A 54,921-nucleotide genomic window follows, 5' to 3' on the forward strand; every position below is an offset into this window, starting at 1 on the left:
ACTAGGGATCGAAACCGAGTTGGCGCTGTCATGCTGCATATCGGGATGTTCGCGCATCCATTGCTGATGTTTTGCGACCTCGTCAAAGGAACCGAGAAAGAACTCGTGATCCAATGCGCCGGTATTTCTGATTGAAAACTGGACAACCGAGCCGCTTTCAATCTGGATCGCGTCCGGCTCGAAAAGCATGTAGCCGCTTTCCGTCTCCCGTATGGATATTTCAATCGTCCTGTCGATCGAGGAGCCATCACCGGGTTTCCCGATCGGATCATGGCCAGGCACTTCGAAGGCTCGCGCGTGAGGCTGCTGGCCCTTGCCACTGGAAGCGCCCACTGAAAAAGCCGGAAGGACAAGCGCAAGGGCGATGGTGCAGGTTCTCAGGAAATTCTTCATGCTCGGCTACCTCCGTAGCGCTTGATTTTATGGGATCTTCTTGCTTGCTTGGGCTAAGCGATCAAGGCGATGGGGCCGGAGTGTTTACCCCCGGCCCCATTGTTAGTAGTTACTTCATCTGCGTGACGGTCAGTTTACCCTTGACCCGGTCGGCAACGAACTCGATGTCCTGACCTTCCGCCATCTTGGCCACCATCGCCTCGTCGGCGCGGAACACCATGGTCATTGCCGGCATATCCAGGTTGACGAGAGGGCCGTGGATAATTGTGACCTTGCCGGCCTTTGCGTCGATTTTCTTGATGGTGCCGCTTGTGTATTCCACGTCAGCCTGAGCCATCTGGTCACCGACTGCGACCTCACGGTGCATTCCCGATTCGTAGTGGCCCGGGATCAGGCACGCTGCTTCGAATGTGCCAGAATTTGCGAAAGTCCAGACAACTTCGCCCGAGGCGCCCGCATCGAGACGGATACGGTTCGGATCGTCATGTTCCATGTCCATCTTGGCCATTTCGATCTTGTGCTCGGCATTACGCTCTACCGTGTCGAGGACGAATTCATGCTCCAGCTCACCCTTGTTGGTGATGTTGAAGCGGATGGTTTCGCCCTCCTTGATATCCATCGGCTCACTCTCGATCAGCATCTGGCCCTCATCGTTTTCGAGCAAAGTGACGTCGATTGTGCGGTCAACCTTGGCGGCGTCACCCGGCATGCCGACCATCATTGCGGCTGGCTTGGTCTCCCCATGTCCACCGTCGTGTGTACCTGCAGCAAAGGCCGGTGCTGATAGCGCGATCGCGAAGCTTGTCGTCAAAAGAAGATTTCTCATTTTATTGTCCTGTAGGTTGGTTCGGTTGGAGATGACGAAGGGCCGCTCAGCCCTTCGAGGTTGGTTTCGGTGTGAGAATGGTTTTGGGGCTGTTGTTGGAGGCAAAGTCGGGTAATTCGCCAGTCCATTCGTAGGCCATCTCGCCCGGAGGGTTCTCGTACCAGCCGGGATCGGAGTAATCGTCCGCGTCGATGCCGTCCCGCACCTTCACGACCGAAAACATGCCGCCCATCTCGATGGGTCCGTACGGGCCCCAACCCGTCATCATCGGGATGGTATTGTCGGGTAGCGGCATTTCCATTTTTGCCATGTCCCCCATGCCGGACATGCCCATCGGCATGTATTCCGGCTGGAATTGACGGATCTTCTGGGTCAGCGGCTTCTTGTTCACCCCGATGAACGTCGGCACGTCATGGCCCATGGCGTTCATCGTATGGTGCGATTTGTGGCAATGGATCGCCCAATCTCCCAGATGATCGGCGACGAATTCGTAGGCGCGCATCGCACCTACGGGAATGTCGATGCTGACCTCCGGCCACTGTGCTTCAGGCGGCACCCAGCCGCCATCCGTGCAGGTGACCTTGAAGTCATAGCCGTGCATATGGATCGGGTGGTTCGTCATCGTAAGGTTCCCAACCCGTACTCGCACCCGGTCGCCCTTGTTCACGACCAGCGGATCGATGTCGGGGAAGATCCGGCTGTTCCAGGTCCAAAGGTTGAAATCCGTCATCGTCATGATGCGGGGTACATAGGTACCCGGATCGATGTCGAAAGCATTCAGCATGATCAGGAAATCACGATCCACCGGCATGAATGTGGGATCCTTGGGGTGGACCACGAACATGCCCATCATCCCCATCGCCATCTGGGTCATTTCATCGCCGTGGGGGTGGTACATGAACGTTCCGGACTTCACCAAGTCGAATTCGTAGACGAAGGTTTTGCCCGGCGGGATGCTTGGATGGCTCAATCCGGAGACCCCATCCATGCCTGAAGGAAGAATGAGCCCGTGCCAGTGCACCGTTGTGCCTTCCGGCAGCTTATTGGTGACGTAGATGCGCACCCGGTCGCCTTCGACTGCTTCGATCGTCGGGCCGGTGGATTGGCCGTTGTAGCCCCACAAATGCGCGATCATGCCGTCGGCAAGCTCGCGTTCTACCGGTTCGGCCACGAGGTGAAATTCTTTCACCCCGTTGTTCATCCGGTGCGGCAGGGTCCACCCGTTCAATGTGACCACAGGTGTGTAGTCCGGCCCGGTACTAGGACGCGCCGTGATCGCCGTTGCTGCGCTATCCATTTGGGCAGCTTCGGGCAGGCCCATGTTCAGGGTTTGACCCCAGGCTTTCGAAGAGACCAGCGTTGCACCTGCCGCGCCGGCTCCGAGTAATTGACGTCTATTTAGCATGTCAGTTCCTTTCAGTGTCCTGCGCCGCCACCGGCGGCAAGTGTCGCGCCTTCTCCACCAGCACCGCCACCGCCTTCGCCGCCGCCATAGATCGCAGCGGTCAGATCAGCCTGTGCCATGTAGAATTCGCGTTTTGCGTTTGCCGCTTCCAGTGATGCGCCCAGTTTCTCGCGCACGTCTGTCAGCAGCTCGAAAGTGTTGGTGATCATGCCGTTATAAGACAGCAGCCCCTCTTCTTCGACGGTCGTGCGTAGCGGCACCAGAACGTCGCGATAGTGGCGGGCGATCTTATACGCGGCGTGATAGGAGGCTTCAGCACCACGCGCTTCGGACCGGACGTTGACGGCTCTTTCTGCCAGCACGTTGGCTGCTTGCAGGTACGACAATTCCGCCTTGCGCATCCGTGCCTTCCCGGTGTCGTAGATCGGGATTGCGAACTCCACCTCCACCTGAGGGGTGGTCACGGTCTCCGTTTCTCCGTCCTCAATTTCCCGCTCCGCTTCGAACCCGGCAATGAATTCGAGATCGCTGATAATGCGAGTCTGATCAGTCAGACCAAACGCCTTGGCCTGTGCTTCCAGGCCAAGTTTGGCAACGCGCAGATCAACCCGATTTCGCAATGCTTTCGCTTCGATGTCAGTCACACGGCCGACGGAACGCGGCAGCGCAGGAAGAGCATCGGGCACATAATAGTCGACTTCGGTGCCCCACAGCCCCATGAGCCTGGTCAGCTGCTCTTTGGACCGGGTAGCATTCAAGCGTGCCTGGGCAAGTTGTCCGGCGAGTTCGGCATTGAATGCCTGTTCACGGGCCTGCCCGGCTGTGTTAAGCGCGCCGGTCTCGCCCAGTCTCATCGCTAATTCCGATCCGGCGTCAGACGTCGCTTTCGCACGGCGGAGATAACTCACAGCCTCGAAGGCGGCTACGGCATCGACCCATGCCTTCCGCGTCTGATTGGCCAGTGCGAGTGTGTCGTTCACGGCGCTCAGTTGAGCCTGCCGGAAGTTTGCGTCTGCAATGGCCGTACGCTGCTTGCGAGTGGTGGCATCGAGCACGTTCGACCGGATCAGTCCCTCGATCGCCCTGTAGGCACCCAGTTCGGGCGCACCGATGCCCAGTATACCAATCGACACGATTGGGTTTTCCGGCATCGATTGCTGCCAGGCCTCTGCGGCAGACAGGCCGACGTTTGCATAGGACGCCTGCAACCCTTTGTTGTTCAGAAGCGCGACCTGAACGGCGGTGTCCGCCGAAATGGTCTTGCGGTGCACCATTGCGTGCACCTGCTTCTTCAAGGCCTCGTTTTCGGCCTGGGTTTCGGCGAAGGCTGTCCGTTTGCCGAGGGCTGGTGTGACCTGGCTGGAAATATTGGCGAAGCCAGCTTTTGGTTCCGTGTAGATGCCCGGCACAGCGGTAGCACAGGCACCCAGGATTAGCGGAAAGCCGAAAACCAGCGGAAACTTCGATACCCGCATCAGTTGCCCTCCGTCTGTTCTTGATTGACGGAACGCCAGTCGCGGGGACCTGTAGGGCCGCGATAGGTGTAGCCCGCCAAGGGGTCCTGATAGCTGATCGGCGATGAAACTGCCGTGTTGACGACGGCCTGTTGGGTCGCGACGGACGGCAACGGGGTGGGCTCATAGGCGCATGCGCCAAGCCCGAGGGCCGAAGCCCCCATAAGTAGATGAATTTTCATGAAAGTAACCTGATTGGTGAACGTTGTCTCACGCAGACTCTGCGCAAGGCTCACACCCGTTTTGGGCGTCGGTTCAGATCAGGAATCGAGGGGGCCGCAGGAACCCTGCTGTTTCCACCGAATACGTTTGACCGTCGAGAATGACATATTCACTTGTACCAACCGGCTCTGCTTCGATCTTGGTGTCTTCGAGGAAGACGACAGAAATACAGATACCGTTGCAACACTCTTGGGATTGTTGCTCTTTGCCATCCTTGTCGGACGCTGCGATGTCGCTTGCGACCCTAAGCTTCTCATGCGCGTGATGCGCATCGCTTCCGGTGTCATGAGTCATGGCGGCACCAACGACAACAATAGACTTGGCTTGATGTCCGTCATGCATGCCGGACGCCGCGTGAGCGGCAGAAGGTGGTGAAAATACCAAGGCTAACGCAAACGCAATGCACGTAAACGTCTTGAACCAGCATGATATGAAAACTCGAAAGCTCATGCTCTAGATATCGGATACCGAAGCAATCCAGTCAATCCGTCCTGCGCAGGAAGGTTTGTCGCTTTTTTGTGAAAAAGGCGAGATTCGGCCGCTGCCGTCGGGACTATCCTGAATTTTGTGCGCTGACGTGGTAACTGCTCGAAGAGGAGACCCACGTATGAGCATCGATAAAGAGATCTTGGACCGATTGATGGAAGGCCGCGCGCCTGGTGATTTGTTTGGCAAGGACGGCATTCTGTCCGAGCTGACAAAGGCGCTGGCGGAACGGGCACTGAGCACGGAGATGGACGTCCATCTCGGTGAAGAACGCGCCGAGGAAGCCCCTGAGGGGTATAATCAGCCGGCCAATCGGCGCAATGGCAGCAGTCAGAAGACCGTGACCACCGACAGCGGCAAGGTCGTTCTGGACATCCCCCGCGACCGGAACGGCACCTTCGATCCGATGCTGATCGCTAAGTATCAGCGCCGCTTTCCCGAGTTCGATCGCAAGATCATCAGCATGTATGCCCGGGGCATGACGACCCGCGAGATCCAGGGGCATATCGAGGAAATCTATGGCATCGAAGCCTCGCCCAGCCTGATTTCCGCGATTACCGACGCGGTCATGGAGGAGGTCACCGCCTGGCAGAACCGCCCTCTGGAACCCTGCTATCCGATCATCTTCATGGACGCGATCCGGGTCAATATCCGCAGCGATGGAGCCGTCTCGAACAAGGCGGTCTTCGTGGCCCTCGCGGTTCTGCCCGACGGCACACGCGACGTTCTGGGCCTGTGGTTCCAGGCCAATGAGGGCGCAAAGTTCTGGGCCAAGGTCCTGAACGATCTGCGCAACCGGGGCGTCCAGGACATCCTGATCGCCGTCGTGGATGGGCTGAAGGGCTTCCCGCAGGCCATCGAAGCGGCCTTTCCCCAGACCCAGGTCCAGACCTGCATCGTTCACCTGCTGCGCCATTCCATGAGCTTTGCCAGCTACAAGGACCGCAAGGCCGTCGCCACGGCGCTAAAGACGATCTACACGGCGGTGGATGCCGACGCGGCCGAGGCCGCTCTGGCAGAGTTCGAGGAGAGCGATCTGGCTAGGCGGTATCCGGCCATCGCACCGAGCTGGCGCCGGGCCTGGAACGAGGTGATCCCGTTCCTCGACTACCCGCCCGAGGTGCGCAGGCTGATCTACACCACGAATTCCATTGAGGCATTGAATTCGAAGATCCGGCGCGCCGTCCGAACCCGCGGTCACTTCCCAAGCGATGAGGCAGCAGCGAAATTGATCTATCTGGCGCTCAATGCTACATCCACCGAATGGAAGCGTTCGGTGCGCGAATGGCACGCTGTCAGAAGTCAGCTTGCCATCATGTTCGAAGACCGCTTCCCAATGGCGTAAAAAAACGCGTCAGGCACAAAATTCGGCACAGTCTCCTGCCGTCAGAAAATGTTGCATATCAGAAACATATAAAGAGCCAATATTCCCCTCCGGTCAGCGGAGCGATGCTGACGCGTCTTGTGCTACCGAACTTCAGCCAGCTTCTCAGACCTGTAGCCCGCGTCGCTGATCGCTACCGCCAATGCAGTTTCATCCAGAGTGCTGTCGACGCCGACGATAGGTGCAGTCAGATCGCACGAAACTTTTGCATCTGGGTCGGCAGCCATGATGGGCTTTTGCATGGAAGCGGCACGATGGCCGCGATCTCCGCGCAGATTGCAATAGACCCTGAAAGGAGTCCGCCCACTCGGATAGGAATATTCCGTTCTGAAAATTACCGCCAGCGTAAGACATGCAGAAAAGCTACTTTCCAATGCTATCAACATTTCCGCAACTAGGTCCGGCAGTAACCTACCATTTGTTATGTCGCTCGGCCTGCAGTCGAGACATGGAACGCGGTTCAGGAGATTTCGAAACTTAAATTTCATTCGTCCCAAAGACCTGGAGCGAATGCTTGGTTCCCAAACGCAGGTTCAACATCCTCGATCTCAAGCCGTATATGTGCCAACGTTCTAACATGCAGAGGTTTTTCTCCGTCGACATGCCCGGTGTTCAATTTGTGAGCATTGTCTTGGCATTCAGCCTCGCAGCGTTACTGGCGGTCCTCTGCCTTTATATCTTGCTTTCGCCGGGCTTTGCAGCGGCTCTTGCCGCCGGCGGGCCATCGCTGGCCCGCTTTCTGAGGCAAGTTACGACCAACGGTCTGCCCGTAGTTTTTGCCATAAACTATGTCAGTTTTTTTCTTTTCGCGGTGATACAGAAACCAAAGGTCGCCCGCCGAGATACGGCGTTTTTCGTGCTGGTGGATATCTTGCTCAGAGCCATTCTCTTTCCAAGCCTCCACGCACTGATCTACGTTTTGTCTGCCGACTGGTTCGAGTCATTCGGGGGCAGTCGTGCAACCGCGTTGTCGGTCGTTGCCCCAACCCTTGCGCGTTCGGCGTTTTTTGAGAACATCTCCGGAGTTTATCTTTATGCGACAATGATCAGCGCGCTGCCGCTATATGTTTCAGCTTTCGGGCAGTCGGAATTTCTTGGACCGACCGTTCGTCGCTTGCCAATAAAAGCGGGCTTGATGCTGCTCGCCTTGTTTGCGTTTGCCCTGTCGGTCGGATTGATCGCAATCGGTGCACAAGGCATCGCATTCCTTCAGGGCTAAATGATGGCTGGCTATTCACCGTGGGAATGCGCGGCCTGAGGTGCCAACCATCGCGACAAGTAAACGCGCTCGAAAGCGAAGACAGCGATCATTCCGACAGCCGCATACAGAACGATCATCGGGTCGCTTTGAAGCTTCATCACGGTGAAAGCTGCCAGTACAACTACATCGAGCGCCAGGGCAGTCAAAAGCACGATACCTGAGGCGCCGACGTCTGCTCGACGATAGTGGAACACGCCCCAATGTATGATCATGTCCATGACAAGGTAGAAGAAAGCACCGAGGGATGCGATCCGGCCAAGATCGAAAAGCACGGCCAACGTCGCGGCGATGACAACGGTATAGACCAGCGTGTGGCGTTGGATAGGGCCGGACATACCGAAATGGCTGTGCGGGATCATTTCCATGTCGGTCAGCATCGCCAGCATACGCGACACCGCGAAGACGCTGGCCAGAACGCCCGATGCGGTTGCGACAGCGGCCAGGATCACCGTCAATATGAAGCCGGTTTGTCCAAGGGCGGGCTGCGCCGCTTGTGCAAGAGAATAGTCACGCGCTGAGATGATCTCCTCGATCGTCAGACTCGAACCAACCCCGAAGGCGACCAACAGGTAGGCGACGACGCAGATCCCGATCGAGAACATGATCGCTCGGCCAACGTTGCGGTTTGGTTCGGTGATCTCGGCCCCGCTGTTGGTGATCGTCGTGAACCCTTTGAAGGCGAGGATAGCCAGCGCCGTGGATGCTATGAAACCCGTGATGCCATAGGATTGAGGCGTCTCGGAAGCCGCAGCGAACGCAAAACCACTAGACCACAAAGCAGCGATGCCGAACAGAGCTATGCCACCGATCTTGATTGCTGCCATAATCAATGAAAACAGCCCGACCGAGCGGTTTCCGGCCATGTTCACCAGAAAGGCGAAAACGATTACGGCCACGGCCAGAGCGGGGACCAATGGGCCACCTTCGATATCGAAAGGGCGCAAGACATAGGTGGCGAAGGTCCGGGCGACGAGGCTTTCCGCGATCACCATGCTGAGCGCCATCAGCAGTGCGGCCCCGCCCGCGATGGCTCCGGGGCCATAGCATTTCTGCAGGATCATGGCGATGCCACCCGAGGACGGCCATTTGTTCGACATCCTGATGAAGCTGTAGGCGCTGAAGCTTGTGACGACCGCGCCGGCGATGAATGCAAGCGGGAAAAGCGGGCCGGCGAGCTGCGCGATTTGCCCCGTCAACGCAAAGATTCCAGCGCCGATCATCACGCCTGTCCCCATCGCAACGGCTCCGCCCAGACTGATGGAATTTTCGCGGTACGTTTCTTTTTCGCTCTGCATAAATGGCCCCCTTTTAATTTTGGTTCGTCCGAACGCTGTTGCGCGCTTCTAGATACGAACGCCGCGAAGGCGCAGCGAATTGAGCACCACCGAGATTGACGACGCGCTCATGGCGAAGGCAGCAAACATCGGACTGATGAGGATGCCAAAGAAGGGAAACAGAACTCCCGCCGCGACCGGCACGCCGGAGGCGTTGTAGATCAGCGCGAAGAACAGGTTCTGGCGGATGTTGCGCATCGTGGCCCGGGCGAGCCGCCGCGCACGCACGATACCATCAAGGTTGCCCTTGACCAGCGTGACGCCCGCGCTTTCGATGGCCACATCGGCGCCGGTGCCCATGGCGATGCCGACATCGGCCTGCGCGAGCGCGGGGGCGTCGTTGACGCCATCCCCGGCCATGGCGACCTTGTGGCCCGCCTCTTGCAACTCAAGGATGATCCGCGCCTTGTCCTCCGGCAGCACGTCGGCCCGGATCTCATCGATTCCGAGCCGCGTGCCGATGGCCTTGGCCGTGCGTTCGTTGTCGCCGGTCGCCATGATGACGCGGAACCCCAGTTCATGCAGATCCTCGATGGCTTCTGGCGTGGTCTCCTTCACTGGGTCGGCGACAGCAACTAGACCGGCGATCTCGCCATCCAGCACAACGAACATGACCGTCTCGCCTTCGTCGCGGCGGGCATTGGCCTTGGCGGTCAACGCGCCCGCCTCGAGCCCCAATTCGCGGATCATCGCCAAATTGCCGAGCGCGACCGCTTTGCCGTCAACGACCCCCTTGACGCCCTTGCCAGTGACCGCCTCGAAGTCCCGTGCCTCGTCCATTTTGACATCTCGCTCCTCCGCACCCCTGACGATCGCTTCGGCCAAGGGGTGCTCCGATCCGCGCTCAAGCGATGCGGCGAGACGCAAGACCTCGGCTTCGTCGTGGCCGGGTTGCGGGAGTACGTCGACAAGCCGCGGCTTGCCTTCGGTCAACGTGCCGGTCTTGTCGACGATCAGGGTATCGACTTTCTCGAACCGCTCCAGCGCCTCGGCGTTCTTGATCAGCACCCCTGCCTGAGCGCCCCGTCCTGTCGCTGTCATGATCGACATCGGTGTCGCCAGGCCAAGCGCACAAGGACAGGCGATGATCAGAACCGCCACCGCCGAAATCAATGCGTAGGAAAGCGCAGGCGCGGGCCCCCAGATCGCCCAGGCGATGAAGGACAGGACCGCGATACCGATGACGGCCGGAACGAAATATCCCGCCACCTTGTCGGCGTATTTCTGGATCGGGGCGCGCGAGCGCTGCGCGTTCGACACCATCTCGACAATTTGAGCCAGCATCGTGTCGGACCCGACACGCGTCGCCTCCATCACCAGACTGCCGGTGCCATTGATCGTCGCGCCGGTCAGCGGGTCGCCCTCGGTCTTCTCGACCGGCACGGGTTCACCGGAGATCATGCTTTCGTCGACCGAGGACCGGCCGTCCAGAACCACGCCATCGACCGGCACCTTGTCACCGGGCCGCACGCGCAGCCGGTCCCCGACTTGCACGTCCTCCAGCGGGATTTCCTCCTCGGATCCGTCGTCCCGGATGACCCGCGCGGTCTTTGCCGCCATGTCGAGAAGCGCGCGGATCGCCTTGCCGGTCCCCTCGCGGGCGCGTAGTTCCATCACCTGGCCGAGCAGCACCAGCGTCACGATCACCGCCGCCGCCTCGAAATAGACGCCGACATGGCCTTCGGAGTCTCGGAACCCATCAGGGAATATGTCCGGTGCGAGAACGGCAACGACGCTGAAGAGCCAGGCGGCAAGAACGCCCATGCCGATCAGGGAGAACATGTTGAGGTTCAATGTGCGGAACGAAATCCATCCGCGTTCCAGAAACGGCCAGCCGCACCACAAGACCACTGGCGTTGCCAGGATCAATTCGATCCATTGTGTGGTGCTTTCGCCAAAAAAAGTCCGGACTGCGGGGAAACCGACGAATGGCCCCATCGTGAGGACAAGGAGCGGGATCGTCAGGACTGTGCCGACCCAGAACCGCCGTGTGAAATCCACCAGTTCGGGATTTGGACCTTCATCGCCCGGCACACCGGATTCCAGTTCCAATCCCATACCACAGATCGGACACGCGCCCGGATCAGGCTGCCGCACCTGAGGGTGCATCGGGCAGGTGAAAATGGGACCATCATGTCCTGTAGGAACCAGATCATATCGGCCATCGGCCGGCGTGGCACCCGCGTGGTGTTCGTGATGATCATGTGCTGAATGGACCTCGAGCTCCGATTCCGGCACGAGGTGCATCCCGCATTTCGGACATTTGCCGGGCTCAAACTGCCGCACCTCAGGGTGCATGGGGCAAACGAATACCGAGGAAGCTGCTGTGGTTTCAGAACTGTCGGGGGTGCTCATTTTGCGGTCCTTTCCGAGAATGCTTCTCTTGCTTGGGGCTTCCATCCACAGGAGGGTCAAGAGAGATCAGTACGGCGATTACATTGCGGCTCTGCGGGGTGGCGCTGTCCGGCCCCGTTCCCGCCGGGCGAACACGATCAACGCCAGCCCGACCAGCACCATTGGCATGGAGAGCAACTGGCCCATGGTCAAACCCCACTCACCAAAGTGGAGCGCATGGCCAATTGGGTTATCTTCCGTCACGAACTGCTGGTCCGGTTGCCGGAACATCTCGACGAAATTTCGGGCAAGACCATAGCCGGTCAGAAACACGCCAGCCAAGGCACCGGGCATTTTCAGCCAGCCCCGGCCCCAAGCGAGATAAATGAGCAGTATTCCAAGAATGAGCCCCTCCAATACCGCCTCGTACAGCTGGGACGGGTGTCGGGCGCAGAGGCCGCTAACCCCTGGGCAGGCCTGCGCGACTTCGCCGGGAAAGATCACCGCCCAGGGAACGTCCGTTGGACGCCCCCACAACTCATTGTTGGTGAAGTTCGCCAGCCTTCCAAGAAACAAGCCTGGTGGTGTTGCCAAAGCCAGCAAGTCGCCAGTGCTGAGCAATGACGCGTTCTGTCTAAGGCAGAACAGCAAGGCCGCGATGACAACTCCCGCGAACCCCCCGTGGAAAGACATGCCGCCTTGCCAGACCATCAGAATTTCCAAGGGATTGGCGAGATAATATGCGGGCTGGTAGAACAGTACAAAGCCCAGGCGACCACCAGCAATCACGCCGATGATGATCCACGTCAGAAGATCTTCGATCTGCGTTCGGTCAAGCGGCGGTCCAGCTGACGTCCAGAGCGCGGGACGGCTTATGGCACTCGAACAAATGCGCCAGCCAATCAGGATACCGAAGATATAGGCTAGCGCGTACCAGCGGAGTGCGAATGTGACCCCCCCGATGTCGAAGGAGAAGAGGTCGGTTCCAATATCCGGAAATGGCAATCCCGCTGGCAGCACTGGGTGAGTTCCTCATCAAGAATTTACGTGGGGATTAGATGGCATTGATCGAGCACCGCTAAAGGCGCTCGATCTGCGACAGGGCATCCAACGCCCATCCCGCCATCACGCGGTGTCGAGGGCGTCCCGAAGGAGATCGCGGACTTCGCCGGCGACCGCGTCCAGGTCTTGGTTCTGCACCGCCTGCATCGAAGCGACAGGATCGACCGCGCTGACCTCGGTGTCGCCGTCCAGTTGCCGCAGGATAACATTGCAGGGAAGCATCGCACCGATGCGAGGCTCGATCTCGATGGCTTTGTGCGCCATGCCCGGATTACAGGCCCCCAAGATGCGGTAAGGCGGCATGTCCGCATCAAGTTTCTTTTTCATCGTCGCTTTGACGTCAATCTCAGTCAGAACGCCGAAGCCCTTGTCTGCCAAAGCATCCCGAACACGCATCTCTGCGTCATCGATTTTGGTGTCTTTCAGGACGCGATCATAGGTATAGGCCATGGGAATTTTCCTTTCCGTGTCTCTATTTGTTGGCATACCGAGGCTAAACGGTTCAGGTCGCGGTTCGGTTCAATGTCCCGACCGCGAATGGTTTTGGGGTTGTGAGGACGGGTGCCGGAAAAAAACCGGCACCCATTGGCTCAGTTGTCCTGCATCATGGAGCCGTTGCCCATGCCCTGACCGTTGCCAGGCCGCGCAGGCGCATCTGCCATATTCGACCGCATCATCTGCATCCGCTCCATCCTATCGGCAGGAGCGGCCATCTCTTCCGGCGTCACCGCGCCGTCGCCATCGGCATCGAGGTGTTGGAAGCGATCCACCATCATTTCGCGGATCATCGCGCTGTGGAGAGCTTCAAACTCGGTAATCGAGAGGCTTCCATCCCCGTCGCTGTCAAACTCGGAAAGCTTGGCCTGCAGCTGCGTGCGCATTTCTTCCGGCGTCGTTGTGCCGTCTCCATCAGTGTCGAACATTTGCATCATGCCGCCAGCCATGCCTGGGCTCATCATACCACTGCCCATGCCTGCGCCCATCATGCCTGCGCCCATCATGTTTCCGTGCATGCGCTTCATCATGTCCATCATTCCGCCCATGTTCCCCATCATACCGGGACCACCGTTCTGCATCATGCCTGGTCCGCTCTGGGCGCCAAATTGTCCCCCACGCCCGTGGTTGGCGTCCGCGAATGCGGCACCGCCAAGGGCGGTTGCAGCCAGGGTCATTGCAGCGAGTAAAGTGTTGCGTTTCATTTCGATCACCTCGTGTCAGTGTTGCGATACCCAGCATATGGGGGGCACCTGCAGATGCGGAATGCCACGCGAGCCGGTGTTTTGTATCGCGAGGTCACAAAGGCGGGGTCTGTTACAAATTGCGACAAATCAATTCGGGGCGAACGCTCCTCTTCATCTGAAACATGCGATATCCAGAAAAAAAGGTGTCGAGGATCCGTATACCAACCGAAACCGAACCCATGTTTCGGTAGAGGTGAAATCCGGAAGAGTTGATGTCGAGATTGCTAGAGGCCCTGAATATCCCGAAAATTCAATCATTCAACCCATGGCAGGAGGCTGCAGGGTGCTCTTTTTGAACCGCATTTTCTCAGTTCTAACCTTGGTAATTTTGGCGGGGTGCGGTGCAGGAAACGACATGCGCCCGGATGCTTCAGCCGAAGTCATCAGTAGCGCATCCTACCGTCACGATGGACCGGCCGCGCTGACGTTGTACACCATGATCAACAACAGGTCCGGGGCGGGTGCGCATAGCAGCGTCATGATTAATGGGTCGCAGCGTGTTATCTTCGATCCGGCAGGAACGGTCCGGCTGAGCGCTGTACCGGAACGGGGAGATGTGCTTTATGGCATTACTCCACAAGTGGCCGATTTTTATGCGCGGGCTCATGCTCGCGAGACCTACCATGTCGTCATACAAGAGATCGATGTGTCTCCCGAAGTCGCGGAGCAGGCTTTGCGCCTTGCAATTGCCAGCGGCCCAGCCGCTTCCGGTTTTTGTAGTGCCAGTACCTCCGCGGTACTCAGACAATTACCAGGATTTGAATCCATCGGACGCACATTTTTTCCAAAGCGCCTGATGGCGGATTTTGGCAAGTTGCCGGGCGTGCGAACCACAAAGCTGTTCGAGAACGATGAGGACGACAAATCCGTAGCGATCGCACAGTTCGAAAGTTCACTTGCGACACAGCCGTGAGTGTTCGTCCAACAATTCATTGGAAGATGTCCCTGCACGACGCTGTCCTCGGCGTGTGAGCCAAAGATGCAATAGGTTAGCTTCGAGCGGTAACGCTGTCTTCGGCCGAGTAAAGGAACGCCGTCGATCCGACAGCGACATTCGGATAGAGATCATTGATGTGGGCCATCACCATGCGCACGCATCCCGAACTGGCCCGGCCGCCAATGCTGCGAGGGCTCGGCGTTCCGTGAATTCGAAGGTACGTATCCCGATCTCCGACGAATAGATACAAAGCCCTGCTGCCCAAGGCATTGTTGGGGCCGGGCTCCATACCGTCGGCAAACCGCTCGTAAGCCTCCGGATCGCGTTCGATCATTGACTGCGTTGGCGTCCAGTGCGGCCATTCGACCTTTCGGCGGATCGTATAGGTGCCGGGTTCATAGAGATCGCCCTTGGCAATCGCCACCCCGTATCGCATCGCGGTGCCACCTTCCTCGATATGGTACAGATAGCGCGCGATCGCATCGACGTGAATGTCACCCGGGCGCAAACCGTCATTCGCCAAAACGCGTTGCGGCAGCAGCCTGGGATGCAGCCCCCATGGGTTGGTTGTTGCCGGGTCATAGTTGGCGGGCGTGATCTGCGCATCCCAAGCTGCTTTTTCGGCTGTTGACGGCCAGGTCTTAGCGAATGCTGGCGAACTCAGAGACGCTGAAAACAGCGAGCCGGAAAGTGCAAGGAAGTGTCGTCTTGTAACCATGAAGCGAAGCCCTTTGTTTGTTTTCGATGAATGCGGGACGATTCAAGAAACGTCCGCGACCCCATGCCACCGAACCTTTTGATGTCTTCCGATCGCGACCAACCAGAGGCAAGCAAGGACACCGCTTAGGATCGCGTTCCAACTCGCCATGGACAACGTCAGAAATTCCCAGACAACCTCATTGCACAGAACAAGAGTGGACGCATTTGAACTGGCAGAGGGCAGTAATTCCGATACCGACATTTGCGAAACATCGAGGCCGGATCCCGTGCAAGAAGTCGGTCCCTCCCACCAGCCGCGCTCGACCCCGGTATGAAACATTCCCAACGCGGATGTGCTGAGTGCCGACAGGGCACCGATTATCAGGATTGGCAAAATCGGCAGAGCAAAGAGCAACAGAGCGCCCATTCCAATGGCGATTGCGTGTGGGTAGCGTTGCCAGATGCACATTGCGCACGGCGCGTACCCAAGAGCCTGGAAAACGAAGGCCCCTAACAGCAAGGCGGCTGATCCTGCCGCCGCAGTCATGCCGAGAGATTTTGGTGTCAGGGTCAATGAACGCTCCCGTTGGCAATCGATGGACCTGTTTCTCGCTTGTCAGGTTACGTAGACGGCAAAAGGCCTGTTATCATTCAGAGATTTGTAACGGTATGTATCCGTCTCGACCCTCAGCCGACTCTGATCCACGTTGCCATACCGTCGGCTTGGTGGCTCAACATGTGGCAATGCAGCATCCACGATCCCGGATTGTCCAGGACGACGAGAATTTCCCGCGTCTCGCCGATATCCAGGAAGGTCGAGTCCCGGTATGGACCGGCTTCCCCCGCCGCATCGAGTTCCCAGAAATGGTGGCCATGCAGATGCATGACGTGTGGAAACCCGGTTTCGTTGCGGATTGAAATGCGCACGGTCGTCCCCTGCGCGACGGATAGGAAAGGGGTTCGAGGCAGTCCAGATACGTCATTGAGCGCCCATGTTCCGGTGCCGTTATGGGACGCGCTTCCCGCACCTCCCTGGAGCACCAGCTCCGCGGTTTGGCCGGGGTCTTGCGGGGCGGGCATTCGGTTGGCGGGCAACGCGGTGATGGGCACTTTCGCAGGCTCACGAGAACCGGAAACAGCGATTTCGCCGAGGCTCAACGTCCGCTCTCCAAAGCTGTCGTCGAATCGGATCGGCCCGGTCGCATCACCGATCACATCGCATCTTTGCCCCGGAGCGAGAAGGATCGGTTCGAGCGTCCGTGGATGCGCCAGGGGCATACCATCCAGTGCAACGATCTTGCCTGCCAGACCGTCCAGCCCGACACGGTAAACCCTGTCGATAGAGGGATTTATCAGGCGCAAACGCAGGCGGTCGCCTTGTCTCACATTCTTGCTGGTTCCATTGGAAACAAGCGCCGTGGCAATATTGCCGATACGGCCCTCGGTCGTAAAATGGGCCGCGTTGAATGCTTCGTCGTACTGTCCAGACATATCCAGCAGGAGATCGAAGAATTGAACAACAATATCATGGTCGACAGCCGGCGCATTTTGCTCCTCGACGATGAAGGCGCCGAAAAGGCCGCGACTGACCTGATCGTAAGACAGGTAATGGGAGTGATACCAATACGTGCCGGCATCCGGGACGCCGAATTGATAACGATATGAGTCGCCCGGAATGACCACATCCTGAGTGAGAACGTTGACACCATCCATCCGATTTGGAACCCGCAACCCATGCCAGTGAACAAGAGCGCCCTCCTCCAATCGGTTGTCGAGGGTAATGCGGGCGGTTTGTCCTTGTCGCATTCTGATTTCAGGGCCCGGCAGACCACCGTTGAAGCCCAACATCGACACGTCGTACCCAGCAAGGCGCGCCTTTATCGATTGGGGTGCGAGGATCAACTCGGGTGTCGCTGCTGGCAAGTGAGTGCCAGCCAGTGCAACGGTCATCCCGCCAAGGAAAGACCTCCGGCTCAAAGACAATTCCGTCACCTCATGAATGATGGACTGGCTTTCGCCAACTGCTGTGCTTGTGCCATTTCCGGTGGAGGAACTTCAAGGCGACAGAGCACCCCTCACGCCGTTGTCACTTTGGGATACAGAAAGACGCGAGCGCCGATTTCAACGCGATCGTACAGATCCTTCACATGCTCATTCGTCAATCGCGCGCATCCATTCGACACGGCCGACCCAATTGTCTCCGGGGCGTTCGTTCCGTGAATGCGAAGATAGGTATCGCGTCCGTCATCATCATGGAGATAGAGCGCGCGGGCCCCAAGCGGGTTGTTTGGCCCGCCTTTCAGCCCATCCTTGTACTTCGCGTACTTATGTGGCTCGCGCCGGATCATAGCGTTCGTCGGTCGCCACCATGGCCATTTGGCCTTGCGATCCACGGTGAACTCTCCGGGTTCGTACAAACCTTTGCGCCCTACTCCGACCCCGTAGCGGATCGCCATCCCGTCCTCGAGCATGAAATAGAGGAAAAAATCGTCAGGAACGACGTGGATGTCCCCGTTCATCCAGTCATCACGACGGGTGTTTATCAATTGCGGTTCGAACCGTTCGGGCAATTTGACTTTGTGGGCCCAGGCAGTTGTCGGCAGGAAGCAACCCAACACTCCGGCACAAATCAATTCTCGTCTCGTGAAATTCTGCATGGCGCGATCTCCTCGGACCCATGAAAATTCAGTGCGCGCCAGGGGCAAAGAAAAGAAGCCGTGAACCGGGGCAAACGACGCGCCTTTGTTGCCTTGAAACCACGAAAATTCGCGCTTTTGGAACTCTCCAGCGCTGGAATGTTCTTCTTTTACAAAGAACTGCAAGGAGGTGACTGGAAATGCACTACTCACGATTCTTTATGATGATCGGAACATCGACCGTGGTCATGTTCGTTCTGATGTACCTGAACACCTATCTTTGGGGCCATATCTTCTTTTCGGAGACACGCCTTTACATGGCCATCCTGATGGGGGCGACCATGGCCGTGATCATGTTGGCGTGCATGTTGTCCATGTATCAGAACACCAAGGTCAACATCGCGATCTTCGTAGGCGCCATTCTTGTCTTTGCGGCAAGCCTCTGGCCGGTACGCGGGCAATTCACGGTGCAGGACAGGTCCTACATGCGCGCCATGATCCCGCACCATTCGATCGCCATCATGACGTCGACTCGTGCCGAGATCACCGACCCGCGCGTCCGGGGGCTGGCAGACGACATCATCTATGCGCAGGACAAGGAAATCGCCGAAATGCGCTACCTAATTGCTGATATTGAAGCAAACGGCGAGGCATCGGCCACGCCGACCGAACCGCCGCCACAGGTCGTGAATGCGCAACAGGCGCTTCAAACGGAGGTCGTGTCGAAAGTCGATCCCGAGTTTCTGACGGAAGACGAAATCGCTGCGGTGTTCCCGAATGGCGGAAATTGCCGCTTTGCTTACACCTCGGACAGTCCGGCTGTACTGGTGACTGGTGAAACCGGCGAAGGGTTTGCCGCCGCAATGAAGATCAGCGGTGATCTGGTGCGCCTGAATGCGCAGGGCGAAAATGCATTTTCTGAAGGCCCGCTGTCGGCCCGCATCGCAGAGACAGATGGTGACCTGACCGATCTAATCGTCAGCGCGGGAACCGACTACGAAGCCGGGTTCCGTGGTCAATTTACGTGCAGCGGATAAGGAGGAAAGGACATGCCCCGCGACACAGACAGCAAATCCGCGCAACTTTATCGCATGGTCATGCCGGGCCATGTCTGCCCCTACGGTCTGAAATCGAAAGACCTGCTGGAGCGGCAAGGCTTCGAGGTGGAAGACCATCCGCTTGAGACCCGTGAAGACACCGATGCTTTCATGGAGAAGCACGGTGTCGAGACGACGCCGCAGACCTTCATCGGCGGAGAACGGATCGGCGGCTACGATGATCTCAGGGTGTTCTTCGACATCGACCCACCCGAGGAAGAGCAAAGCGACACGACCTACCAGCCGGTCATTGCGATCTTTTCCGTCGCCGCGCTGTTGGCACTGGGCCTGTCGTGGCACCAGTACGGGTCGGTTCTCACCTTGCGCGGGTTCGAATGGTTCATTTCGCTGTCCATGACCATTCTCGCGATCCAGAAATTGCAGGATGTCGAAGGGTTCTCGACGATGTTCCTCAATTACGACCTGCTGGCGCGCAAATGGGTGCGATACGGCAAGGTCTACCCGTTCGGCGAAGCGTTGGCAGGTATCCTGATGACTGCCGGCGCGCTGCTGTGGCTCTCGGCGCCTGTCGCCTTGTTTATCGGCACGGTTGGTGCTGTCAGCGTTTTCAAGGCTGTTTATATCGACAAGAGAGAGCTGAAATGCGCCTGCGTCGGCGGTGACAGTTCCGTCCGGCTGGGGTTCATTTCGCTGACGGAAAACCTGATGATGATCTTCATGGGTATCTGGATGCCGGTCCGCGCAATCTGGTTCTGAATCGCGCCGAACCGGCCCCGTTCATTCGGACATTCGTATAGGTGAGAGATCTGCGAGGATCGGACAATCCGGACGATGATCCCCGGCACATTTCTCCACAAGTTCGGTAAGCGTCGTTCTCATGGATTGCAGCTTCTCGATCTTTTCCTCGATCTGGCGAAGATGCTCTTCCGCCACCGCCTTCACCTGAACGCTTTCGCGGTTTTCATCCTCGTAGAGAGCCAGAAGCGTCCTGCAATCTTCGATGGTGAACCCCAAGGCCCGTGCGCGACCCAGAAACGCCAGCTTGTGAACGTGGTTCTCGGTGAACGCGCGATAGCCGTTCTCGCTACGGTTCGGGCGGATCAGCCCGATGTCCTCGTAGTAGCGGATTGTTTTTGGGGGCACACCCGATTGTCGGGCAACGTCTCCGATGTTCATGTCGGACCTCCGTTATTCTGCTGGAGCAGGAGTGGCGGCTGCCATCTCTGCCGGGATTGCGCGCTGCTCGTCCATCGCCGGCGCGATGCCTCGCAGGCGCAGGGCATTGGTCAGAACGAACACCGAGGACAAAGCCATCGCGCCCGCCGCGAGAATTGGTGACAGGAGCAGCCCAAAGGCGGGATAAAGCACCCCGGCGGCGACCGGAATCAGCGCGACATTGTAGGCAAAGGCCCAGAACAGGTTCTGCCGGATGTTGCGCATGGTCCGGCGGGACACCTCGAAGGCATTCACCACGCCGCGCAAATCGCCGGACATCAGGACGACATCCGCGGACTCGATGGCCACATCGGTGCCGGTGCCAATGGCGATACCCACATCGGCATGCGCCAGCGCCGGGGCGTCATTGATACCGTCGCCGACAAAGGCGATGCGCTTGCCGCCCTCACGCAACGTATCGAGCGCCGCGACCTTGCCGTCTGGCAGAACGCCCGCGACGACGTGATCAATGCCGGTTTCGCGGGCGATGGCTTCGGCGGTTTCGCGTTTGTCCCCTGTGATCATCGCAACCGCAAGACCCTTTTCGTGCAGCGCTGCGATGGCTGCGCGGCTTGCCGGTTTGACCGGGTCGGCAACGCCGATCACGGCGGCGACACGTCCATCTATGGCAGCGTAAAGCGCCGTCCGGCCCTTGCTTGCGATATTCGTTTCCTCTTGTGCCAACGCCGAGACGTCAACGCCTTGCCGCGCCATGTATCGGTCGGCCCCAACCAATACCTCCACATCTTCGACCAAGGCGCGCACGCCGTAACCGGTGACCGATTGAAAGCCTTCGGCCCCCACAAGAGGTGCGCCCTCGGCCCGGGCTGCGCGCACGATCGCGTCCGCGACAGGATGCTCGGAGAGCGACTCCACGGCGGCGATCTTCGAAAGCGTCGTTGGACGATCAAACCCTTCCGCCAGCACCAGGTCGGTCAGTGCAGGTCGCCCCTCGGTCACCGTGCCTGTTTTGTCGAGGGCGACCACATCAACGGAATCAAGTTGCTGCAAGGCGTCACCTTTACGGAACAGGACACCCATTTCCGCAGCACGTCCCGTCCCGACCATGATGGAGGTCGGCGTCGCAAGCCCCATCGCGCAGGGGCACGCGATGATCAACACCGACACACCGGCGACAAGGGCCATTGTCAGGGCCGGATCAGGTCCGAAAACCAGCCAGACCAGCACGGTCGCCGCCGCGATTGCCATGACGGCAGGCACAAACCAAAGCGTGATCCGGTTGACCAATCCCTGGATCGGCAGCTTGGCGCCTTGGGCCTCTTCGACCATGCGAATGATCTGCGCCAGGGTCGTGTCGGCGCCGACCCGCGTGGCGCGGAATTGCAGACTTCCGGCGCCGTTGACCGTCCCGCCGGTCACCGGATCTCCGGCACCCTTTTCAGCGGGAATCGGCTCGCCTGTCAGCATGCTTTCGTCGACGCGGCTGGTCCCCTCGATGACCTCGCCATCGACCGCGATGCGTTCGCCGGGGCGCACGATGACGATGTCACCCTGAACCAGCGCATCGATCTCGATCTCAATGCTTTCACCATCGCGCATCACTCGCGCGGTCCGCGCCTGAAGCCCCAGCAGCTTCTGGATGGCCGCGCCCGTTCTCCCCTTAGCGCGCGCTTCAAGAAAACGCCCCAGCAAGATGAGGACGACGATGACCGCTGCCGCCTCGAAGTAGACAGAGCGCAGCGTGTCAGGCAAGGCCGATGGTACGAATGTCGCAACTACGGAATAGAAGTAAGCCGCCCCGGTGCCGACCGCGACGAGGCTGTTCATGTCGGGCGCGCCCCGGAATAGGGCCGGGAAACCCTTGGTGTAAAACGTCCGGCCCGGGCCGAAGAGAACGATTGTCGTGAGAACGAATTGAAGAAGCCAACTCGTCTGCTGACCAATCGTGGTCTCGATAAGCATATGAACGGCCGGAATGACGTGGCCACCCATCTCGATCAAAAAGACCGGCAAGGCGAGGATGGCTGCAAAGGTGACCCGTTTGGCAAGCGCCTGAGCCTCTTCCTCCTTGCGCGCAACCCTGTCGTCACCGGCTTGGGCCGTTGCCACGGTTGCTGGATACCCTGCCGCGCCGCTTGCATTTTCCAGATCGGATGTCGTGACAAGACCTTCGACGTAAACCACCGTTGCCGTCTCGGAGGCGAGGTTGACGTTCACCTCGACCACTCCAGGCACCGCGGAAAGCGCCTTGTCGACCCGCCCGACGCAAGAGGCACAGGACATCGCTGCAATCGTGAGTTCGGCCTTGGCCGTCCGCGCGGGGTAGCCCAGCTCGCGAAGGGTTTCGATGATGTCCGGAATGCGCTTGAGCGCGTCCACGCTCATACGTGCGGTTTCGGAAGCAAGATTAACCGACACATCCTCTACGCCGTCGATTGCATTCAATGCGCGGTCGACCCTGCCAACGCAGGACGCACATGACATGCCTTCGATCGGCAGGCTGATCTGTTTGGGTTCGGGCATATGTGTCACCTGTTTTTCCATTCAAGGTGAATATGGGGCTTCCAGTTACCGGAAGGTCAACCGAGAAGCAGTAAAATTTCTTCTCTTGACCTTCCAGCGGGGGGAAACCCCATGTCACCGACGGAAATCAGATGAAGGAGTGGTTCCAATGAAGTTCAGCGTTCCGGACATGAGCTGTGGACATTGCACCGCAGCGATCGAAAGCGCAGTGAAAACCGCAGATCCGAATGCAGGCGTAGAATGTGACCTTTCTGCCCGACAAGTGCGTGTCGACAGCGTGTTACCAGCCGATCAGGTCCAAGCGATCATTCGGGATGAGGGCTACGACGTGGAACCTGCGGCCGCTTGATGCAGTGCCCGGGCCACCCAAGGGCGGTCCGGGCACAGAATTTCAGTCTTCGTCTTTGCGGGCTTCTTCGACCAAGTCGGCAAGCTGCGCCTTTTCGACAAAGCCAGGCACCAGCGCGTCACCGATCACGAAAGACGGCGTGCCGTTAAAGCCCAGAGCTTGGGTCAGTTGCATGGATGTCGCAATGTGCTCTTCGACCTCGGGGGCCTCCATGTCCTTGCGCAACTGCGCGATATCCAGGCCGATCTCCTCGGCCACGCGCAGCACGGACGCCTCTTCCGCGCGGCCTTCCAGCCCCATCATAGCCCAGTGAAACTCTTCGTATTTGTCCTGCTTGCGCGCTGCCAAGGCCGCTTTCGCGGCGAACACCGATCCGTCTCCGAGAATGGGCCATTCACGATAGACGAGGCGAATGTTTGGATCCTCTTCGATCAAAGCCCGCACCTCGGGTTTGACCCGCCGACAATAGGGACAGTTGTAGTCGAAAAATTCCACAACGGTGACGTCCCCTTCCGCGTTGCCGAGAACCGGCGCATTCGGATCGTTCTCGATCAGATCGCGCTGGTCATTCAGAACTTGGGCCTGACTGAGCTCCTGCGCTTGCGCCTGCCTTTGTTCGAGGATCGCCACGGCCTCCATGACAATCTCCGGTTTCTCGCGGATTGCCTCGAGCACAAGTTCCTTGACCCGGGACTCTGACAGTTCGTCGGCGAGTGCCGGTATCGGAAGCAAGGCAGCTATCGCGACCGTCGTGAAGGCTTGTCTGAAACGCATTTTAGTTCTCTCCCCGTTGTTCGTCGGCTTCTGTCCGCGCGGCCTGGACTTCGCGGATGCGGTCTGGCCAGGTGGACCGGATGAAGGCCAGGATGTTGTGAATTTGCTGGTCGGTCAGCACGTCTGCGAAACCGGGCATGCCACTGTCGAATTCGACGCCCTGACGCGCCAGAAGCGCCGCACCCCCCAGTTTTGTGTAATCGAAGAGCAGGCTGTCAGGATGATGCCAGGTGTGACCCGTCTCATCATGCGGTGGTGCTGGCAGGCGCCCATCCGCGCCGGGCGTTCGCCATTCCGGCTGGCCTTCCAGACCCGCGCCATGACAAGACGCGCAGTTTTCTGCGTAGAGCAACGCGCCTTCTTCGATGTCGTAGCTCTCCGCCTTGGACGCGCTGCCGACATCCGAGGATGCACTGGTCGAGAGCCAATACATGAAGGCGGCTGCTGCGACAGTGATCGGAACGGACCAAACGAGATACCTCATGTGACCCGTATCCAGGTTGTCATGCCAGATGCGGCGTGGCTGAGCATGTGGCAATGGAACAGCCACTTGCCGGGATTGTCTGCCGTAAAGGCGATCTCCCGGGACTCGTTGCCGGCCAACAGGATCGTGTCCCGCATCGGCCCGAATGCGCCGTCGGGGCGCAGCTCGCGGAAATGCATCCCGTGCAGGTGCATCGCATGCGGGAAAACGGTCTGGTTCTCGATCTTCAGGCGCACCGGCTCGTTCAGGGATAGATCGGCCAGTGGCGTGTCGGTCATTTCGGCGACATCATTCAGGGCCCAGAATTTGCCCGCTTGGGCAAGCTGACGGAATCCAAGACGTTCCCCGCCGAGCAACGCGGACTGCATCCGCCCCATTGCACCGCCGGACATGACCAGTCGCAAATCACGCGCATCGGCAAGGTCCGGGGCGTGTGCCGCGGGGTTCGGCGGCAACGGCAGTGGCTTGCCTCTTGGTACTGAACTGGCTGTGCCGTTGACCAGAAAACTCACCAACGGGGTCAGTTGATCATCATCGCCGATGCGAAGCAACTGGGCGGTGCCGCCTTCGTCTTCGGTCACATCGACAATTAAGTCGACGCGCTGTGCCGGGCCGAGGATCAACTCGCCGTCAATCTGCTGGGGTTGGCCGATTGGCATTCCATCGACGGCCACCGTCCAGCCACTCAACCCCGAGAGCGTCAGCGGGAAAATTCGCGCGCTTGCTGCGTTGATGATCCGCAAGCGAATGCGTTCGTTGCGCTTCGCGGACAAGGTCAGGTCATAGCGCCCATTGGTCGTGATAAAGTTGCCGATGCGTCCACCGTGGCTCATCATCATGGGCTGTTCGAAATTGTCGAACAGCTGCCCGCTCTCAGGGTCGAGCAACCAGTCCTCCAGAACGATGACTTCCTCGCGGTCGATGTCCGGCCTGTCGGCCTCTTCGACGATTAAGGCGCCGCGCAGACCACGCGCGACTTGTTCGTACGAGCGATTATGCGCGTGATACCAATAGGTGCCCGCGTCCGGTACGACGAAGTCGTAGTCAAAGGTTTCACCTGGTGCCACGGCTTTCTGGGTCAGTCCTGAAACGCCATCCATCGCGTTATCGATCCGGATTCCGTGCCAGTGAACCGAACTGGGATCGGGTACCTCGTTGCGGAACCTGCGACGCACCCGATCGCCTTGTGCAACCCGGATTTCCGGGGCCGGAACAAGACCATCATAGCCCCAGATCTCTGTTTCCGGGTAGGTGTCCGGAAGAAGTTGTCGACGCGCAACCTTGGCAACCACGTCCTCGAACGGGGTTGCGGCATAGGCCGACCGCGGGATGACGGCCGCACAGGCCGCCAGAGTTGCATTGCGCAAGAAATCCCTACGTGTTTGTTTCATTTCGATCCTCGAGAAAGCGGGGGCGTGTCGCCCCCGCGTGATGTTAGTTCGAAGCGGAGTTCTCCGCCTCGACCGTGTCCTTGTTCAGCAGGAAAAGCGCAATCGCTTCGCGATCGGCAGGTGTCAGAAACCGAGTTCCCTCGCGAACCACTTCCGCCATGCTGCCGCCGAAAGCATCGCCCGAAGGGGTGATGCCGGTCTGGAGCGCATAAGCGAGGTTTGAAACCGTCCAGTCATTTTTGGCCAGGTCTTTTGGCCGTATCGCGGGTGCCTTGCTGCCACCGGGAAGCTGGGCGTTGCCTGCAAAGGAAGCACCGATATCGCGGCCTCCCGCAAGATTGCGCGGCGTATGGCAGGCTCCGCAATGTGCCGCACCGCGCACCAATTCCCGTCCGCGATTCCATGCGTCGCTTCGCCTTTCAACCGGCTCTGTATCCGGATCGTAGAAGAACGCCGCTCGCCAAAGCTTCAGCCCCCATCGTTGGTCGAATGGGAAGCTGACATCGTTTTCTGGTGCAGGCTCGTCCACGGGCGGCACGGTTTGAAATGCTGCCCATAGGTCAGCGATATCCTGGTCGGAAAAATCCGCATAGAAGGTATACGGGAAAGACGGATAGTACGGCGTTCCATCGGGACCGATGCCCTGCCGCACGGCTTTTGCGAACTGTTCTGCCGTCCATTCGCCCATGCCATGTTCGGGGTCTGTCGTCAGGTTGGGCGGATAGAACGTTCCGAACGGGGTTTCGAGCGGCGCCCCTCCGGCAAGTGGTGCGCCGCCCGCTTCAAAATTGGTATGACATGCAATGCACCCACTGGCGCGCGCCAGATACGCGCCCCGGTCGACATTGCCCTCTGTTGCAATCGGAGACACTGTACTGCCGACAGGCCATGCAATCACCGCGCCGAGGCCGGCCGTGCCCAGCACGGCGACCCCGCTGACGAGTGTCAAAAACCGGCGCATGGTTAGTCTTCTTCCGCCCGGAAGCGTTCATGGCACGCGGAACAGACCTGAGTCGTCATCGTGAAAGCCGCGTCGGCGGGCATTTCGGCAATGGCGGCAGCATCCATCATGCCGCCTCCGCCCATCATCGTGCTCCCGCCCATCATGGTTGTATCGCTTCCCATCATGGACCCACCGCCCATCATCGAGGTGCCACCCATGGAGGTATTGCCGCCCATGCCGCCCAATCCATTGTCGGCTGCGCGTTCCAGGCCCTCAGAGTATTCTTCCAGCTGATTTGCCAATGCTGCGAAGCGGTCCCAGTCGGTCCACACTTCGCCTTTGGCTTCCGAGGGCATGCCCCCTGTGCCCTCTGGGAACAGCTTTGTCATGCTCTCACCGGCGTGCTGCTGGAACAGGCGCGCTGCATCGCCCACAGCCCCTGCTTCATAGGCCGTTTCGCCCCGCATCATCGGGGCCACGGTCTTGACCGCCTTCCCCATTGCAAGCATGGCGTCCATGCGCTCTTTCACGATGCCGGTGGCACCGCTATGCGCGAATGCCGTGACCGCAGTACCTGCAATCAACACTGCCGCTGCGATAGTTGTCTTTTTCATGTCTTCGATCCTTCTTTGGGTCTGCTTTTCGAGCGATGTGAAATCAGAGCCACCGTCGCGGCGGTGGAGGATCGCTGGTGGGGCGCAACTCGGTTCGTTGGGTCGCGCCGTCTTGCATGACGGCCTTCAGAAAGTGAGGCTCGTAAACCACGTTTGTCTGGAGCAACACCGCTACCGTGACAGAACAATCGAGTCCTGGATGACAGTGGCCAGAGGCCTCGTTCGAGGGTGACCCTACATCTTCATGATTGTGGAATTCTTGCTCCAAGGACACTTCACCATGATGTACTGGTGCCTCAGGCATTCCCAGAACCACGAGGAAAAGGCCGAAAACGAGCGACAGGATCCATCTGCTGATCCGGGTCCAACGCATCAGTCGATCCCGTTGGCCCGCTGAAGTTCGCGAACATAGGCGGCAACCATCTTGACTTCTCCTTGGGTCAGCCCCTCGATCTTGGGCATATTACCGAATTTCCAGTGATGCGCACGCACGCCATTTTGAGCGGCTAGAACAAAGGCCATGTCTGAATGGTGGCTTGGCTCGTAAATCTTGTGCACAAGAGGTGGCGCAATCCCGTTCTGTCCCGCTGCGTTTGCTCCATGGCACTCGGAACACTTAGCCTCGAATATGGTCTTCCCAATCGTGGCTTGCTCCGAGAATTCTGCTGGCAGTTGGACCTGAACGATTGGGTCGCCTGCCTCTATCCTACTTGTGTCAGGAGGCGTCATGGAATGACCCATCGCTGTATCTTCCGCAGAAATGAACTGCCAAGTTGCAACTCCCCCGCCAGCTATAACTACGGCTGCGATAAGTGCGGTCAATTTATCCATGCCTGTATCTTCCGCCTTGTCTCTTGGGTCAGATGAGTTTGACTTGAGTGCCGACGGGCACCCGCTCGTAAAGCTCTTCAACCTGTTCGTTGAACAAACCGATGCAGCCATTTGACGACCGACGACCGATCTTTCGCGTGTCCTGTGTTCCGTGGATACGGTAGTATTGCCAGGACAGATACAATGCGCGGGTACCCAGAGGGTTGGCAGGATCGCCTCCCTCGACACGTGCCGGCCATTCTGGATTGCGTTCCCGCATGGAGGGCGTCGGCGCCCAGCTGGGTTTTTTGCGCTTTTCCACGACTTCGGTATAACCGCGTTTTGTGAGTTCGTCGGTCAGAGGAACGGAAGTTGGGTAGATCCGCATCTCGCCATCTGATGTCCAATGCTGGAGCGCCATCGTCACGGTGTCTGAGATGATGACCCCCTTTCCAAGTGCGTCGAAGTGATCTTGCCAGTCATGAACTCGGAAAGAAGAAATGTTGCGGCGAATGGTTTCGGCTCGAACCACGCTTGGTGCAACCAAAGCGACAGCCGCATACCCCAATAGGCTTCGTCGATTGATCTTGTTGTTTCGCGAAGTCGTCATGACACACTCCTAGCCTTCGGTTTGTACATGTCTTTTACGGGAGACCCGGCATCAGGCAACCTGACAAGACCGCGAGAAGTGTATCCATTTGTATCCTTGACCTTACCCTGCTGGAGGGCCGCAAATGACGCGTGGAACGAGACAAAGAGGGCGACATGGACCACCAGAACCATAGAAAAAAGCCGATCACGGACAGGCTCATGCATTACGGTATGATGGCGTGTTGCGTCGTCATGCTGCTGCCCTTTGCGGGGTTTTTTCTTGCCGGCGGCACATTGGCGGGCGTGTGGGGCAATGCAGCGGCTTTCGCCCCGCTCCTGCTGTGCGTTGGGGCGCATCTTGCGATGCACAAATTCATGGGGAAATCGTGCCATTCCGACAAGGCAAATGATTCTATCGAGGAAACGCCCGAGCCGATGACCTCCGCGATTCCAGTCGTCGTGCGGAACAGGCAGTGATGTGCGGAGGAAGGCACGGGTAAGCACATTGCTTTTGGCGGGTTTGTTGCTTGGGGGATGTGCGGTAAACCTTGCAGACTGCTTAGATCGCAGCGCTATCGTTTCCACGAAACAAGCGTCAGACCTTCTGCCGGAGGGGTGTCGGTATCTTTCAACTTCTGGGACAGGCGTCGCGCGAGTTGACTGCGCGGACGGTCGTCAGGGTTTTGCCGTGGGTATTCGTTGAGGCAACCTCCGCCGTCTTGGCGAAATCTGCGGTAAAAATAAGGGAAGGAAGCGGGTATCTTGATCGACTGCCTTTTGATCCTGCGACGGGTTTTGCTTATTCCCTTCGTGCTCCTGGCCCTTGTCTCTGGAAGTGTCGCGGCAGCAACCTCTGCTGAATACCAGAGTGCGCCACTCACCGCGCATCTCATTAGTGCACAGGAAGGCGTTCCCGAGAACACACTGACTCTGTCGGCCGGGCTTCATCTTCAACTGAACGAAAACTGGAAGACCTATTGGCGGTCGCCAGGAGAGGTGGGAATACCGCCTTCGGTCGAATGGACCGGTTCCGAAAACGTCGCAGATGTCGAATTCATGTGGCCTTTCCCGACACGCTTCACCGCCTTCGGCATCGAAAATTTTGGTTATGCGGGTGAAGTCGTCTTTCCGCTGCGCATAACGCTCAAAGATCCCGGCGCACCTGTGACTCTTTCCGCGCAGGTCAAACTGCTGGTGTGCTCCAATGTCTGTGTCCCGGAAGAGTTTGACCTGTCACTTCGCCTCGGACGCGGCAACGGCATCGACAGCACTGCGGCTGGGCTGATTGGCACGTTTTCCGAGCGCGTCCCCGAAGGAGCCGAGGCGGGTGGCGTCAGCGAGGCAAATGCCTTCATCGACGAAGACCTCACGGAGTTGATCGTCAGTCTGCGCGTCGATGAACCACTCCAGTCGCCGGATGTGTTTCCCGAACTGGGTATGGGTGTTGCGCTTGGCAAACCCGATATCCGTTTGGGAGAAGAGGATCGTTTGCTGTGGGCGCGCTTGCCGATCCTCTCGTCGAATACGGATGTGACGGTGGTGCCGTCGATTACCGTCACCGACGGCGAGAACCGGGCCTTCACGATCATCGCGGATCGCGTGGCGCAAGGCATCGCACCGCCCTTTGAACTGGCCGCCACGACACCGGACATGTTGGAACTGATCTGGATTGCCGCGATCGCGCTGCTGGGCGGATTGATTCTGAATGTGATGCCCTGTGTACTGCCGGTGCTGTCTATCAAGGTGTCGTCCGTGCTCAAACACACCGATCACGACACAACCCGTGTCCGGTTCGGCTTCGTCGCAGCCGCCGCTGGCATCATGATGTTCATGTGGGGTCTGGCGCTCGTCCTCTGGGCGCTCCAGACGGCAGGCCTCAGCGTCGGGTGGGGTCTGCAGTTTCAAAGCCCGCTGTTTCTTGCGGTGATGATCGCTGTTCTGCTCGTCTTTTCGGCAAATCTGTTCGGAGCGTTCGAGTTCGCCCTTCCACACGGCATGCAGACGCGGCTTGCAGGGGCCGGAGGACGCAACGGGTATTCCGCCGACTTTTTCACTGGCATGTTTGGTGCCGTCATGGCAACGCCCTGCTCGGCACCGTTCCTCGGCACCGCTGTGGCCTTTGCTTTGGCCGGGCGTGGCTTGGACATCCTCATAGTCTTTACGAGCCTCGGCCTCGGCCTCGCGCTGCCCTATCTCGTCATCGCCGCGTTCCCGCGTCTGGTCGCGTTCATGCCCAAGCCTGGTCGGTGGATGCTGATCATCAAAAGCGTCATGGGGGTCTTGCTGCTTGCTACCGCCGTGTGGCTGTTCTGGGCGCTCGACGGTGTCGCCGGGCTGGCCTCCGTCATCGCGGTCGCGGCGTTGTCCGGTCTCGCCGTTCTGATACTATCCCTCCCGAATGTGCAGTCCCAATTCAGGTGGTCTATTGCCACAGCCAGCCTTGTCCTGGCTCTTGCCGCAGGTCCTCTCCTGCAGCAGTCCGCGCCGGCCCGTTCAGAGTCGCAATCGGCATTGGCTTGGATCGCATTTGACCGGTCGGACATAGCGAAACGTGTGTCAGAGGGAGAGGTCGTCTTTGTCGATGTGACCGCTGACTGGTGCCTGACTTGCAAAGCGAACAAGGCACTTGTGATCGACCCTGAGCCAGTCCGCAGTGCGCTGGACACGCCAGGTGTCACGCCGATGCGGGCAGATTGGACACGTCCGGACGCGCGCATTTCCCGTTACCTTGAGAGTTTCGGTAGATATGGCATCCCCTTCAATGCCGTCTATGGACCGTCGGCACCGGAGGGCATTGTGCTGTCCGAATTGCTGACGACCGAGGACGTGATGGACGCCTTGGCGCAAGCCAGCGGTCGGGATGTTTCCGCAAAGGTTGCCGAACAGGAGTGACCTGCCCGGGCGGGACACCGACCAGCAGTCAGCCGCCGAGCCGCTCGAGCGCGTCACGGACCGCAGCACGCCGAGGATCATTGGCGGGCTGCTGCTCCAACAGCGCTTCAACCTTACGGTAGGCCTCAATGGCGCGATCCTCTTCCTGAAGGACGGCGTAGGCGTTTGCCAGCCGCATCCAACCATCCAGATCCACCGGTTCATCCTCAAGTCGCTCGGCCAGGCGCGAGACCATCGAGCGGATGAACTCCGCGCGATCCGCGCCACTCATCTCCGATGCCGCCGCGACATCTGCCGCACTCGGGCCGGGTGGGGATGTCGGCGCGCTGGGTAGATCGACGATCGGAAGATCTGCGGCGGCGGCGATCCGGTTGATCTGCAAAGCGTAGGTTTCCATCCATGGAACGTAAGCCTCTTCCTGATCCAGCCGGGAAACCAGCAACTCGTAGGCCCTACGCGTCTCTTCTTTCTGGAGATAATACAGAGACTCGAAGTAGGTTGCCGCAGGATTGGATGGGTCAAGGTCCAAAGCGCGATCAATGGCCAATTTTGCCCGTGGAATAACAACGCCGTCATTGGCAACCGCGACGGCCTCTGCCAGCATGGAGAATGTCGCGGAGGTGGCATCCTCCCGTTCGGCGACCACTTCGAAGGCTGCGACGGCATCGGCTGCTCTGCCCATGCGCTGATAGGTCTGGCCTAACAGCATCCACCCTTCGCTGGGGCCGCCGGTCGGATCGGATACAAGCCTTTCGCGAAGTTGTATTGCAAGCGCCGTCACTTCATCAGTCTGTGCGCGCTCCTCTGCACGGGCAGCGAAGGCCATTGAAGGCACCTCCGGCGATCCCATTGTCAGATAGTAGCCCGCGGCAATAACCGGCGCGAGGACCGACGCGACAACGAGAGTGACTCTGCCACCACTACGGGACGATCCGGCTTTTTCTTCCGAATTGCGGGTCGTCGCGAGGATCCGTTTCTTGATCTCGAGTCTGGCTGCTTGAGCTTCTTGTTCAGAAATCAAACCGCGGTCCATGTCTCGTTCGATTTCCTGCATCTGATCGGCGAGGATGGCCGGTACCGCATCTCCTCTGGTGAGAGTGTTCGATTTGGACAGCAGCAGCGGGTAGAGGACTATTCCGATCGCGAGCAGCGTCAAAAAACCGAAAATACCCCAGATCATGGCGCATCCCCCGCTTCGTTTTGTCTGAGAATTTCGGAAACGGTGTTCTCATCCTCTGAGCCCAAATCTTCAAATGGCTCTTGCTTTCGCCGACTCATCAGTACCCCACCACCAACGAAAACCCCGACCAGAACGAAAGCGATCGGCGCAAACCAAAGCGCGTAGGTCGCAGGCTCCAGAGGCGGTTTGAGCAGCACGTAATCCCCGTACCGCGCCCGAATATATTCGATCACCTCGGTGTCACTGTCTCCGGCGACCAAGCGCTCGCGTACGAGCAGACGCAAGTCCCGCGCCACACCCGCGTTCGAGCTGTCGATGTCCTGATTTTGACAGACGACGCATCGCAGATCCTTGGAAATCCCCCGCGCACGCTGTTCCAATACCGGGTCGGTCAGCATTTCGTCCGGTTCCACCGCATTGGCGGCAAAGGGAAAGAGCCCGATGCAAAATGCGAAAATCAACTGTCTCATGATGCTGCTCCATTTGGCAGTGCGCCTGCCTGCTTCAGGGCTTGCGTGAACCGTTCGACGGCGTCCGGACCCACGACCGGCCCGACATAGCGAAACAAAACGGTGCCATCGCCATCGACGATGAAGGTTTCCGGCACGCCCGACAGGCCCCATTCGATCCCGGTGCGGCCCGACAGGTCGGACCCGATCCGCTCGTAGGGATTGCCGAGGTCTTTGAGCCACTTCACGGCATCCTCTGGTTTGTCTTTGTAGTTGATGCCGAACAACCGCATTCCCTCGCGTTCGACAAAGCGTGTCAACACGGCATGCTCCGCGCGGCAGGGCACGCACCAGGACGCAAAGACATTGACCACGACCGGTCGTTCGTTGCCGACAAGATCGCTTCGGGCCAGGCCGGGTGTCTCCAACCCTGGCACGGGATCGAGGTCGAACGCCGGGGCGGGTTGCGAGATCAGGACGGAAGGGATCTCGTTGGGATCCCGCTCGGGATTGAGCCCCCAGAGAAAAAACCCCCCGAATATGACCGCCGCAATAAACGGCAGCCCGGCAATGAGACGTTTCATTTTCTCTCCTACTCGGCAGGAACAGCATCGCTGGCTGGCTGTTTGGCGCGGCGCGGCGCCCCGACCCTCAAACGGCGATCCGACAAGGACAAACAGCCACCGATCACCAGCAAGATCGAGCCGATCCAGATCAGGTTGACGAGCGGTTCATAGAGGATCCGCAGGGTCCAGGCTCCGGCGTTGTTCACTTGATCGGAGGCTGGCGTTGCAATCGACGTATAGAGATCACCCGCCAATGTGGACCGGATGGCCGACTCCGTCGTCTGACTTTCCGCGACCGGGTAATACCGGCGTTCCGGGAAAAGTGTCGTGACCAATTCGCCATCCCGACGCACCACAAGGGTGCCGCGATCCGCGATGTAGTTCGGCCCTTGAACCTTTGCGGCCCCTTCGAAGGTGATGTCGAACCCGGCGATCGTGACTTCGGTCCCGGGGGCGGCAAAGACGATCTCCTCACTCTTCCATCCGGTCGAGCCGATCATCCCCATCATCAACACAGCGACGCCGGCATGGGCAAGCGTCATACCGTGAGAGGCGCGTGGCAAGTTGCGCGCGCGTCTCGCGCTCTCCGCAAGGGAAACCTCGAACAGACGGATGCGTAGCGCCCATTCCCGTAGGGTCGCAAAAAGCAGCCACGCTGCGCCGAGGATGGCAAGATAGGCCATGATCGGCCCGCCATTCAGAAGATACCACGCGGCCGAGGCTGCGATGACCGCCAGCACGGCCACGAACCGAATGCGATCGAGCAAACCGGCGATATCAGCCCGCTTCCATGACAGGAATGGACCAAGACCCATGAACACGACCAGCGCCAGCATCATCGGAATGAAGGCCGCGTTGAAGAAAGGTGGACCCACCGAGATCTTGTCCCCCGTGACAGCCTCTAGGATCAGCGGATAAAGCGTCCCGAACAGGACCGTTCCCGTAGCGGCGGCCAGAATGAGGTTGTTCACGAGCAGCCCGGCTTCGCGGCTGATCGGGCGAAACAGACCACCCGGCTCCATTTCGGGCGCCCGCCAGGCGTAGAGCGCCAGCGACCCACCGATGGACACGGCCAGCAGACCCAGAATGTAAAGCCCGCGCTCCGGATCGACGGCGAAGGCATGCACGGATGTCAGCAGGCCGGATCGGACGATGAACGTCCCGAGCAGTGAAAGCGAGAAAGTCAGGATGGCAAGCAGGATGGTCCAGCTTTTGAACGCGTCGCGCTTTTCGGTGACGATGGCGGAATGCAGCAGCGCCGTGCCCAGAAGCCAGGGCATGAAGCTTACATTCTCGACCGGATCCCAGAACCACCAGCCGCCCCAGCCCAGTTCATAATAGGCCCACCACGATCCAAGAGCGATACCTGCCGTAAGGCTGACCCACGCGGCCAATGTCCACGGGCGGACCCATCTGGCCCAGGCTGGATCGACGCGCCCTTCCAGAAGAGCCGCAACGGCAAAGGAAAACACGATGGAGAAACCGACATACCCGAAATACAAGAGCGGCGGGTGCATGGCGAGACCCATGTCCTGAAGCAACGGGTTCAGGTCATTGCCATCGAGCGGCGGCGGGAACACCCGATCGAACGGGTTCGACGTCAGCAGCAGAAACGTCAGGAAGCCGACACTGATCCACGCCTGAACCGACAGGGTGCGCGCCTTGGTTTCGGCCGGGATATTCGATCCGAACCAGGCAACCCCCGCGCCGAATACCGCAAGGATCAAAATCCAGAGCAGAAGCGATCCTTCATGGCTGCCCCAGGTTCCCGCAACCTTGTAAAGCATCGGCTTTAGCGAATGGGAATTCTCGACGACGTTCCTGACGGTGAAATCGCTGACGATGAAAGCCTGCATCAGCGCTGCGAAGGCAATGCTCACAAACAGCACCTGACCAAGGGCTGTCGCCTGGGCGGATTTCATCCAGACGGTATTTCCGCGTGACGCCCCCGCAATCGGCAGAACACTTTGAACAAGTGCGAGGGCCAGCGCGAGGGCCAGTGCGAAGTGACCGATTTCCGGGACCATGGCGTTCTTTCCTATCTAAGGTTGGTGGCGTCGCGTGGTACGGAGTTCAAATCCGCAATGTGGACTATTCGTCGAGCGTTGCTTTCAGTCGGCGAAACTCTTCTTCGTCGATTTCCCCATTCGCAAAGCGGCGCCGGAGCGCTTCCTGCGCGTCCGAGTCCGGGGGACGGGTGCCATTGTCCCGCAGCCTGAGTACCAGAAACACGATCAATGCGATCACGGCGCCCCAGAAGGCGAGCATCATGAAGCCGCCCATAAAGCCATAGCCTCCGCCCCACATGTGACCTGTCCAGGAGCCTGGACCATCAGCTCGCGCCATGCTGGCGGGCAAGCTGGCCAGCAACGTTGGAATGAGCGTTTTCAGTTTCATCTGTTTCTCCTTCGATTAGTTCGCTTTCATCCAGTGGGATGGTGACAATGGCCCGCAAACCCGCGCTGTTATGGTTGACCAGCTGGATATCGCCACCATGGGATTGGACGATTGTCCTCGCGATTGAGAGCCCAAGCCCATAACCGCCCGTTTCCAGAGACCTCGATTGCTCGAGGCGATAGAAGGGATCGAAGACCTTTTCCAACTGGTCGACGGGAATGCCGGGCCCATTGTCATCGATGTTGAGTACGAGGTTCGAACCGTGGGTCGCCCAGCTGACTTTTGCGGCACCACCGTAGCGAACGGCGTTCTCAAGCAAGTTCCTCAGTGCCCTTCGGAACGCGTTGGGTCGAAGCCGCACGGCAACATCATCACTCGGGGCAAAGGTGCAGTGTGCCGCCATATCGCTGCACAAGCTGTCCAGAAAATTGCGCAGATCGACCACTTCAGCACCCTCGGATCCGGTAAGGCCGCGTGCAAAGGTGAGCGTCGCTTCGACCATACTCTGCATCTCTTCGACCGATGCGATGAGGCTGTCCCGCGTCTCTTCTTCGTCAACCAGCTCCGCGCGGACACGCATAGCAGTCAACGGCGAGCGTAAATCGTGGCCAAGGGCTGCGAGCATACGTGTCCGATCACTGACGAACCGGGTCAGCCGTCGTTGCATGCGGTTGAAGGCAACGGTCAGATCCCTGACCTCGGTCGGCCCCGCGACGGTCAATTCAGGCACGTCCTCGCCCCGGCCAAGATGGTCCGCGGCCTTCGATAGGTGCCGCAAAGGACGCGTCAGGCGCGTCATGACAAACCAGAAAATCGCCACCAAAAGCAGTCCGGCGGAAATCCCGAAGGTCAGCATCGAGTAGAATGGCCATTGGATCGGCGGACGCTCGAACCGCGTTCCGACATTTAGCCAACGCGCCCCCTTGATCGCGATCGACAGGTTCATTTCAACCGCTGTCAACTCTCCGCGCATCATCGCGAGATGCATTTCCGTCATTTCGTCAGAAAGATTGGGCAAGGGCCTCAATTCGCCCTCGATCTCGTGCAGTTCAACGCGAATATCGCGGCTGTAGCTATCGTCCATTAGCGCACGGATACGCCCTTCAACAAGGTCGCCATGCGAATGACTGGTGTGTTCCACACTCGGAGCGTCTGACAGATCAAACCGGATAAGTGGTGAATTTGCTGCGCGAAGGATGGAGTCCTGCAGGTCCAACGGGGCCTCTTCGATCAACCGCGCCACATTCGCTGCGCGTCCAGCAGCCTCGAACCCCAAAGCAGCACGGATGGCGAGGCTGCGCTCGTCAGCGAAGAGGAACAGGCTGATTGCTTGGGCCACGACAAGCGCCGCGACCACAAGCAGGATCAATTGTCCGCTGAGAGAGCTCATCGCACGCCACATCATGTCGCATCCTCGACGTCGGCAGCCAAACAGTATCCGCCATTCCGCACAGTCTTGATGACACTCGGTCGCAATACATCCGGCTCGATCTTGCGGCGGAGACGGCTGATTTGATTGTCGATGGTGCGGTCCATCGGGCCAGCGGTCCGACCAGCGGTCAGGTCAAGCAACTGGTCACGACTGAGCACCATCCTCGCGCGTTCCAGCAGGACCGCCAGTAATTTGAACTCAGAAGTCGTCAAAGGCGTTTCGGTTGCGGCCTCGTCAATCAGTACCTGTCGGTCGGTATCCAGTACCCAATGCGCAAAACAAACCTTCCTCCCAGCCAGGGTTCCGGCCACGGGTTCATCGCGGTTGCTTCGCCGGAGTACCGACTTGATGCGGGCCAGCAGTTCTCGTGGATTGAACGGCTTGGCGAGATAATCGTCCGCACCGATTTCCAGCCCCACGATCCGATCCGTTTCCTCACCAAGCGCCGTCAGCATGATGATCGGAAGATCACCCTCTGGCGCAAGTCTGCGGCAGACCGACAAGCCGTCCTCGCCCGGCATCATGACATCGAGCACGAGGAGGTCGAAGTGACCGGTGGCCAGCTTGGCATCCATCTCCACGGCATCCCTGGCGACGGTCGTGCGCATTCCGTTCTTCTCCAGAAAGCGCGCGACGCTTTCACGTATCTGTGCGTGGTCATCCACGATAAGGATATGAGGTGGCGGTCCCATGGTGTCTTTCCTAAATCATCGTTGCATCGTGTTTCATGGGCAGAATTGTAGCCATTTGTATCAGGTCATTCCCTTGCTACAGATGGATACAAATCTGTGCCTGCACCGTGTCGTGCTCCCGGGTAGCGTCGCCGGCATGTTATGTGACCTTTGGGATCGCAACCGATCAAAGGATGAGGTTTTCGAATATGGCTCTTGATTTGAACCGGCGCCGTTTCGTTATGGGTGCTCATATGACGGTGCTGACCGTCACGGCGTCACCGCTGCTGGCGCAGAGCCGATCTGTCTGGTCGGCAGAGAATGCCTTTGACGCGCTTCTATCGGATACGGCGCGGATCATCGATGTCAGAACGCGCGAAGAGTGGCAAGAAACCGGCGTAGGTGCTGGTGTATGGCCGATAAGCATGCACGCGTCCGGTTTTCCGGACCGATTGTTCAGGGCGAAGGAACTGAGCGGTGATCGCACCGTTGGACTGATCTGCGCCACTGGCGGACGCTCCGCATCGCTGCTTCGAGCGTTAAGACAAGCTGGTTATTCGGGCTACGCCGATATCTCGGAAGGGATGTTGGGATCAGGCGAAGGGCCTGGCTGGATCGCATCGAACTTGCCGACCGTTCCGGTGGATGTCGCCCTGAACGGGTTGCCCCCCGCGTTGGCCTGACCTGTGAAGAATCAATCGGTCCAGTTGTGCTAAAAAGCCTGATGTATGGTCAGATTGACCTGTTTGAATAGGAAGACGGGTTTGGGGGTATGACCGAGTTGATGGCCATGTTTGTCGGAATATGCGCGGCGATCCTGATGGGAATTGTCCATCATTATGCGTTGTCGGGCATTCTGAAGTTTTCCCCGCAGCGGTCGGATGGCTCCGGCTTTCGGATCATCCTGACGTTTTCCGCGTTGCTGTTGCTGCACGTATTGGAACTTGTGACGCTCGCCGTGTTCAACACGATGGTGGTGGCAAGCGTTCTGCCGCAATCGTTCAGCAACAACCCGCCGATGTTTCAGGATGTTCTCTATGTTACGGGCATCTCGTTCTCGACCCTTGGCTATTCGTCCATAGAGGTGGTCGGGCCCTTTCGACTGTTGCTGATGCTGCAATCGCTTTTGGGCTTCATGTTGCTGACCTGGTCAGCGACGTTTCTTTACTCAGCCTGCCAGCAAGTCTGGCAGAAGGCGAAAGATGACTGAAAATCGCCACGCGCGTCGGACATGAACCGGGCGTCAGCGTCAAATGCGTCCTGATATCGGTCCTTTGACCTCCCCGTGGAACGGTTGAGTGAGCGCCGCGTTGCGCGCGTGGATGAATAACCCTTGACCTTCCAGTTGCTGGAATCCCTAGGTACCAAGCCATGGCACAGATTTTCAAAAAGACAGGCGATCACTTATCGCACCATCGACACGGGGATATCTTGAAATTTCCCGTATGGGTTGGCGTGTTGATTGTCTTGCTCTCAATGCCGGCTCACTTGTTTTTGGATGAAAAGAGCTCGATAGCTCTTGCTTCGATCACGCTTGCTTTGATTGGCGGTGCCTATATCGGCTTTGGCGCCGCGGACGGCAGAGCGCGCGTGTTCTGGGCAGAGCTCGCCGTGGCCCTTTTGTTCGGCTCGGCAGCCTTCCTGGGGCTGATATGGCATTGGGCCTTCCTCCCCTTGGGCTTGGCCCTGCACGCCCTTTGGGACATGTCACACCACAATTCTTATCGTCTCGCCCGGATTCCGAACTGGTATATTCCATTCTGCGTGGCCTTTGACCTTTTGGCAGCGGCATTCTTCGTTCTGCTCTATGCCGTGTTTTGAACCATGATGATGCGCATTCTTCTTCTTGCGGTGATCTTGATGGGAGTCGTCGCATTGGCCTTCCCCGACGTCCTTGGCGTCGACATTCGCCTGCCGGATCGTGCGGAAATTGACCGCTGGATCGAGGCGGCAGGTCTTGCCGGACCAATTGTTATCGTGGCGCTTATGACAATCGCTATTGTCGCAAGCCCCCTGCCCTCCGCGCCGATCGCACTCGCCGCCGGAGCGGCTTATGGACACACGTTCGGGACACTCTTTGTCGTTCTTGGCGCGGAACTCGGTGCGCTTGCCGCCTTTGGTCTGGCCCGCGGCCTGGGTCGTCCCTTCGTTGAGCGTCATCTCGGTCAGAAGATAAACGCGGGCCTGTTTGGGTCGCAGAACACTCTGACCTTCCTAGTCTTCGGCAGTCGCCTACTGCCGTTTCTGTCCTTCGATATGATCAGCTACGCCGCAGGTCTGAGCAAGCTGCATCTTTGGAGGTTCGCGCTGGCCACGTTGGCCGGGATTATTCCAGCGAGTTTTTTGCTCGCTCACATGGGCAGCCAGGCGATGAACGGAGATGCCCGCACCGCCACATGGACCGCGCTTGCGCTAGGTGGCTTTACCGGCCTGTCGGTTCTCTTCGCCGCGACGCGAAAGACCGGCGCGCAACGGGAGTAGAGCTGATATGGCCAATCATTCTCACGCCGGGCACATGCCCACCTCCGGCAAGGCCCTTGTGATTTCGGCCTGGCTCACCGGCGTCTACTTCGTGATTGAACTGGCCGTCGGGCTCTGGACTGGCTCGATTGCCGTCCTGTCGGATGCGTTTCACACCCTGTCGGCGGTTGGCGGCGTTCTCGTGGCCATCACCGCGCAGCGGATTGCGCGCCGTCCAGCGGATTCGGCGCGCAGTTTCGGCTGGTACCGCGCCGAGATCATCGGCGCGCTGGTGAATGGCGGGTTTCTTCTCGGCATGGCGATTCTCGTGATCTGGATGGGCGCGATGCGGCTCGGAAATCCGATCCACCTGGCCACAGGCCCCATGCTTTGGGTCGCCTTCGGGGGCCTGGTCACGGAAGTGGTCTCTCTGGCGCTGATGTGGCAATCGAGCAAAGACGATCTGAATGCCCGTGGCGCGCTCTGGCACATCATCCAGACCTTTGTCGGCAGCCTCCTGATCATCGTCACCGCTCTCGTGATCGAGTTCACCGGCTTTCTGGCAATTGACCCGATCCTCGGCATGGCGTTCGGAGTGGTTCTCCTCTGGGCCTCTGTGGGCGTAATCAAGGAAGCGGTCTACATTCTCATGGAGGGCACGCCCGAGGGAACGGATCTCGATGCTGTGACGGCGGACCTGAACGGCCAGGACGGGGTTCTGGATGTTCACCATGTGCATGCCTGGACGCTGACCAGCGGCAAACATGCGTTTTCCGCCCATATCCGCCATCAGTCACCCGCCGAGGCCGCGGACTTGCTGAACAGGGCCTATCGGCGGCTGACGGAACAGTATGGGTTTCACATGGTCACGCTGCAGCTCGAAACCGCGTGTCTCGACGAGCGCCACGCGCTGGATGTTGATATAGTCCAGATAGCGGCTGCAAAGGCTGCGCAAGAAAAGACTGATGTGCGAGATGCGCATCCGCACCCAAGCCCTAACACAGAAGGGCCATAGACTGTGATGGACACGATACTTGCCGCAGAGCCGGAGATTCGTCTGACGGCGTTTTTGAGTGTGCTGGCCGCCATGGCGCTTTGGGAACTCGCCGCCCCGCGTCGGCGGCGTGACATTCCGCGTGTCATCCGTTGGTCGAACAATCTGGCTCTTGTCGTGATCGATACGGCGATCCTGCGGTTGTCTTTCCCAATCCTGGCCGTTGGTCTGGCGGTCATGGGCGAGGAGCGGGGTTGGGGTTTATTCAACACTATCGGCGCGCCGTATTGGTTGGCCGTTGTCCTGTCCATGCTGCTTCTCGATCTGGCCATCTATTTGCAACACGTCATGTTCCATGCCGTCCCTACGTTGTGGCGTCTGCACCGGATGCACCACGCGGACCTCGAGTTCGACGCCACAACGGGATTGCGCTTTCACCCGATTGAGATCCTTATCTCGATGGCGATCAAGCTAAGCTTGGTCGCAGCGCTTGGTCCGCCCGCCGTCGCGGTTTTGTTGTTCGAGATCATCCTCAACGCCACGGCACTCTTCAACCATGCCAACATCAACCTGCCGAGACCAGTCGACCGGTGGCTCAGATGGATCGTCGTCACACCCGACATGCACCGCGTGCATCATTCTGTCGATCCGCGCGAAACCAACTCAAACTACGGCTTCAACCTGCCGTGGTGGGACCGCCTCATGGGTACTTACGTTGCCCAGCCCGCGAAGGGCCACGAGGGAATGACGATCGGCATCGAGCAGTTTCGCACGACGCGCGACCTCTGGGTCGACAAGATGTTGATCCAGCCCCTTCGCGGGCCGGCAAGCGGGCACGCCCTGGATGCACCCGCCCTCTCGCCGACAGAGCAGGAACAGCCTCTGGACTCTCAAACACACAGTTCTACGGTCTCGGATACTTCAAAAAGGAACACATGATGAAAAGACGCACATTTTTGCTGGCCGGAGCGGCTGCCACACTCCCCCTGCGAGCACTGGCCAACACAGAACCGGTCATTAAAGTCCTGAAAACCCCCACCTGCGGGTGCTGTACCGCCTGGGTCGATCATGTCCGGCAAGCGGGCTTCACGGTCGAGGCGCAGGATGTCGATCAGGATGCGCTTTATGCGTTCAAAGACCGGCTACAAATCGCTCCGGAACTTGCTGGATGTCACACGGCGATCATAAGTGACTATTTTATCGAGGGCCACGTGCCTGCCGCGGACATCACGCGGCTGCTGGCAGAACAACCGGTGGCGCGCGGGTTGACGGTTCCCGGCATGCCGATGAGTTCGCCCGGCATGGGCGGTCCCGGGGCTGGTGACACTTTTGATACCTTGCTTGTCGGCTCCGACGGGGTGACCTCGGTCTTCGCGAGCCACAGCTGATCGGGTCATGGGCGCAGGTGATAAATCCCGCGGGCGGGGTTTTTGACCCGCCCGTCCTGCACAAGCTTTCGCAGCGCCCTGTAGGTCGCCTCATGGCTCAGCTGTAACCGGGCGGCGAACTCGACCACGGAGCCTTCGAGCAGGCCCGCGACCAGACCCGCCATCACCCGGTCTTCTGCAAGCCGAATTCCGACGATCTCGAGCATCTGTCGCTGCGCCTGTATCTGTTGAGCGGCCTGACGGCCATAGGCGCGGGCAAATGCCGGGTCGGCAAAGGCGGCCAAGACGGCAGCCTTGTCGATCCGGATCAGCGCTCCGGCCTCAACACAGACCGCATCGCAATGATAGACCTCTGAAAACACCGAAGCTTCGGCAAAGCTTGTTCCGGCTTGGGCACGGTGAATGATGAACCGCTCGCCATCTGGGCCGACCCGCTCGAGATGCACGCGTCCGGTTTGCACGACATAGAGACCATGGGTGGATCCACCTTGATGAAACACCACATCGCCAACCGCGCCGGAGAGTGGGCGCAGGGCTGAGCTCGGGATAAGATCATAGGGGCCTGGCAACATATGATTGAAATCATATTGCGATGCATCCGCCCCTGCTAGCGTAAACATGACATCACCCCATTGAAGGATCCGTCCATGCGTCTCATTCCCTTCGTCCTTGCCATAGTGATGGCCGCACCCGTGGCCGCTCAGCACGCCCATTCCGCGACTGGCCATGACATGGGTGGACCGCAGGAAACCGGGCAATCGGCCTTTGCCGCCCTGGCGGAGATCGTTGCGATCCTGCAGGCCGATCCCGAGACAGATTGGGAGCGGGTCGATATCGACGGATTGCGCCGCCATCTGGTCGATATGGACCTTCTGACCCAAGAGGCCGTGGTCACCCGCACCCTGCGGCCGGAAGGGGCCCGGTTCGAGATTCGGGGCACCCCCCGTGTTCTCGAAGCCATCCGCGCCATGGTGCCCGCCCATGCGCCCTTTCTTGCGGCTGAAACCGGCTGGGACGTTGTCACGGAGGAACTCGAAGATGGCGTGGCGCTCAGTGTCGATGGCGATGCCGCTCAGATTCAGGGACTTGGTTTCTTTGGCCTGATGACCATCGGGGCGCATCACCAGGAGCACCACCTCATGATGGCAAAAGGCGCAGCCCCGCACCATTGACGCGCCGACACGGCTTGTTTGTTGATCCGTAGAGAGGTGCACTGACAAAACGTTACATCTCGCGTGTTGACCTTCCCGCGCGGGAGACATGGACACATGTCCCGTGATGGAAGCGTCAGAGGATACCGCGCGCAGGGATTTCCTGTATTACGCAACGGCCGGGGCGGGGGTCGTGGCCGCAGGGGCCGCGCTCTGGCCACTGGTGAACCAGATGAACCCTTCCGCCGATGTCCGCGCCTTGGCACAGATCACTGTCGACATTTCCGATCTCGCGCCTGGAACGCAATTGACCGTCAACTGGCGCGGAAAACCTGTCTTTATCCGTCATCGCACAGAGGCAGAAATGGCTCAGGCTCGGGCAGAGGCGGTCTCTGACCAGCCTGACGGCAAGGCGCGCAACCCCAATCTGCCCGCCGATGCGCTGGCGTCGCGTAGCCCTTAATTGGGCTCTGCCTCACTTTGTGTGGCGCAACTATCCTGAAACAGGAAAATTCAGGAGGGATGGTTGTGAGCTCGAAGAAGCACTGGTCGCCCGGGGCCGAAGTTTCGGTTCAATGCGTTGAGCGAAGTGATTTCGGCGGGTGGATCGTATCGGGCAGTCTGACACCAAGCGGCATCTGCCCAGACTGTGGATTGCATTCACGCCGACGTCACGGCTGGCGGCGTCGGCGGTTGCAGGATTATCCCGCCCATGGAGAGGAGGTAACGGTTGATCTCGCGATTTGCCGTTGGCGATGTTTGGCACCCGCTTGCCCACGCCGGACTTTCGCAGACCAACTCACCTCGATTGCGCATCCGTTTGCACGTAGCACTTCGCGTGTCGGGGAGATTGTCAGTCATCTTGGGCATGCAACCGGCGGACGGCCTGCCGAACGGCTCTTGCACCGTTTGGGCCTTGGGGTCAGCGATTACACGGTGCTCAGGCAGTTGAAAAAGCGTGCTCAGGGCACCGCCAAGCCGCCGACGGTCATCGGGATTGACGACTGGAGCTGGCGGAAGTCGCAAACCTACGGCACGATCATTGTGGATCTGGAGCGTCGCGTGGTGATCGACATTCTTGAGGATCGAGATGTCGTCACCTGCACCAACTGGCTCAAGCGACACCCCGAGGTGAAAGTGATTAGCAGAGATCGGTGTGGTCTCTACGCCTAGACTGCACGGCAAGGGGCACCGCAGGCGAAGCAGGTCGCTGATCGGTTCCATATCGTGCAAAACCTGCGGCAGGCCATTGAGGAGCAAATGAACCTCCACGGCCCTGAGACCGGCAGAGCGCTGCTGGCCGACGCCGACAATATCACCGCAGCCGGCAGCCTTCTGAAGTCACGCCTTGCGCACAGGACATCTCGGGAAGAGATTTTCACCACCATCCATGCGCTCCGAAATCAGGGGCTTAACTGTAGCGAGATCGGGCGACGAACAGGGTTCCCGCGCCGCAGCATCGCGAAATGGCTGCAGTTCGAGACGCCACCGGACCGCAAACAGGCCGCTTTGAAACCGACTTCGCCGTGGTACTTTGAAGAATTCCTGAGCCAAAGCTGGAAGGACGGCATTCGAACAGGCAGCGCCCTGTACCGTATGATCCAAGAGCGTGGTTACGAGGGGAGTCAGTCGCATTAAAAGCGGCTGCTGGCGGGCGGGCGCAGAGCCGAAAAGCAAACGAAGGGCCCCGCCGTGGAGCACCAGATCCTGGAGCCGGTCCGGGGCCCGGAAACGGGGCATGCGATCTCTCCGGTCATTGCGGCCGCGCTGTGCATCAAACCCAGCGGAAAGCTCACCTCGGATCAGGCGCGGAAAGTCGACACGCTCAAAGCCGGTTCTCCCGCCTTCACAACGATGCGCAGCCTCGCCATGCGTTTCAACGGTATCATGCGTGGCCGCCAAGCGGGTCCGCTCCCTGCATGGATCGACGACGCCATCGAAACCGGCCTGACGCCCATTGTGCGCTTCGCCCGCACCTTGAACCGGGACTTCAATGTGGTCAAAAAGGCGATCGAGATGCCCTGTAACAACGGCCAGGCGGAAGGTCAGATCAACCGCCTGAAAACCCTCAAGCGCGCCATGTACGGCCGAGCCGGTCCAGAATTGTTGCGGGCGAGAATGCTACCGTTCCGCCACACAGATTGAGGCAGAGCCCAATTAAAGGCTACGCGACACAACCGTTTGATGACTGGCGCCCGATCTTGCGTGTGTCCCCGGTCCCGTGCACCCGGTAATACAGCCACGACAAATAAAGCACGTGGGTTCCAAGCGGGTTGTCAGGACCCGGCGGCCAATAGTCAGGCCATTCGGGGTTGCGCTCTTTCATTGATGGAGTGGGCCGCCAACTGGGCCTCTCCACCTTCCTTATAACCTCTGTATATCCTCGGCGGGTCAGCTCTTCCGAGGCGGGGACACTTGAAGGGTAGAGTTTGTAAACACTTTCGTCTTCCGACCAGTACTGGACTGCACGCGAGTCAATGTCGCACATAATTGCACCGTGCTGAAGGTTATCGAAGTGGTCTTGCCAGGGATCCGCACTGAAGGACAGAAATATTTCTGCGTACCGCCGAGGGCTCCTGCTCCTGAGCACGGAGAAGGGAAGGTGTTCCCAGAAGTCCGATCATAGTTGTCGAGACGAACTGGCACCGTGTTTTCTTTGAATCAGTAATATACTTTGCCTCGCCCTTTTGTTGATGAACGGATACGACCTCTAGCTGCTAGAGCTTCAACCGAAAATTGATGACGTTCTCGTGAGGCGGCGAGACTAGAGATATCTACGTGTTTCAGCGCAATAGTTGCGATACTTGGTGCCGTATTGTTCGCACAGCCATGGCTCTTCTGCGAGCGGGGCAAGGGCCAGCGCGGCAACTCCAACGATGACGACAGGCCAAACCCAAGGTGAGGCGAAGAGAAGACCCAAACCTATTAGGATGGCCATGTCGGCAAGATACTGCGGATTCCGAGAGAAACGGTAGAGACCCGAAGTGATCAGCTCGTCTCTCACCCCACTGGTGGCTTTCAGTCCAATGATGAATGCCCCCCACCAGGCGATCAGATTTCCGATTGCGATCAAGAACGGCCCGACTGCCCAACGGAGCGCGTTGGGCATAGAAGCGGATTTCCAATCCACGATGCCCAAACCGATCACCGCCCCAAACACGGCCAATGTGAGGCCCCATGCAATGATTGGTATGACTGAATGCTCTCTGTTTGGAGGCCAGATGCGCTTGGACGGGCGGACGATCGACCAAAGGAGCGCACCAATCAAAACCAGACCGGACAGCAGGCCTACGACCACTAGTATGCCTTGGGCAATCGTCATGAGCGGTGTCCGAACACCTGCGCCTCCTGATGCGCATTGTCGGTCGCTTCGAATTCAAGCGTGGAATGCTCGATTGAGAAACGTTCATGCAGCACCGATTTGACGTTTTCTTTAATTTTGTCGGCCTCACCCATCCGGTCGCGTTCGACAACAATATGGCAGTCCAATGCCGCAGCGTTCTCCTGCATTTGCCACAGGTGGACATGATGCACGTCCACAACGCCATCGACAATCTGGATCGCTCTGACCACGTCATTTCCATCAATATCTGGTGGGCTCCCAAGCATCAGGGTTCGAATTGGGGCCCCTATTTCGGTGAAGGACAGATACAGGATGTAGAGCGCGATGCCGATGGTGATGGCCGGATCCACCCAACGCATATCATAAAGTATAATGAGCGTCCCGCCGACTATGACGGCCACTGAAGCCAACGCGTCCGAAAGGTTGTGGAGAAACAGCGCGCGGATGTTCACGCTCCCCTTCTGCATCGAATAGGTCAGCATTGCGGTCAGCGTGTCGACCACAAGCGCAATTCCACCGAGAATGACGACGGTCCACCCCATGACTTCGGGTGGATCAATCATGCGCATGCCACCTTCGTAGATCAGGTAGAAGCCGATCACGATCAGGGTGGTGTAGTTGATCAGGGCAGCGACGATTTCGACCCGGCCATAGCCGAAAGTCATGCGCTCATCGGCCGGGCGGCGCGCGATCTTGCGCGCGGCGAAGGCAATGACAAGCGAGGCCATATCGGAAAAGTTGTGCAGCGCATCGGCGATAAGTGCTAGACTGCCCGACAATATGCCCCCGACGATTTGCGCAACAGTAAGTAGCCCATTCGCCCAGATCGCGATCGCAACCCGTCGATCCCCAGAATTCGGATCGATATTCGCGTGCCCGTGATCATGCGGCATTGGCAGGCTCCTCATGCGCGTGTGTCGCGCGTCGGTCAGTCTTCAGGCGGCCGCTGCGGAAACCACGTACGCGCGCATTCATCCAGTGGCGTATTATATGACGGTAAAGGGCACCACGCAGCCTTCCAAAGGATTGCTCATGGGACAAATAGAAGGCGTCGGGCGTATCGTACACGCCGAAATCTTGCACGATGCCGGTTTTCTGAATGTAGGTATCTTCTCCGTTCCAGGCGACGGGAGGCGCGCCAAGGCAATCCGTGCCCGCGCCATAACCGCAGACACTGTCCGTGTCCGAGAACGATCTTTGCAGGACTTCGAGGAAAGCGTCATCCAGGATGAAGCCTTCAAGGTTGATCCAGGCCCCTTGAAATTCGATCTCTACCCACGAGTGGAGAATTTCCTCTGGAGCAAGCGGATACACCAACTCTGGGACAACACCGCGCTGCAAGCCTTTGTGGATCGTAAACCCATGCAACCGGCAACGAACGCCAACACCACGCAGCAGCGCCATTAAGAGCGTGCCTTTGGTATTGCACTGCCCGTAGCCGTCGGAAAGTACCTCGGATGCGGGGATGTCGTCAGCTCGATTGTATCCGAACGCGATTTCATTTCGAACGAAATCATAGGCAGCTCCGATCCGATCGTATTCGGATAAGTCGCGCCAGCTGCGGCTCTCTATTAGATGCGCAAGAGGCGCGGCATCAAAATCCAGTAGTTTGGTGGGTGCAAGTAGGGGGTTGGTTATCTGCAACGGAGTCGCTCCTCGAATCGTCTTGGAACAGACTAGTCTCTATAGTTACTGTAGCTTCAACCCCTTCTTTTAGAAACGATCTCTCGCAACTACTTGTCCGTGTGAACTGCTTTGTGGTGTTCACCGTGTGCGTCGCGTAGGATATTGACACCGCCCCAGGCCGCGATCCCGGCGATAATCACACCGACGACTAGGTCGGGCCAGTTCGTTCCCAGCCAGGCAACGAGGCCACCTGCGACTACGATTCCGAGGTTTGCCGCAAAGTCGTTCCAGCTGAAAGTATTGGCCGCGCGGATGTTGACGTCCGGATCTTTGAGCCGAGCGAGCAACCAGACACAAACTGAGTTGATGGCCGCCGCGATCAGCGCCATGACGATCATAACGGTGCCAAGGGGATCCGACCCACCGACATAGCGGCGCCAAGCATCATAAAGGATCCCGATGGCGAACACGATCAGCAGGCCGCCCGAGACATTCGCCGCGCCACGTTTCCATTTCGCAGACCGCGACAATGCAAACAGACTGATTGCGTAGACCAAGCTGTCTGAAAGGTTGTCGAGCCCGTTGGCGATCAGGGCACTGGAATCCCCGAAGGTCCCAGTTGCGAAAAAGGCCGCAGCAAGACTGATATTGAGACCGAGAACGATCCAAAGTGTGCGTCTTTCTGCTCGTTTTTCTGCCGCCATACTTCCCATTCCAATTTGTGAACTATGATCTTTCAACCTCTCTGGCAGATCAGGGTTCCGGATTGATTATTGATGGTCAGTTCCACGTACGACCGTCGGGAGCTTTCAGGCAGGCGCCCCAACCAATGCAGAGCATAGCCCTTTTTATGGGGCGATGAGATCGCGATTTGAGACGGTTTCAAGTTCAAACCATAAAGTTCAATTGGTTCGTGGCGCGGCCAGTATTATAGCTGCGCCGAGCAAGCAAACGGCTGTGCCAAGCGCATCCCACCTGTCCGGTCTGTGACCCTCTGCAAGCCACATCCACAGTACCGAAGCCGCAATGTAGACTCCGCCATAGGCGGCAAAGGCGCGGCCCGCAGCAACCGTTTCGACTTGCGCCAGAAGCCACCCGAATACCACCAAGGCTACAATACCGGGTACGAGCCAAGCCGCGGATGCGCCGAGGCGCCACCAGCTCCAGATCGCGAAGCACCCGGCGATCTCGGCCAAGGCCGCAAGCGGGTATGCAAGCGCGGCAGGCATCTCAGGCGCCGATCTCGTCATGTTCGGTCAAACATTCGGAATGATCCCGCAACACCTCAAGCACCTTGCAATCGGCGGTACGTCCACCGCTGCATTCGTGAACCATGCGTTTCAGTTCGGTGCGCAGCGCCTTCAGACGGGCCATGCGCTGCTCCACCTGCTTTAGCTGGCGACGCGCAATCGCGTCGGCTTCTTCGCAGGGCCGATTGGGCTGGTCGCTGAGGTCGAGCAGCTCGCGGATCGCATCAAGCGAGAAGCCGAGTTGTCGCGAATGGCGGATGAAGGACAGTCGGTCGAGCTGTGCGTTGTCATAGCGCCTCTGTCCGCCTTCAGTCCGGCCAGGTTCGGGCATGAGCCCGATCTGCTCGTAGTACCGAATTGTCTGCACCTTTGTGCCGGTCTTCTTTGACAGAGTGCCGATCGTGAGCATCTTCGCCTCCATGAAAAAGTTACAGTCTTAGTAGGTTTTGCCGCCCCAATAGACAAGTGCCGGATTCACAGACGCGTGAGTTTAAGCCACAACGTGAATTAGCGCTTGAACCTCTAGTAGCTAGAGGATGTAGACGCGACAATAATCAAGAATCAAAATCAGGCGCGCAGGTTTGTCCCTTACATCGGCACAGAAATTTCTTTGGGTTTTGGCAGGCGCCGCGGCGCTTGCCTTCGTATGGCTTTTGCTCTGGTCGGACTATCGCGCTGACCGCGCCCGAACCGACACCGATCCGGCGTTTCTCGCCGCATTCGAATTGACGGACCACCAAGGTATGGTTCGCACAGAAGAAGACTTTTCGGGGCGTTGGATGTTGGTATTTTTCGGCTTCAGCAACTGCCCCGATGTCTGCCCGTCGACACTGTCTGAGGTCGCGGCGGTGATGGACGGTCTGGGCGACAATGCCGCGAGGGTCCAGCCGATTTTCATAACCATCGACCCCGAACGGGACACGCCCATGGCACTCGCCGAATTCGTTCCGCTGTTCGATGCGAACATCATCGGGCTGACAGGTACGCCCGAACAGATCGCCGCTACATCCGAAACGTTTCCGATCTTCTTTGAACGCATCGAAGAGGCTACAGCTCCGGATGGCTACACAATTGGCCACACGTCACATCTGTTTCTATTCGACCCCGAGGCAGGCTTTGCAGACTCATGGCCCTATGGCACGTCCGCTGAAGAGATTCTCGCCGATCTGGAAGAGAGGATCTGACCGACATGAACCGCGTACCCGCAGAAACCGCCCTCGGGCTGGCATGGATCGTTGCCCTCGTCGCCTCGCTTGCTGTACTTTTCATCGGCGAAGTGATGGGGCAGACACCCTGCGTGCTGTGCTGGTTCCAGCGCGCCTTCATGTTCCCGCTCGCGATCATTCTCGGCCTCGGCCTTTGGTGGCGAGACGGCAGCGTCGGGCGCTATGGCATCGCTCTGGCGCTTGGTGGTGGCGTGGTCGCCCTGTGGCACATGGGCCTCTACGCGGGCCTGATCCCCGAACGCATCCAGCCCTGCACGGCCACCGGCCCCTCTTGCACCGATGATAACCAATTGGTCTTCGGCATTCCGATCCCGCTGATGGCGCTGGTCGCCTTCGCACTGATCGGGTTCCTGTCGGCACTTTCATTGAAGGAAACACAAACATGAATCGACGCGGCTTAATCCTGTCCGTTCTCGCCCTCGGCGTTGCCGGTTTCGGCGGAGCCACTTGGTACGCGACTCGCCCCGGCCCCGCGGCCGAAGCAAAAACCGTTGCGCCGGAACTCGCGGACGCGATGATCCGCTCTTACTCGCCCATCCTCGGACCTGCCGACGCGCCCGTCACGATTGTCGAATTCTTTGACCCGGCCTGCGAGGCTTGCCGCGCCTTCCATCCGATCGTGAAGGACATCATGGCACAGCATGGAGATGCCGTCCGCGTCGTTATCCGCTACACCGCGTTTCATGGCGAGGCATCCGAGGAAGCGATCCGCGTGCTCGAGGCAGCACGCATGCAAGGCGTTTACGAGCCGGTGCTCGAAGCCGTTCTGCGGGATCAGCCGAGATGGGCGTCGCACGGCGCGCCTGAGCCCGGTCTGATCCTCCAGATCGCCGCCACTGCCGGACTCGATGCAGAGGCCGCGCGCACGCAAATGCTGGCACCGGATGTCGTTGCGATCCTGAATCAGGATCGTGCGGACGTCGAAACCGTGGGAGTTCGCCAGACTCCTACTTTCTTTGTAAACGGCAAGTCGCTCGATCCATTCGGGGAGGCAGAACTGCGTCGATTAGTGGCCGCGGAAGTTGCCGCCGTGCAAAGCTGAATGGAAAAGGCAGGACCAAAACGATGAAAAAGATTATTATGACGGGCACACTGGCCGCGCTCTTGACCTTTGGAGGGCTCTCAGTACCCGCACTGGCCGGACCCGTGGATGTCGTCGTCGAAAGCGCCTGGTCCCGCGCCTCCATAGGGATGAACCGCCCCGGGGCCGCCTACATGACGATCCGCAACACTGGCGACGAGCCGGTGACGCTGATTGGTCTTTCAACACCCCTCGCGATGATGCCCGAGATCCACGAGACGAAGACCAATGCCGAAGGTGTGAGTTCCATGAGCGCGGCAGGTGAGATCGCGATCGCCCCGGGCGAGAGCGTCGCGCTTGAGCCGGGCGGCCTCCACGCGATGTTGATGCGGCTACAACAACCCATGACGGAAGGGGAAACCTTTCCGCTGACCCTACTTTTTGTCGACGGGGGCGAGGTGACAGTCGAGGTGCCGATCCTTGGCATCGCCGCACGCGGACCGGAAGACTAATGCGACGAAGGACGATCGCAGGATACGGCGCGGCCGGTGCCGGTGCAATTGCCTTGACGCTCTTCGTCGGTTGGTGGCGGGTCGACGGACCCGGTGCGCCCGAACCTATCGAGCAGCGGCCTATGGCTCTGACCGAGATGGATTTCCGCCTGACTGACCATGAAGGCAACGAGGTCGGGCCGGAAACCCTGATCGGGCGACCGACGATGGCGTTCTTCGGTTTCACTTACTGCCCCGATGTCTGCCCGACCACGCTCTCGGACATTTCAGGTTGGCTCGACGATTTAGGAGACGAAGCCAAACAGTTGAACGTGGTTTTCATCACGGTCGATCCCGAGCGCGATACCGTCGAGGCGATGGCAGAATATGTCAGTTATTTCCACCCAGCGATCCGCGGCTGGACGGGACCGGAGGGGCAGATTGCGCGCATCGCGGACGGCTTCCGCGCTGCCTACGAGCGGGTGCCCACGGAAGGCGGCGACTACACGATGAACCACACGGCCAGCGTCTTCCTGTTCGGTGCCGCTGGACGGTTCGTCACCATGATTGACTATCATGAACCGAGGGAATTCGCGGTACCGAAGATCCGCCGCGCGTTGGAAGAAGAAACGGAGGGAGCGACATGAGGCTCAGAACTTTTGCGGCAGGTGTCGCGCTTGCGGGGACCGTTTCGGGGGCGGCTATCGCATTCTTCGATGTTCTGTCGAAAGAACCCGTGCCGCCAGAACTTGCCCAGGCAGGTAGCTGGATGCCCCAGCGTCCTGAAGCTCCCCGGAGCCTGGATATTCCGTTGTCGCTGCCAGCTACGGCGTGGGTGGAAGATACACCCGGCTTCGGCCCCTTGCCCCTGCTGCAGGCCGCTGTTGTTGACAGGCCGATGCAGGCCATCGAACCGCCCCTGTTGACTTGGTCTCGCGACATCTCTTCTGGTGAAACGCTCGACTCCTTGCTTTCCGAAGCCGGTCTTGCGGGAGCCGACAGGGCGGAAGTCGCCCTTGCACTTGGCGCGGAATACGATCTGCGACGGTTGCGGCCGGGGAATTCGGTCACTGTTGTTTCGACTATGGATGGCAGCCCCCGCACCGTCTCGCTCGCCGTCGAGGACGGGGTGCGGATCGAGGTGCTTTTTGGCGAGCAGGTGTCCACGCAGGTCGTGGCGCCGGATCCGGAGATCGTAACCCTTGCTGGGGAGGCCGTGATCGACACCTCGATCTTCGCGGCACTCGACAATGCCGGCATCCCCGCCCGATTTGCCGTGGACCTTGCGCAAATGCTGGGTGGAACCGTGGATTTCCGCCGTGAGATGGCTGGAGGCGAGACACTAAGGCTTCTCTGGCGCGAGACGCGCGTCGGCGATGACAAGATCGGACAGCCGGACCTCGCCTTCGCCGCACTGGAAATCGGCGATTCGCTTTACGAGATCGTTTGGCCGGACGACGGCAGCGGTCAGGCGACGATCTACGTCGATGGCGAGGTGCTTCGCGTCTTTGCACAGCCAGTCGAGGGCGCTCGCCTCAGCTCGGTGTTCGGGCGCCGCACACATCCTGTCTACGGAAACGTCCGGATGCACACCGGCGTCGATTTTGCCGCGGCAAGCGGGACGCCGGTACGGACGACGGCACCGGGCCGGGTCAGCTTCATCGGCTGGCGAGGCGGTTATGGACGCGTGGTCGAAATCTCCCATGGCTCCGAGACCATGACGCGCTACGCGCATCTCAGCGCCGTGTCGGAGGGCCTAACACAGGGCCAACGCGTGGCGGCGGGAGATGTGATCGGCCGCGTTGGCGCAACCGGCACAGCGACAGGTCCCAACCTGCACTACGAAGTCCTCGTAGATGGGCGTCCGACTGACCCTCTCTCTGACGACAGGCTCGCCGAAGCCGCAGAGAACGAGGTGGATGATACCGCCGCGCTGT

The 54,921-nt window shown here is 59.0% G+C and carries 60 protein-coding genes and 3 pseudogenes (2 of these 63 running past the window's edge); 24 read left to right on the plus strand and 39 right to left on the minus strand.

What is annotated here, in order from left to right:
- The 6 genes from JZI28_RS22190 to JZI28_RS22215 form a co-directional block, all read right to left on the minus strand.
- A protein-coding gene (locus JZI28_RS22190; RefSeq protein WP_027238595.1) for a plastocyanin/azurin family copper-binding protein crosses the window boundary here: on the minus strand, positions 1-393 show its 5' portion. It extends 141 nt beyond the left edge of the window; only the first 393 of its 534 coding nucleotides appear in the window; it begins with the start codon at positions 391-393; its stop codon lies beyond the left edge, outside the window.
- Positions 394-502: 109 nt separating this feature from the next.
- Entirely contained in the window at positions 503-1,219 is a 717-nt protein-coding gene (locus JZI28_RS22195; RefSeq protein WP_027238594.1) for a copper-binding protein, read from the minus strand.
- A 46-nt stretch (positions 1,220-1,265) separates the two neighbouring features.
- On the minus strand, positions 1,266-2,624 hold the full coding sequence (locus tag JZI28_RS22200; protein ID WP_027238593.1) for a multicopper oxidase family protein: 1,359 nt from the start codon (positions 2,622-2,624) through the stop codon (positions 1,266-1,268).
- Between the two features lie 11 nt (positions 2,625-2,635).
- Positions 2,636-4,099: a TolC family protein gene (locus tag JZI28_RS22205; protein ID WP_027238592.1), complete on the minus strand. Its 1,464-nt coding sequence runs from the start codon at positions 4,097-4,099 to the stop codon at positions 2,636-2,638.
- Entirely contained in the window at positions 4,099-4,320 is a 222-nt protein-coding gene (locus tag JZI28_RS22210) for a hypothetical protein (RefSeq protein WP_226892491.1), read from the minus strand. The genes JZI28_RS22205 and JZI28_RS22210 overlap by 1 nt, the downstream gene beginning before the upstream one ends.
- A gap of 73 nt (positions 4,321-4,393) precedes the next feature.
- A complete protein-coding gene (locus JZI28_RS22215) occupies positions 4,394-4,702 on the minus strand; it encodes a hypothetical protein (protein WP_232367722.1) in 309 nt (102 codons plus the stop codon).
- A 265-nt stretch (positions 4,703-4,967) separates the two neighbouring features.
- On the opposite strand from JZI28_RS22215, the gene JZI28_RS22220 reads away from it, so the two are divergent.
- Positions 4,968-6,191 carry an IS256 family transposase gene (locus tag JZI28_RS22220; protein ID WP_107818396.1) on the plus strand — a complete coding sequence of 408 codons (1,224 nt, stop codon included), beginning with the start codon at positions 4,968-4,970 and terminating at the stop codon, positions 6,189-6,191.
- A gap of 553 nt (positions 6,192-6,744) precedes the next feature.
- Positions 6,745-7,449 carry a hypothetical protein gene (locus JZI28_RS22225; protein ID WP_237455014.1) on the plus strand — a complete coding sequence of 235 codons (705 nt, stop codon included), beginning with the start codon at positions 6,745-6,747 and terminating at the stop codon, positions 7,447-7,449.
- Between the two features lie 11 nt (positions 7,450-7,460).
- Here JZI28_RS22225 and JZI28_RS22230 read toward each other — a convergent pair whose 3' ends face one another.
- From JZI28_RS22230 to JZI28_RS22250, 5 genes are all read right to left on the minus strand, one after another.
- On the minus strand, positions 7,461-8,786 hold the full coding sequence (locus JZI28_RS22230) for an APC family permease (protein WP_027238587.1): 1,326 nt from the start codon (positions 8,784-8,786) through the stop codon (positions 7,461-7,463).
- 48 nt (positions 8,787-8,834) lie between these two features.
- Entirely contained in the window at positions 8,835-11,180 is a 2,346-nt protein-coding gene (locus tag JZI28_RS22235; RefSeq protein WP_027238586.1) for a copper-translocating P-type ATPase, read from the minus strand.
- Positions 11,181-11,258: 78 nt separating this feature from the next.
- A complete protein-coding gene (lgt, locus tag JZI28_RS22240) occupies positions 11,259-12,179 on the minus strand; it encodes a prolipoprotein diacylglyceryl transferase (protein ID WP_027238585.1) in 921 nt (306 codons plus the stop codon).
- A gap of 105 nt (positions 12,180-12,284) precedes the next feature.
- Positions 12,285-12,671, minus strand: a complete 387-nt coding sequence (locus JZI28_RS22245) for a DUF302 domain-containing protein (RefSeq protein ID WP_007803435.1) — start codon at positions 12,669-12,671, stop codon at positions 12,285-12,287.
- Positions 12,672-12,811: 140 nt separating this feature from the next.
- Positions 12,812-13,420 (minus strand): EF-hand domain-containing protein, encoded by a 609-nt coding sequence (locus tag JZI28_RS22250; RefSeq protein ID WP_012187178.1) that lies wholly within the window; start codon positions 13,418-13,420, stop codon positions 12,812-12,814.
- A 397-nt stretch (positions 13,421-13,817) separates the two neighbouring features.
- Here JZI28_RS22250 and JZI28_RS22255 point away from each other — a divergent pair, with 397 nt between their 5' ends.
- Positions 13,818-14,375 (plus strand): hypothetical protein, encoded by a 558-nt coding sequence (locus JZI28_RS22255; protein ID WP_012187179.1) that lies wholly within the window; start codon positions 13,818-13,820, stop codon positions 14,373-14,375.
- Between the two features lie 76 nt (positions 14,376-14,451).
- On the opposite strand, the gene JZI28_RS22260 is transcribed toward JZI28_RS22255, so the two are convergent.
- The 4 genes from JZI28_RS22260 to JZI28_RS22275 form a co-directional block, all read right to left on the minus strand.
- Positions 14,452-15,117 (minus strand): L,D-transpeptidase, encoded by a 666-nt coding sequence (locus tag JZI28_RS22260; protein WP_012187180.1) that lies wholly within the window; start codon positions 15,115-15,117, stop codon positions 14,452-14,454.
- A 42-nt stretch (positions 15,118-15,159) separates the two neighbouring features.
- A complete protein-coding gene (locus tag JZI28_RS22265) occupies positions 15,160-15,645 on the minus strand; it encodes a disulfide bond formation protein B (RefSeq protein WP_036783951.1) in 486 nt (161 codons plus the stop codon).
- Positions 15,646-15,785: 140 nt separating this feature from the next.
- Positions 15,786-17,048 carry a multicopper oxidase family protein gene (locus JZI28_RS22270; RefSeq protein WP_027238583.1) on the minus strand — a complete coding sequence of 421 codons (1,263 nt, stop codon included), beginning with the start codon at positions 17,046-17,048 and terminating at the stop codon, positions 15,786-15,788.
- A gap of 125 nt (positions 17,049-17,173) precedes the next feature.
- Positions 17,174-17,755, minus strand: coding sequence for a L,D-transpeptidase (locus JZI28_RS22275; protein WP_375700306.1), 582 nt, complete (start codon positions 17,753-17,755; stop codon positions 17,174-17,176).
- Between the two features lie 179 nt (positions 17,756-17,934).
- On the opposite strand from JZI28_RS22275, the gene JZI28_RS22280 reads away from it, so the two are divergent.
- Both JZI28_RS22280 and JZI28_RS22285 read left to right on the plus strand, forming a co-directional pair.
- Positions 17,935-18,771, plus strand: coding sequence for a DUF305 domain-containing protein (locus JZI28_RS22280; RefSeq protein ID WP_027238582.1), 837 nt, complete (start codon positions 17,935-17,937; stop codon positions 18,769-18,771).
- Between the two features lie 12 nt (positions 18,772-18,783).
- Positions 18,784-19,548 carry a MauE/DoxX family redox-associated membrane protein gene (locus JZI28_RS22285; protein ID WP_009808021.1) on the plus strand — a complete coding sequence of 255 codons (765 nt, stop codon included), beginning with the start codon at positions 18,784-18,786 and terminating at the stop codon, positions 19,546-19,548.
- A gap of 21 nt (positions 19,549-19,569) precedes the next feature.
- Here the strand turns inward: JZI28_RS22285 and cueR are convergent, their stop codons facing one another.
- Entirely contained in the window at positions 19,570-19,968 is a 399-nt protein-coding gene (gene cueR / locus JZI28_RS22290; RefSeq protein WP_009808020.1) for a Cu(I)-responsive transcriptional regulator, read from the minus strand.
- Positions 19,969-19,980: 12 nt separating this feature from the next.
- A complete protein-coding gene (locus JZI28_RS22295) occupies positions 19,981-22,491 on the minus strand; it encodes a heavy metal translocating P-type ATPase (protein ID WP_027238581.1) in 2,511 nt (836 codons plus the stop codon).
- 148 nt (positions 22,492-22,639) lie between these two features.
- Here JZI28_RS22295 and JZI28_RS22300 point away from each other — a divergent pair, with 148 nt between their 5' ends.
- Positions 22,640-22,840: a heavy-metal-associated domain-containing protein gene (locus tag JZI28_RS22300; protein WP_009808018.1), complete on the plus strand. Its 201-nt coding sequence runs from the start codon at positions 22,640-22,642 to the stop codon at positions 22,838-22,840.
- 42 nt (positions 22,841-22,882) lie between these two features.
- Here JZI28_RS22300 and JZI28_RS22305 read toward each other — a convergent pair whose 3' ends face one another.
- From JZI28_RS22305 to JZI28_RS22335, 7 genes are all read right to left on the minus strand, one after another.
- Complete coding sequence (locus tag JZI28_RS22305) at positions 22,883-23,614, minus strand: DsbA family protein (protein ID WP_009808017.1); 732 nt, start codon at positions 23,612-23,614, stop codon at positions 22,883-22,885.
- Position 23,615: 1 nt separating this feature from the next.
- The gene (locus tag JZI28_RS22310) at positions 23,616-24,098 is read right to left on the minus strand and encodes a cytochrome c (RefSeq protein ID WP_027238580.1); all 483 of its coding nucleotides are present in this window, start codon (positions 24,096-24,098) and stop codon (positions 23,616-23,618) included.
- A complete protein-coding gene (locus JZI28_RS22315; protein ID WP_009808015.1) occupies positions 24,095-25,489 on the minus strand; it encodes a multicopper oxidase family protein in 1,395 nt (464 codons plus the stop codon). Before JZI28_RS22315 ends, JZI28_RS22310 begins: the two co-directional genes overlap by 4 nt.
- A 43-nt stretch (positions 25,490-25,532) precedes the next feature.
- Positions 25,533-26,450, minus strand: a complete 918-nt coding sequence (locus JZI28_RS22320) for a cytochrome c (protein ID WP_009808014.1) — start codon at positions 26,448-26,450, stop codon at positions 25,533-25,535.
- Between the two features lie 2 nt (positions 26,451-26,452).
- Positions 26,453-27,046: a cytochrome c gene (locus JZI28_RS22325; RefSeq protein WP_009808013.1), complete on the minus strand. Its 594-nt coding sequence runs from the start codon at positions 27,044-27,046 to the stop codon at positions 26,453-26,455.
- Between the two features lie 372 nt (positions 27,047-27,418).
- Complete coding sequence (locus tag JZI28_RS22330) at positions 27,419-27,877, minus strand: cytochrome c (RefSeq protein ID WP_009808012.1); 459 nt, start codon at positions 27,875-27,877, stop codon at positions 27,419-27,421.
- Positions 27,878-27,905: 28 nt separating this feature from the next.
- The gene (locus tag JZI28_RS22335) at positions 27,906-28,466 is read right to left on the minus strand and encodes a L,D-transpeptidase (protein ID WP_009808011.1); all 561 of its coding nucleotides are present in this window, start codon (positions 28,464-28,466) and stop codon (positions 27,906-27,908) included.
- A gap of 155 nt (positions 28,467-28,621) precedes the next feature.
- Between JZI28_RS22335 and JZI28_RS22340 the strand changes: the two genes are divergently transcribed.
- The gene (locus tag JZI28_RS22340; protein WP_009808010.1) at positions 28,622-28,924 is read left to right on the plus strand and encodes a DUF2933 domain-containing protein; all 303 of its coding nucleotides are present in this window, start codon (positions 28,622-28,624) and stop codon (positions 28,922-28,924) included.
- A gap of 285 nt (positions 28,925-29,209) precedes the next feature.
- Complete coding sequence (locus JZI28_RS22345) at positions 29,210-31,339, plus strand: protein-disulfide reductase DsbD (RefSeq protein WP_009808009.1); 2,130 nt, start codon at positions 29,210-29,212, stop codon at positions 31,337-31,339.
- A gap of 28 nt (positions 31,340-31,367) precedes the next feature.
- On the opposite strand, the gene ccmI is transcribed toward JZI28_RS22345, so the two are convergent.
- The 7 genes from ccmI to JZI28_RS22380 form a co-directional block, all read right to left on the minus strand.
- Positions 31,368-32,519 carry a c-type cytochrome biogenesis protein CcmI gene (gene ccmI / locus JZI28_RS22350; protein WP_009808008.1) on the minus strand — a complete coding sequence of 384 codons (1,152 nt, stop codon included), beginning with the start codon at positions 32,517-32,519 and terminating at the stop codon, positions 31,368-31,370.
- A complete protein-coding gene (locus tag JZI28_RS22355) occupies positions 32,516-32,989 on the minus strand; it encodes a cytochrome c-type biogenesis protein (RefSeq protein ID WP_009808007.1) in 474 nt (157 codons plus the stop codon). The genes ccmI and JZI28_RS22355 overlap by 4 nt, the downstream gene beginning before the upstream one ends.
- A complete protein-coding gene (locus JZI28_RS22360; protein WP_009808006.1) occupies positions 32,986-33,552 on the minus strand; it encodes a DsbE family thiol:disulfide interchange protein in 567 nt (188 codons plus the stop codon). The genes JZI28_RS22355 and JZI28_RS22360 overlap by 4 nt, the downstream gene beginning before the upstream one ends.
- Before the next feature lie 8 nt (positions 33,553-33,560).
- Positions 33,561-35,561 (minus strand): heme lyase CcmF/NrfE family subunit, encoded by a 2,001-nt coding sequence (locus JZI28_RS22365; protein WP_009808005.1) that lies wholly within the window; start codon positions 35,559-35,561, stop codon positions 33,561-33,563.
- 64 nt (positions 35,562-35,625) lie between these two features.
- Entirely contained in the window at positions 35,626-35,931 is a 306-nt protein-coding gene (locus tag JZI28_RS22370) for an SHOCT domain-containing protein (RefSeq protein ID WP_240476201.1), read from the minus strand.
- Entirely contained in the window at positions 35,867-37,333 is a 1,467-nt protein-coding gene (locus tag JZI28_RS22375) for an ATP-binding protein (RefSeq protein ID WP_009808003.1), read from the minus strand. The genes JZI28_RS22370 and JZI28_RS22375 overlap by 65 nt, the downstream gene beginning before the upstream one ends.
- Positions 37,333-38,055 carry a response regulator gene (locus JZI28_RS22380; RefSeq protein ID WP_009808002.1) on the minus strand — a complete coding sequence of 241 codons (723 nt, stop codon included), beginning with the start codon at positions 38,053-38,055 and terminating at the stop codon, positions 37,333-37,335. Before JZI28_RS22380 ends, JZI28_RS22375 begins: the two co-directional genes overlap by 1 nt.
- A 188-nt stretch (positions 38,056-38,243) precedes the next feature.
- Between JZI28_RS22380 and JZI28_RS22385 the strand changes: the two genes are divergently transcribed.
- From JZI28_RS22385 to JZI28_RS22415, 7 genes are all read left to right on the plus strand, one after another.
- A complete protein-coding gene (locus tag JZI28_RS22385; RefSeq protein WP_009808001.1) occupies positions 38,244-38,717 on the plus strand; it encodes a rhodanese-like domain-containing protein in 474 nt (157 codons plus the stop codon).
- 89 nt (positions 38,718-38,806) lie between these two features.
- Positions 38,807-39,244 (plus strand): ion channel, encoded by a 438-nt coding sequence (locus tag JZI28_RS22390; RefSeq protein ID WP_009808000.1) that lies wholly within the window; start codon positions 38,807-38,809, stop codon positions 39,242-39,244.
- A 161-nt stretch (positions 39,245-39,405) separates the two neighbouring features.
- A complete protein-coding gene (locus JZI28_RS22395; RefSeq protein WP_009807999.1) occupies positions 39,406-39,855 on the plus strand; it encodes a DUF6010 family protein in 450 nt (149 codons plus the stop codon).
- 3 nt (positions 39,856-39,858) lie between these two features.
- Positions 39,859-40,515 carry a TVP38/TMEM64 family protein gene (locus JZI28_RS22400; RefSeq protein ID WP_009807998.1) on the plus strand — a complete coding sequence of 219 codons (657 nt, stop codon included), beginning with the start codon at positions 39,859-39,861 and terminating at the stop codon, positions 40,513-40,515.
- 7 nt (positions 40,516-40,522) lie between these two features.
- Positions 40,523-41,509 (plus strand): cation diffusion facilitator family transporter, encoded by a 987-nt coding sequence (locus JZI28_RS22405; protein WP_009807997.1) that lies wholly within the window; start codon positions 40,523-40,525, stop codon positions 41,507-41,509.
- Between the two features lie 6 nt (positions 41,510-41,515).
- The gene (locus JZI28_RS22410) at positions 41,516-42,427 is read left to right on the plus strand and encodes a sterol desaturase family protein (RefSeq protein ID WP_009807996.1); all 912 of its coding nucleotides are present in this window, start codon (positions 41,516-41,518) and stop codon (positions 42,425-42,427) included.
- Entirely contained in the window at positions 42,424-42,876 is a 453-nt protein-coding gene (locus tag JZI28_RS22415; protein ID WP_009807995.1) for a DUF411 domain-containing protein, read from the plus strand. The genes JZI28_RS22410 and JZI28_RS22415 overlap by 4 nt, the downstream gene beginning before the upstream one ends.
- A 5-nt stretch (positions 42,877-42,881) precedes the next feature.
- Here the strand turns inward: JZI28_RS22415 and JZI28_RS22420 are convergent, their stop codons facing one another.
- Complete coding sequence (locus tag JZI28_RS22420) at positions 42,882-43,496, minus strand: Crp/Fnr family transcriptional regulator (protein ID WP_009807994.1); 615 nt, start codon at positions 43,494-43,496, stop codon at positions 42,882-42,884.
- A 27-nt stretch (positions 43,497-43,523) separates the two neighbouring features.
- Between JZI28_RS22420 and JZI28_RS22425 the strand changes: the two genes are divergently transcribed.
- The 3 genes and pseudogenes from JZI28_RS22425 to JZI28_RS22435 all read left to right on the plus strand — a co-directional run bounded on the left by JZI28_RS22425 (position 43,524) and on the right by JZI28_RS22435 (position 46,172).
- The gene (locus JZI28_RS22425; RefSeq protein WP_009807993.1) at positions 43,524-44,048 is read left to right on the plus strand and encodes a hypothetical protein; all 525 of its coding nucleotides are present in this window, start codon (positions 43,524-43,526) and stop codon (positions 44,046-44,048) included.
- 106 nt (positions 44,049-44,154) lie between these two features.
- Positions 44,155-44,478, plus strand: a pseudogene (petA, locus tag JZI28_RS22430) (ubiquinol-cytochrome c reductase iron-sulfur subunit); the annotation flags it as partial.
- Between the two features lie 155 nt (positions 44,479-44,633).
- A pseudogene (locus JZI28_RS22435) lies at positions 44,634-46,172 on the plus strand (ISL3 family transposase).
- Between the two features lie 25 nt (positions 46,173-46,197).
- Here the strand turns inward: JZI28_RS22435 and JZI28_RS22440 are convergent.
- The 7 genes and pseudogenes from JZI28_RS22440 to JZI28_RS22470 all read right to left on the minus strand — a co-directional run.
- Positions 46,198-46,651 (minus strand): annotated as a pseudogene (locus JZI28_RS22440) (L,D-transpeptidase); the annotation flags it as partial.
- A 140-nt stretch (positions 46,652-46,791) separates the two neighbouring features.
- A complete protein-coding gene (locus JZI28_RS22445; RefSeq protein ID WP_009807988.1) occupies positions 46,792-47,349 on the minus strand; it encodes an isoprenylcysteine carboxylmethyltransferase family protein in 558 nt (185 codons plus the stop codon).
- A complete protein-coding gene (locus tag JZI28_RS22450; protein ID WP_009807987.1) occupies positions 47,346-48,263 on the minus strand; it encodes a cation diffusion facilitator family transporter in 918 nt (305 codons plus the stop codon). Before JZI28_RS22450 ends, JZI28_RS22445 begins: the two co-directional genes overlap by 4 nt.
- Positions 48,253-49,008 carry a transglutaminase family protein gene (locus tag JZI28_RS22455; protein WP_039965763.1) on the minus strand — a complete coding sequence of 252 codons (756 nt, stop codon included), beginning with the start codon at positions 49,006-49,008 and terminating at the stop codon, positions 48,253-48,255. The genes JZI28_RS22450 and JZI28_RS22455 overlap by 11 nt, the downstream gene beginning before the upstream one ends.
- 95 nt (positions 49,009-49,103) lie before the next feature.
- On the minus strand, positions 49,104-49,700 hold the full coding sequence (locus JZI28_RS22460; RefSeq protein WP_009807985.1) for a cation transporter: 597 nt from the start codon (positions 49,698-49,700) through the stop codon (positions 49,104-49,106).
- Between the two features lie 198 nt (positions 49,701-49,898).
- Entirely contained in the window at positions 49,899-50,225 is a 327-nt protein-coding gene (locus JZI28_RS22465) for a YnfA family protein (RefSeq protein ID WP_009807984.1), read from the minus strand.
- A 1-nt stretch (position 50,226) separates the two neighbouring features.
- Positions 50,227-50,655, minus strand: coding sequence for a helix-turn-helix domain-containing protein (locus JZI28_RS22470; RefSeq protein ID WP_039965742.1), 429 nt, complete (start codon positions 50,653-50,655; stop codon positions 50,227-50,229).
- 172 nt (positions 50,656-50,827) lie between these two features.
- Between JZI28_RS22470 and JZI28_RS22475 the strand changes: the two genes are divergently transcribed.
- The 6 genes in view from JZI28_RS22475 to JZI28_RS22500 are tightly spaced (at most 23 nt apart) and all read left to right on the plus strand, a layout consistent with a single transcriptional unit that may run on beyond the window.
- Positions 50,828-51,430: an SCO family protein gene (locus JZI28_RS22475; RefSeq protein ID WP_009807982.1), complete on the plus strand. Its 603-nt coding sequence runs from the start codon at positions 50,828-50,830 to the stop codon at positions 51,428-51,430.
- A 5-nt stretch (positions 51,431-51,435) separates the two neighbouring features.
- Complete coding sequence (locus tag JZI28_RS22480; protein ID WP_009807981.1) at positions 51,436-51,858, plus strand: disulfide bond formation protein B; 423 nt, start codon at positions 51,436-51,438, stop codon at positions 51,856-51,858.
- Positions 51,855-52,514, plus strand: a complete 660-nt coding sequence (locus JZI28_RS22485) for a thioredoxin domain-containing protein (protein WP_009807980.1) — start codon at positions 51,855-51,857, stop codon at positions 52,512-52,514. The genes JZI28_RS22480 and JZI28_RS22485 overlap by 4 nt, the downstream gene beginning before the upstream one ends.
- A 23-nt stretch (positions 52,515-52,537) precedes the next feature.
- Positions 52,538-53,005: a copper chaperone PCu(A)C gene (locus JZI28_RS22490; protein WP_009807979.1), complete on the plus strand. Its 468-nt coding sequence runs from the start codon at positions 52,538-52,540 to the stop codon at positions 53,003-53,005.
- Entirely contained in the window at positions 53,005-53,631 is a 627-nt protein-coding gene (locus tag JZI28_RS22495) for an SCO family protein (RefSeq protein ID WP_009807978.1), read from the plus strand. The genes JZI28_RS22490 and JZI28_RS22495 overlap by 1 nt, the downstream gene beginning before the upstream one ends.
- A protein-coding gene (locus JZI28_RS22500) for a M23 family metallopeptidase (protein ID WP_009807977.1) crosses the window boundary here: on the plus strand, positions 53,628-54,921 show its 5' portion. The gene runs 80 nt beyond the window's last position; the window shows 1,294 of its 1,374 coding nt (coding positions 1-1,294); the start codon lies at positions 53,628-53,630; its stop codon lies off the right edge, out of view. The genes JZI28_RS22495 and JZI28_RS22500 overlap by 4 nt, the downstream gene beginning before the upstream one ends.

The sequence above is a fragment of the Pseudophaeobacter sp. TrK17 genome (assembly GCF_042192375.1).
In the GTDB taxonomy this organism is placed as follows: domain Bacteria; phylum Pseudomonadota; class Alphaproteobacteria; order Rhodobacterales; family Rhodobacteraceae; genus Pseudophaeobacter.

Coding starts and splice junctions, on each gene's coding strand:
- JZI28_RS22485 (WP_009807980.1), top strand. CDS start 51,855: ATGAATCGACGCGGCTTAATCCTGTCCGTTCTCGCCCTCGGCGTTGCC.
- JZI28_RS22305 (WP_009808017.1), bottom strand. CDS start 23,614: ATGCGTTTCAGACAAGCCTTCACGACGGTCGCGATAGCTGCCTTGCTT.
- JZI28_RS22410 (WP_009807996.1), top strand. CDS start 41,516: ATGGACACGATACTTGCCGCAGAGCCGGAGATTCGTCTGACGGCGTTT.
- JZI28_RS22460 (WP_009807985.1), bottom strand. CDS start 49,700: ATGGCGGCAGAAAAACGAGCAGAAAGACGCACACTTTGGATCGTTCTC.
- JZI28_RS22405 (WP_009807997.1), top strand. CDS start 40,523: ATGGCCAATCATTCTCACGCCGGGCACATGCCCACCTCCGGCAAGGCC.
- JZI28_RS22335 (WP_009808011.1), bottom strand. CDS start 28,466: ATGACGACTTCGCGAAACAACAAGATCAATCGACGAAGCCTATTGGGG.
- JZI28_RS22270 (WP_027238583.1), bottom strand. CDS start 17,048: ATGACCGTTGCACTGGCTGGCACTCACTTGCCAGCAGCGACACCCGAG.
- JZI28_RS22195 (WP_027238594.1), bottom strand. CDS start 1,219: ATGAGAAATCTTCTTTTGACGACAAGCTTCGCGATCGCGCTATCAGCA.
- JZI28_RS22480 (WP_009807981.1), top strand. CDS start 51,436: ATGAACCGCGTACCCGCAGAAACCGCCCTCGGGCTGGCATGGATCGTT.
- JZI28_RS22495 (WP_009807978.1), top strand. CDS start 53,005: ATGCGACGAAGGACGATCGCAGGATACGGCGCGGCCGGTGCCGGTGCA.
- JZI28_RS22315 (WP_009808015.1), bottom strand. CDS start 25,489: ATGAAACAAACACGTAGGGATTTCTTGCGCAATGCAACTCTGGCGGCC.
- JZI28_RS22235 (WP_027238586.1), bottom strand. CDS start 11,180: ATGAGCACCCCCGACAGTTCTGAAACCACAGCAGCTTCCTCGGTATTC.
- JZI28_RS22390 (WP_009808000.1), top strand. CDS start 38,807: ATGACCGAGTTGATGGCCATGTTTGTCGGAATATGCGCGGCGATCCTG.
- JZI28_RS22365 (WP_009808005.1), bottom strand. CDS start 35,561: ATGGTCCCGGAAATCGGTCACTTCGCACTGGCCCTCGCGCTGGCCCTC.
- JZI28_RS22445 (WP_009807988.1), bottom strand. CDS start 47,349: ATGACGATTGCCCAAGGCATACTAGTGGTCGTAGGCCTGCTGTCCGGT.
- JZI28_RS22415 (WP_009807995.1), top strand. CDS start 42,424: ATGATGAAAAGACGCACATTTTTGCTGGCCGGAGCGGCTGCCACACTC.
- JZI28_RS22265 (WP_036783951.1), bottom strand. CDS start 15,645: ATGACTGCGGCGGCAGGATCAGCCGCCTTGCTGTTAGGGGCCTTCGTT.
- JZI28_RS22310 (WP_027238580.1), bottom strand. CDS start 24,098: ATGAGGTATCTCGTTTGGTCCGTTCCGATCACTGTCGCAGCAGCCGCC.
- JZI28_RS22245 (WP_007803435.1), bottom strand. CDS start 12,671: ATGGCCTATACCTATGATCGCGTCCTGAAAGACACCAAAATCGATGAC.
- JZI28_RS22205 (WP_027238592.1), bottom strand. CDS start 4,099: ATGCGGGTATCGAAGTTTCCGCTGGTTTTCGGCTTTCCGCTAATCCTG.
- ccmI (WP_009808008.1), bottom strand. CDS start 32,519: ATGATCTGGGGTATTTTCGGTTTTTTGACGCTGCTCGCGATCGGAATA.
- JZI28_RS22340 (WP_009808010.1), top strand. CDS start 28,622: ATGGACCACCAGAACCATAGAAAAAAGCCGATCACGGACAGGCTCATG.
- JZI28_RS22360 (WP_009808006.1), bottom strand. CDS start 33,552: ATGAAACGTCTCATTGCCGGGCTGCCGTTTATTGCGGCGGTCATATTC.
- JZI28_RS22260 (WP_012187180.1), bottom strand. CDS start 15,117: ATGGTTACAAGACGACACTTCCTTGCACTTTCCGGCTCGCTGTTTTCA.
- JZI28_RS22300 (WP_009808018.1), top strand. CDS start 22,640: ATGAAGTTCAGCGTTCCGGACATGAGCTGTGGACATTGCACCGCAGCG.
- JZI28_RS22255 (WP_012187179.1), top strand. CDS start 13,818: ATGCGCCCGGATGCTTCAGCCGAAGTCATCAGTAGCGCATCCTACCGT.
- JZI28_RS22230 (WP_027238587.1), bottom strand. CDS start 8,786: ATGCAGAGCGAAAAAGAAACGTACCGCGAAAATTCCATCAGTCTGGGC.
- JZI28_RS22370 (WP_240476201.1), bottom strand. CDS start 35,931: ATGAAACTGAAAACGCTCATTCCAACGTTGCTGGCCAGCTTGCCCGCC.
- JZI28_RS22490 (WP_009807979.1), top strand. CDS start 52,538: ATGAAAAAGATTATTATGACGGGCACACTGGCCGCGCTCTTGACCTTT.
- JZI28_RS22280 (WP_027238582.1), top strand. CDS start 17,935: ATGCACTACTCACGATTCTTTATGATGATCGGAACATCGACCGTGGTC.
- JZI28_RS22250 (WP_012187178.1), bottom strand. CDS start 13,420: ATGAAACGCAACACTTTACTCGCTGCAATGACCCTGGCTGCAACCGCC.
- JZI28_RS22425 (WP_009807993.1), top strand. CDS start 43,524: ATGCGTCTCATTCCCTTCGTCCTTGCCATAGTGATGGCCGCACCCGTG.
- JZI28_RS22450 (WP_009807987.1), bottom strand. CDS start 48,263: ATGCCGCATGATCACGGGCACGCGAATATCGATCCGAATTCTGGGGAT.
- JZI28_RS22470 (WP_039965742.1), bottom strand. CDS start 50,655: ATGCTCACGATCGGCACTCTGTCAAAGAAGACCGGCACAAAGGTGCAG.
- JZI28_RS22400 (WP_009807998.1), top strand. CDS start 39,859: ATGATGATGCGCATTCTTCTTCTTGCGGTGATCTTGATGGGAGTCGTC.
- JZI28_RS22330 (WP_009808012.1), bottom strand. CDS start 27,877: ATGGATAAATTGACCGCACTTATCGCAGCCGTAGTTATAGCTGGCGGG.
- JZI28_RS22220 (WP_107818396.1), top strand. CDS start 4,968: ATGAGCATCGATAAAGAGATCTTGGACCGATTGATGGAAGGCCGCGCG.
- JZI28_RS22320 (WP_009808014.1), bottom strand. CDS start 26,450: ATGCGCCGGTTTTTGACACTCGTCAGCGGGGTCGCCGTGCTGGGCACG.
- JZI28_RS22285 (WP_009808021.1), top strand. CDS start 18,784: ATGCCCCGCGACACAGACAGCAAATCCGCGCAACTTTATCGCATGGTC.
- JZI28_RS22210 (WP_226892491.1), bottom strand. CDS start 4,320: ATGAAAATTCATCTACTTATGGGGGCTTCGGCCCTCGGGCTTGGCGCA.
- JZI28_RS22275 (WP_375700306.1), bottom strand. CDS start 17,755: ATGCAGAATTTCACGAGACGAGAATTGATTTGTGCCGGAGTGTTGGGT.
- JZI28_RS22215 (WP_232367722.1), bottom strand. CDS start 4,702: ATGCATGACGGACATCAAGCCAAGTCTATTGTTGTCGTTGGTGCCGCC.
- JZI28_RS22465 (WP_009807984.1), bottom strand. CDS start 50,225: ATGCCTGCCGCGCTTGCATACCCGCTTGCGGCCTTGGCCGAGATCGCC.
- JZI28_RS22200 (WP_027238593.1), bottom strand. CDS start 2,624: ATGCTAAATAGACGTCAATTACTCGGAGCCGGCGCGGCAGGTGCAACG.
- JZI28_RS22375 (WP_009808003.1), bottom strand. CDS start 37,333: ATGTGGCGTGCGATGAGCTCTCTCAGCGGACAATTGATCCTGCTTGTG.
- JZI28_RS22380 (WP_009808002.1), bottom strand. CDS start 38,055: ATGGGACCGCCACCTCATATCCTTATCGTGGATGACCACGCACAGATA.
- JZI28_RS22420 (WP_009807994.1), bottom strand. CDS start 43,496: ATGTTTACGCTAGCAGGGGCGGATGCATCGCAATATGATTTCAATCAT.
- JZI28_RS22295 (WP_027238581.1), bottom strand. CDS start 22,491: ATGCCCGAACCCAAACAGATCAGCCTGCCGATCGAAGGCATGTCATGT.
- JZI28_RS22395 (WP_009807999.1), top strand. CDS start 39,406: ATGGCACAGATTTTCAAAAAGACAGGCGATCACTTATCGCACCATCGA.
- JZI28_RS22385 (WP_009808001.1), top strand. CDS start 38,244: ATGGCTCTTGATTTGAACCGGCGCCGTTTCGTTATGGGTGCTCATATG.
- JZI28_RS22355 (WP_009808007.1), bottom strand. CDS start 32,989: ATGAGACAGTTGATTTTCGCATTTTGCATCGGGCTCTTTCCCTTTGCC.
- JZI28_RS22325 (WP_009808013.1), bottom strand. CDS start 27,046: ATGAAAAAGACAACTATCGCAGCGGCAGTGTTGATTGCAGGTACTGCG.
- cueR (WP_009808020.1), bottom strand. CDS start 19,968: ATGAACATCGGAGACGTTGCCCGACAATCGGGTGTGCCCCCAAAAACA.